The organism is Acidisphaera sp. S103, assembly GCF_009765975.1.
In the GTDB taxonomy this organism is placed as follows: Bacteria; Pseudomonadota; Alphaproteobacteria; order Acetobacterales; family Acetobacteraceae; genus Rhodopila.
In genome coordinates, this window is record NZ_LMUJ01000051.1 from 269,887 (window position 1) to 318,769 (window position 48,883).

The 48,883-nt window shown below is 61.5% G+C and carries 49 protein-coding genes and 2 tRNA genes; 25 read left to right on the top strand and 26 right to left on the bottom strand.

The window, feature by feature from the left end; genetic code table 11:
- Nucleotides 1-90 precede the first annotated feature (90 nt).
- The 8 genes from GSQ89_RS15695 to GSQ89_RS15730 all read right to left on the bottom strand — a co-directional run bounded on the left by GSQ89_RS15695 (nt 91) and on the right by GSQ89_RS15730 (nt 8,861).
- Nucleotides 91-1,458 carry a metallophosphoesterase gene (locus tag GSQ89_RS15695; RefSeq protein ID WP_158926759.1) on the bottom strand — a complete coding sequence of 456 codons (1,368 nt, stop codon included), beginning with the start codon at nt 1,456-1,458 and terminating at the stop codon, nt 91-93.
- 59 nt (nt 1,459-1,517) lie between these two features.
- The gene (locus tag GSQ89_RS15700; protein ID WP_158926761.1) at nt 1,518-1,904 is read right to left on the bottom strand and encodes a hypothetical protein; all 387 of its coding nucleotides are present in this window, start codon (nt 1,902-1,904) and stop codon (nt 1,518-1,520) included.
- 588 nt (nt 1,905-2,492) lie between these two features.
- Nucleotides 2,493-3,215: a DUF72 domain-containing protein gene (locus tag GSQ89_RS15705; protein WP_158927001.1), complete on the bottom strand. Its 723-nt coding sequence runs from the start codon at nt 3,213-3,215 to the stop codon at nt 2,493-2,495.
- On the bottom strand, nt 3,212-4,126 hold the full coding sequence (locus GSQ89_RS15710) for a carbohydrate ABC transporter permease (protein ID WP_158926763.1): 915 nt from the start codon (nt 4,124-4,126) through the stop codon (nt 3,212-3,214). Before GSQ89_RS15710 ends, GSQ89_RS15705 begins: the two co-directional genes overlap by 4 nt.
- Entirely contained in the window at nt 4,119-5,081 is a 963-nt protein-coding gene (locus GSQ89_RS15715; protein WP_158926765.1) for a carbohydrate ABC transporter permease, read from the bottom strand. The genes GSQ89_RS15710 and GSQ89_RS15715 overlap by 8 nt, the downstream gene beginning before the upstream one ends.
- 73 nt (nt 5,082-5,154) lie before the next feature.
- Entirely contained in the window at nt 5,155-6,504 is a 1,350-nt protein-coding gene (locus tag GSQ89_RS15720; RefSeq protein ID WP_158926767.1) for an ABC transporter substrate-binding protein, read from the bottom strand.
- A 234-nt stretch (nt 6,505-6,738) separates the two neighbouring features.
- Nucleotides 6,739-7,320, bottom strand: coding sequence for a hypothetical protein (locus tag GSQ89_RS15725; RefSeq protein ID WP_158926769.1), 582 nt, complete (start codon nt 7,318-7,320; stop codon nt 6,739-6,741).
- 197 nt (nt 7,321-7,517) lie between these two features.
- Entirely contained in the window at nt 7,518-8,861 is a 1,344-nt protein-coding gene (locus tag GSQ89_RS15730) for an ABC transporter substrate-binding protein (protein WP_158926771.1), read from the bottom strand.
- A gap of 330 nt (nt 8,862-9,191) precedes the next feature.
- On the opposite strand from GSQ89_RS15730, the gene GSQ89_RS15735 reads away from it, so the two are divergent.
- Entirely contained in the window at nt 9,192-9,836 is a 645-nt protein-coding gene (locus GSQ89_RS15735; RefSeq protein WP_158926773.1) for a hypothetical protein, read from the top strand.
- A gap of 143 nt (nt 9,837-9,979) precedes the next feature.
- Here the strand turns inward: GSQ89_RS15735 and GSQ89_RS15740 are convergent, their stop codons facing one another.
- The 3 genes from GSQ89_RS15740 to GSQ89_RS15750 form a co-directional block, all read right to left on the bottom strand.
- Nucleotides 9,980-10,609 carry a response regulator transcription factor gene (locus GSQ89_RS15740; protein ID WP_158926775.1) on the bottom strand — a complete coding sequence of 210 codons (630 nt, stop codon included), beginning with the start codon at nt 10,607-10,609 and terminating at the stop codon, nt 9,980-9,982.
- Nucleotides 10,610-10,692: 83 nt separating this feature from the next.
- Nucleotides 10,693-11,064, bottom strand: coding sequence for a response regulator (locus tag GSQ89_RS15745; RefSeq protein WP_158926777.1), 372 nt, complete (start codon nt 11,062-11,064; stop codon nt 10,693-10,695).
- Nucleotides 11,064-13,568, bottom strand: coding sequence for a PAS domain S-box protein (locus GSQ89_RS15750; RefSeq protein ID WP_371734253.1), 2,505 nt, complete (start codon nt 13,566-13,568; stop codon nt 11,064-11,066). The genes GSQ89_RS15745 and GSQ89_RS15750 overlap by 1 nt, the downstream gene beginning before the upstream one ends.
- Nucleotides 13,569-13,976: 408 nt before the next feature.
- Between GSQ89_RS15750 and GSQ89_RS15755 the strand changes: the two genes are divergently transcribed.
- Together GSQ89_RS15755 and GSQ89_RS15760 are read left to right on the top strand one after the other, a co-directional pair.
- Nucleotides 13,977-15,461 (top strand): winged helix-turn-helix domain-containing protein, encoded by a 1,485-nt coding sequence (locus tag GSQ89_RS15755; RefSeq protein ID WP_158926781.1) that lies wholly within the window; start codon nt 13,977-13,979, stop codon nt 15,459-15,461.
- A gap of 452 nt (nt 15,462-15,913) precedes the next feature.
- Entirely contained in the window at nt 15,914-16,501 is a 588-nt protein-coding gene (locus GSQ89_RS15760; protein WP_158926783.1) for a hypothetical protein, read from the top strand.
- 30 nt (nt 16,502-16,531) lie between these two features.
- Here the strand turns inward: GSQ89_RS15760 and GSQ89_RS15765 are convergent, their stop codons facing one another.
- On the bottom strand, nt 16,532-19,000 hold the full coding sequence (locus GSQ89_RS15765; protein ID WP_158926785.1) for an NACHT domain-containing NTPase: 2,469 nt from the start codon (nt 18,998-19,000) through the stop codon (nt 16,532-16,534).
- Nucleotides 19,001-19,519: 519 nt separating this feature from the next.
- Here GSQ89_RS15765 and GSQ89_RS15770 point away from each other — a divergent pair.
- Nucleotides 19,520-20,310, top strand: a protein-coding gene (locus GSQ89_RS15770; protein ID WP_158926787.1) for an IS5 family transposase whose coding sequence is annotated in 2 segments (ribosomal slippage) — nt 19,520-19,793 and nt 19,793-20,310 — 792 coding nt in all. Because the reading frame shifts where the segments join, the coding sequence is not laid out codon by codon here.
- Between the two features lie 177 nt (nt 20,311-20,487).
- Here GSQ89_RS15770 and GSQ89_RS15775 read toward each other — a convergent pair.
- Nucleotides 20,488-21,549 carry an ABC transporter ATP-binding protein gene (locus GSQ89_RS15775; RefSeq protein ID WP_158926789.1) on the bottom strand — a complete coding sequence of 354 codons (1,062 nt, stop codon included), beginning with the start codon at nt 21,547-21,549 and terminating at the stop codon, nt 20,488-20,490.
- Between the two features lie 138 nt (nt 21,550-21,687).
- Between GSQ89_RS15775 and GSQ89_RS15780 the strand changes: the two genes are divergently transcribed.
- From GSQ89_RS15780 to rnhA, 6 genes are all read left to right on the top strand, one after another.
- Nucleotides 21,688-22,599 carry an ion channel gene (locus GSQ89_RS15780; protein ID WP_158926791.1) on the top strand — a complete coding sequence of 304 codons (912 nt, stop codon included), beginning with the start codon at nt 21,688-21,690 and terminating at the stop codon, nt 22,597-22,599.
- Nucleotides 22,600-22,678: 79 nt separating this feature from the next.
- Nucleotides 22,679-23,158, top strand: a complete 480-nt coding sequence (locus tag GSQ89_RS15785; protein WP_158926793.1) for a DUF192 domain-containing protein — start codon at nt 22,679-22,681, stop codon at nt 23,156-23,158.
- Between the two features lie 74 nt (nt 23,159-23,232).
- Nucleotides 23,233-23,309 (top strand) — tRNA-Pro (locus GSQ89_RS15790).
- Between the two features lie 57 nt (nt 23,310-23,366).
- Nucleotides 23,367-23,672, top strand: a complete 306-nt coding sequence (locus tag GSQ89_RS15795) for an ETC complex I subunit (RefSeq protein ID WP_158926795.1) — start codon at nt 23,367-23,369, stop codon at nt 23,670-23,672.
- A 13-nt stretch (nt 23,673-23,685) separates the two neighbouring features.
- On the top strand, nt 23,686-24,645 hold the full coding sequence (locus tag GSQ89_RS15800) for a homoserine kinase (RefSeq protein ID WP_158926797.1): 960 nt from the start codon (nt 23,686-23,688) through the stop codon (nt 24,643-24,645).
- A complete protein-coding gene (rnhA, locus tag GSQ89_RS15805) occupies nt 24,635-25,123 on the top strand; it encodes a ribonuclease HI (protein ID WP_371734254.1) in 489 nt (162 codons plus the stop codon). The genes GSQ89_RS15800 and rnhA overlap by 11 nt, the downstream gene beginning before the upstream one ends.
- A gap of 98 nt (nt 25,124-25,221) precedes the next feature.
- Here rnhA and GSQ89_RS15810 read toward each other — a convergent pair whose 3' ends face one another.
- Nucleotides 25,222-25,443, bottom strand: a complete 222-nt coding sequence (locus tag GSQ89_RS15810; RefSeq protein ID WP_158926801.1) for a hypothetical protein — start codon at nt 25,441-25,443, stop codon at nt 25,222-25,224.
- 254 nt (nt 25,444-25,697) lie between these two features.
- Between GSQ89_RS15810 and GSQ89_RS15815 the strand changes: the two genes are divergently transcribed.
- Entirely contained in the window at nt 25,698-27,143 is a 1,446-nt protein-coding gene (locus tag GSQ89_RS15815) for an MmgE/PrpD family protein (protein WP_158926803.1), read from the top strand.
- 13 nt (nt 27,144-27,156) lie between these two features.
- Here GSQ89_RS15815 and GSQ89_RS15820 read toward each other — a convergent pair whose 3' ends face one another.
- The 4 genes from GSQ89_RS15820 to GSQ89_RS15830 form a co-directional block, all read right to left on the bottom strand.
- A complete protein-coding gene (locus GSQ89_RS15820; protein WP_158926805.1) occupies nt 27,157-27,582 on the bottom strand; it encodes a VOC family protein in 426 nt (141 codons plus the stop codon).
- 52 nt (nt 27,583-27,634) lie between these two features.
- Nucleotides 27,635-27,856, bottom strand: coding sequence for a hypothetical protein (locus tag GSQ89_RS15825; RefSeq protein WP_158926807.1), 222 nt, complete (start codon nt 27,854-27,856; stop codon nt 27,635-27,637).
- A 30-nt stretch (nt 27,857-27,886) separates the two neighbouring features.
- On the bottom strand, nt 27,887-28,057 hold the full coding sequence (locus GSQ89_RS38265; protein WP_174254877.1) for a hypothetical protein: 171 nt from the start codon (nt 28,055-28,057) through the stop codon (nt 27,887-27,889).
- A 73-nt stretch (nt 28,058-28,130) separates the two neighbouring features.
- Nucleotides 28,131-28,802 carry a CarD family transcriptional regulator gene (locus GSQ89_RS15830; protein WP_158926809.1) on the bottom strand — a complete coding sequence of 224 codons (672 nt, stop codon included), beginning with the start codon at nt 28,800-28,802 and terminating at the stop codon, nt 28,131-28,133.
- A 318-nt stretch (nt 28,803-29,120) separates the two neighbouring features.
- Between GSQ89_RS15830 and groL the strand changes: the two genes are divergently transcribed.
- Both groL and GSQ89_RS15840 read left to right on the top strand, forming a co-directional pair.
- Nucleotides 29,121-30,722 carry a chaperonin GroEL gene (gene groL / locus GSQ89_RS15835; RefSeq protein ID WP_158926811.1) on the top strand — a complete coding sequence of 534 codons (1,602 nt, stop codon included), beginning with the start codon at nt 29,121-29,123 and terminating at the stop codon, nt 30,720-30,722.
- A gap of 58 nt (nt 30,723-30,780) precedes the next feature.
- On the top strand, nt 30,781-30,972 hold the full coding sequence (locus GSQ89_RS15840; RefSeq protein WP_158926813.1) for a hypothetical protein: 192 nt from the start codon (nt 30,781-30,783) through the stop codon (nt 30,970-30,972).
- A 311-nt stretch (nt 30,973-31,283) separates the two neighbouring features.
- Here GSQ89_RS15840 and GSQ89_RS15845 read toward each other — a convergent pair whose 3' ends face one another.
- On the bottom strand, nt 31,284-32,090 hold the full coding sequence (locus GSQ89_RS15845) for a transglutaminase family protein (RefSeq protein WP_158926815.1): 807 nt from the start codon (nt 32,088-32,090) through the stop codon (nt 31,284-31,286).
- A gap of 76 nt (nt 32,091-32,166) precedes the next feature.
- Between GSQ89_RS15845 and GSQ89_RS15850 the strand changes: the two genes are divergently transcribed.
- The 4 genes from GSQ89_RS15850 to GSQ89_RS15865 all read left to right on the top strand — a co-directional run bounded on the left by GSQ89_RS15850 (nt 32,167) and on the right by GSQ89_RS15865 (nt 33,553).
- The gene (locus tag GSQ89_RS15850; protein ID WP_158926817.1) at nt 32,167-32,415 is read left to right on the top strand and encodes a hypothetical protein; all 249 of its coding nucleotides are present in this window, start codon (nt 32,167-32,169) and stop codon (nt 32,413-32,415) included.
- Between the two features lie 349 nt (nt 32,416-32,764).
- The gene (locus GSQ89_RS15855) at nt 32,765-33,091 is read left to right on the top strand and encodes a hypothetical protein (protein WP_158926819.1); all 327 of its coding nucleotides are present in this window, start codon (nt 32,765-32,767) and stop codon (nt 33,089-33,091) included.
- Nucleotides 33,088-33,294: a hypothetical protein gene (locus GSQ89_RS15860; RefSeq protein WP_158926821.1), complete on the top strand. Its 207-nt coding sequence runs from the start codon at nt 33,088-33,090 to the stop codon at nt 33,292-33,294. Before GSQ89_RS15855 ends, GSQ89_RS15860 begins: the two co-directional genes overlap by 4 nt.
- A 61-nt stretch (nt 33,295-33,355) precedes the next feature.
- Nucleotides 33,356-33,553 (top strand): hypothetical protein, encoded by a 198-nt coding sequence (locus tag GSQ89_RS15865; RefSeq protein ID WP_158926823.1) that lies wholly within the window; start codon nt 33,356-33,358, stop codon nt 33,551-33,553.
- On the opposite strand, the gene GSQ89_RS15870 is transcribed toward GSQ89_RS15865, so the two are convergent.
- Nucleotides 33,554-34,318, bottom strand: coding sequence for a TIGR00266 family protein (locus GSQ89_RS15870; RefSeq protein ID WP_158926825.1), 765 nt, complete (start codon nt 34,316-34,318; stop codon nt 33,554-33,556).
- Nucleotides 34,319-34,453: 135 nt separating this feature from the next.
- Here GSQ89_RS15870 and GSQ89_RS15875 point away from each other — a divergent pair, with 135 nt between their 5' ends.
- Nucleotides 34,454-35,686, top strand: coding sequence for an MFS transporter (locus GSQ89_RS15875; protein WP_158926827.1), 1,233 nt, complete (start codon nt 34,454-34,456; stop codon nt 35,684-35,686).
- Here GSQ89_RS15875 and GSQ89_RS15880 read toward each other — a convergent pair.
- Nucleotides 35,666-36,574 carry a LysR family transcriptional regulator gene (locus GSQ89_RS15880; RefSeq protein ID WP_158926829.1) on the bottom strand — a complete coding sequence of 303 codons (909 nt, stop codon included), beginning with the start codon at nt 36,572-36,574 and terminating at the stop codon, nt 35,666-35,668. The two genes, GSQ89_RS15875 and GSQ89_RS15880, sit on opposite strands and share 21 nt — an antisense overlap.
- A 322-nt stretch (nt 36,575-36,896) precedes the next feature.
- Here GSQ89_RS15880 and GSQ89_RS15885 point away from each other — a divergent pair, with 322 nt between their 5' ends.
- Genes GSQ89_RS15885 through GSQ89_RS15895 form a run of 3 tightly spaced genes read left to right on the top strand, consistent with a single transcriptional unit; the run spans nt 36,897 to nt 40,787 of the window.
- Entirely contained in the window at nt 36,897-38,258 is a 1,362-nt protein-coding gene (locus GSQ89_RS15885; RefSeq protein WP_158926831.1) for an MFS transporter, read from the top strand.
- A 43-nt stretch (nt 38,259-38,301) separates the two neighbouring features.
- Nucleotides 38,302-40,059: an L-arabinonate dehydratase gene (araD, locus tag GSQ89_RS15890; RefSeq protein WP_158926833.1), complete on the top strand. Its 1,758-nt coding sequence runs from the start codon at nt 38,302-38,304 to the stop codon at nt 40,057-40,059.
- A gap of 11 nt (nt 40,060-40,070) precedes the next feature.
- Nucleotides 40,071-40,787 (top strand): ribonuclease activity regulator RraA, encoded by a 717-nt coding sequence (locus GSQ89_RS15895; RefSeq protein WP_158926835.1) that lies wholly within the window; start codon nt 40,071-40,073, stop codon nt 40,785-40,787.
- A 227-nt stretch (nt 40,788-41,014) separates the two neighbouring features.
- Here the strand turns inward: GSQ89_RS15895 and GSQ89_RS15900 are convergent, their stop codons facing one another.
- Nucleotides 41,015-42,823: a chloride channel protein gene (locus GSQ89_RS15900; RefSeq protein ID WP_216856190.1), complete on the bottom strand. Its 1,809-nt coding sequence runs from the start codon at nt 42,821-42,823 to the stop codon at nt 41,015-41,017.
- A 95-nt stretch (nt 42,824-42,918) separates the two neighbouring features.
- Between GSQ89_RS15900 and GSQ89_RS15905 the strand changes: the two genes are divergently transcribed.
- From GSQ89_RS15905 to GSQ89_RS15915, 3 genes are all read left to right on the top strand, one after another.
- Nucleotides 42,919-43,413: a MarR family winged helix-turn-helix transcriptional regulator gene (locus tag GSQ89_RS15905; protein WP_158926837.1), complete on the top strand. Its 495-nt coding sequence runs from the start codon at nt 42,919-42,921 to the stop codon at nt 43,411-43,413.
- Between the two features lie 365 nt (nt 43,414-43,778).
- Nucleotides 43,779-44,300: a DUF6932 family protein gene (locus GSQ89_RS15910; protein ID WP_371734255.1), complete on the top strand. Its 522-nt coding sequence runs from the start codon at nt 43,779-43,781 to the stop codon at nt 44,298-44,300.
- Nucleotides 44,290-45,210 carry a hypothetical protein gene (locus tag GSQ89_RS15915; RefSeq protein ID WP_158926841.1) on the top strand — a complete coding sequence of 307 codons (921 nt, stop codon included), beginning with the start codon at nt 44,290-44,292 and terminating at the stop codon, nt 45,208-45,210. The genes GSQ89_RS15910 and GSQ89_RS15915 overlap by 11 nt, the downstream gene beginning before the upstream one ends.
- A 92-nt stretch (nt 45,211-45,302) precedes the next feature.
- On the opposite strand, the gene GSQ89_RS15920 is transcribed toward GSQ89_RS15915, so the two are convergent.
- The 3 genes from GSQ89_RS15920 to GSQ89_RS15930 all read right to left on the bottom strand — a co-directional run bounded on the left by GSQ89_RS15920 (nt 45,303) and on the right by GSQ89_RS15930 (nt 47,073).
- Nucleotides 45,303-45,377: transfer RNA gene (locus GSQ89_RS15920), tRNA-Thr, on the bottom strand.
- 57 nt (nt 45,378-45,434) lie between these two features.
- Nucleotides 45,435-46,301: an ABC transporter permease gene (locus GSQ89_RS15925; RefSeq protein ID WP_158926843.1), complete on the bottom strand. Its 867-nt coding sequence runs from the start codon at nt 46,299-46,301 to the stop codon at nt 45,435-45,437.
- Nucleotides 46,294-47,073 carry an ABC transporter ATP-binding protein gene (locus GSQ89_RS15930; protein ID WP_158926845.1) on the bottom strand — a complete coding sequence of 260 codons (780 nt, stop codon included), beginning with the start codon at nt 47,071-47,073 and terminating at the stop codon, nt 46,294-46,296. Before GSQ89_RS15930 ends, GSQ89_RS15925 begins: the two co-directional genes overlap by 8 nt.
- A gap of 114 nt (nt 47,074-47,187) precedes the next feature.
- On the opposite strand from GSQ89_RS15930, the gene GSQ89_RS15935 reads away from it, so the two are divergent.
- The gene (locus GSQ89_RS15935) at nt 47,188-47,988 is read left to right on the top strand and encodes an HpcH/HpaI aldolase/citrate lyase family protein (protein ID WP_158926847.1); all 801 of its coding nucleotides are present in this window, start codon (nt 47,188-47,190) and stop codon (nt 47,986-47,988) included.
- Between the two features lie 204 nt (nt 47,989-48,192).
- Here GSQ89_RS15935 and GSQ89_RS15940 read toward each other — a convergent pair.
- Nucleotides 48,193-48,883, bottom strand: a 691-nt coding sequence (locus GSQ89_RS15940; RefSeq protein WP_158926849.1) for a succinate--CoA ligase subunit alpha, incomplete at its 5' end; no start/stop codon positions are given.

The following is a 48,883-nucleotide window of genomic DNA, read 5'->3' on the forward strand; positions in this document are numbered from 1 at the left end:
TCCGTTGCTACCGGACCTCCACCCTGCAAGCATCGTTTCGTGCAGGCTTCTTTTCACGACTTCGTTGGCAAAACGATCTTGATGAGTCAATCAGCGGGCCGGAAACCTGGTCAGATTGGGCCGAACAAACCGATTTATCGGAATATCCAGCGTGCCATTGTCCGCCCCGAGCCTGAAGCTGCGGTCAGGCCCGAATTCTAAACTGCCGCCTGATGTCAATTCCGCAGATCGCGGCCATGCCCGGATCAAACCGCTGCTCTGGCTACGGTCGATTGAAATACGGAACGTTTGATACCCCAGCAGGTGTTCCAGTTTGCCATTAACCTTTTCAATCGCAAGCAGTGAGCGGCCAAGCGCAACCAGACCTGCGTCGTCAGCACCACGGCCATGTTTCTCGGCCTCGCCGACATGTTGATGGCCGCAAAGATGCAGGGCAAAACGACCACCGGGGGAGATTGCAGGGTAGAATGTATTTTTGAGGTTGTCTTTGGACAGCCAAGTTCGGGGCTGGTGAGTCAGCAGGATGGAGGCGTCGAGCGTCTCGGGCCAGTCGAGCCCGACCTCGTTGAGCAGAGTATTGAATTGCCGGACATGGATTGCGAGCCGTCCTTCGAAATCTCCCTCTCCCACCTGCAGAGCGGTCGAGTTCAAACCGACGACGCCAAAGCGGGCACCGGATTTTTCGAATGTCGCGGTGAAGTCACCGGGCAACAGGCCCTGCCTGATCGATAACCCGGGGGCCCGTGCGGCGCAGGCGTCCCACCAGGACTTGTAGTTTTTGAACATTGCTTCGACCAGGCGACTATATTCCGATTTCTTGTTGTCAAGTAACTCGTCCCATACGTCCCTTCCTTGCTCGCGTAGCATTTCATTTTCGAGGTGCGAAAGGACGACTGAAGCAGCCTTGGTAGCAGGCGGACGCTGCAGATCATGGTTGCCAGGTATCGCCAACAATACGGGATCCGCCGAGCCAAGCTGGCGCAACTTTGTATTCAGATCATCGAGGAATGTGTTGACCCTCGAGAATTGCTCGACTTTGCCGCTAAAGGCCAGGTCACCGGTAAAGATGATCAGGTCCCATGGCCCTGAATGCTCATGCGTAAGTTCGAGGTCTTTAAAAAAGCCAGACCGCATCCTGGGATAAAAGTCGGCATAAGATCGCTGCCCGCAGTGAAGGTCCGTGATGTGAAGTATGTTGAGTTCGGCCCTTACGGTAGAGACCGCAGGCGGCCGGATCGGCGGCGCGGCAGCGTCTGTGAGTTCTGCCGGCAATCTGCAAACCCACTCGTTCTGATTTTGTGACAAAGTCACGTCATCAGAAAACGTACGATAGACAACCTTCACCTGAACGACAGCAATATGGTCGAATATCTCGATCGTTGGGTCTTTATCGCGCGTTGATGGGATCGTGGCGAGCTGGCGGCTATTAATAAAGAAGAACACGGTGGCGCCCTCCACCCGGGCACCTCCAGCGTCTCGGATTGATACCTCAATCCGCCGGGATGGGACGTCTGACATCAGCAGCAGACACGAGCGACGATGCCGTCTTGGCGGCAAATCACGCAATTGGTGCCCTGTGTATTGTCAGCGCAAACGACGACGCATGTCGCTGCTGTGACCGCATCATGGAATGTGCTGCCAAGGAAGCGACGATCGGGTAGCGCTAACAGGCTGAGCACACTATCATACGGAAAGTTGCTCATCTGCATGCGGCACTGGTCCTCACCAATACCGAAATAGATCGTCAGATCACCAGTGTAACCAGCAGGTGTCGAAAAAGGCCGTTGTACGAGCAAACCGCCAGGCGGGAATGCCTCGTTAAGGAAGACTTGGTTGCCTTCAACCGAGACCGTGGAACCGGTCGTGGCGCCGGGGGCCGATGACAGGTAGATCTCCAGCGGCATGCGATCCCTCCTCTTGGTCTTTTAGCCTTGTGTGCAAGTATTTCGGGAGCTTGCACAGGAACAGCGAATGCGGCAATGGGCGCCGTCATCAATGCGCCCTCCCCCTGCCGATCAACCAGCCTCGCGGCTGTCAGAACTCCTACCCTGGAACTGGGCCAAAGCCCGGGAGCGCGGCGCAGCCGCTTGAGCAAAACCCCCTACGGCACTGGCCGGATGGATACTCTCTATGTGCCACAAGGGTGCCATCTCTGTAGTGCTACATTCAATGACCGCATAACCCCCATTGTGGTAAGATAATCGGCGTCCATTCTCTCTAGCAGCCGAACTGGCGGGCCGCCCGAGACCCGGGCGTCTGTCAGAAGATAACCCAACGGCGCCGGGCAGCTGTCCGGCAACGCGACACCATTGTCATAGCTGTCCTGGTTCGGTGCGACGCCCCGGTCACATGCCCAGCCTCAGTAAACAGGCGTGCTCGTCACAGGAACCGACGGCGCTAAATGCGAAACCTGGTGTCGGTTGGGGCATTGAGCGGCGGATGGGTCTACCGCGAACCTGTCGGCGGATATCCGGACCCAGAACCCGCTGGTATCATGGACAGGTTTGATCACTCATCCGCCGCAGCAGGTCCAACGCGTCACCCGTTGCCTCTCCCACCGCAGTGTTATCGAAAATGCACCAGTCGCCGGATCGCAGCAGGCCCGCCATCCGCTCGAGAAACGCCGCCGGATAGTCCGAATAGTAGATGCGTGGCGACCCGTGCAGCCGGCGATACACCACCCCCAGCCAACCGCCCGGTTCGCCCGCCCGGGGCACCACCGCCGGATCGGCCGCGACACGAGCAACCCGGAGCCCGGCCAGCAACGCATCCACGTCATCGGTGAACCAAGTGGCGTGCCGAGGCTCGCAGACCACGTCGCCATCGAACCGTTTCCGGACGGAGGCGAAAAACCCGTGGACGACTCCTTCATCGAACCGCAGACTGGGGGCCAACTGCACGAGCAACGGCCCCAGCCTGTCGCCCAGCGCCCCAACCTCCGCCAGGAAGCGATCCAACACGTCAGTCGCGTCAACCAGCTTGCACCGATGCGTAATCTCACGGGGCATCTTGACCGAGAACTGAAACCCGTCCGGCACGCCGGCAGCCCAGCGCGCATAAGTCGCCGGCTGGTGCGGACGGTAGAAGGACGAATTAATCTCCACCGCCGAAAACCGACGAGCATAACGCTGCAGATGGGTACCCGCGTCCGAAAACGCCGCGGCATGAGGCTTGGGAATGCTCCAGCCCGCGGTCCCGATCCGGAGCGTGGCTATTCCTTCACCGCCCCGGTCATCGACGACACATAATACTCCACGAAGAACGAGTAGATGATCGCCACCGGCACCGATCCCAGCAACGATCCCGCCATCAGCGATCCCCACTGATACACGTCACCGGTGACCAGTTCGGTCAGGATCGCCACCGGAACCGTCTTCTTCTCGGTGCTCTGGATGAACGCCAGCGCATAGATGAACTCGTTCCACGACAGGGTGAACGCGAAAATTCCGGCCGAAATCAGCCCCGGCACCGCCAGCGGCAGCGTGATCCGCCACAGGATCTGCAGGCGGGACGCCCCGTCGATCAGCGCGCATTCCTCCAGCTCATACGGGATCGACTTGAAGTAGCCGATCAGCAGCCAGGTGCAGAACGGGATCAGGAACGTCGGATAGGTCAGGATCAGCGCGAACGGGCTGTCGAACAGGCCGAACTGGAAGATCAGCGTGGCCAGCGGAATGAACAGGATTGTGGGTGGCACCAGATAGGCCAGGTAGATCGCCAGGCCGACATGCTGGGCACCCCTGAACCGCAGCCGCTCGATCGCATAGGCGGCCAGCACGCTGGCCCCCACCGAAATGAACGTCGCCGCCGTGGCGATGCCCATCGTGGTCATCAGCCAGCGCGGATATTCGGTGTCAAACAGCAGCTTCTTGATGTTGTCCAGCGTCGGCGAGTGCACCCAGAACGGATTGTACTGCTTGTAGTTGTACATCTCGTAGTCGGGCTTTATCGACGTGATCGCCATCCAGTAGAACGGGAACAGCAGCACGATGATGAAGATGGCCAGCGGGATATACACCGTGATGGTGCGGCGCGCCCGCGAATCCCAGCTCAGCAGCTCCGGCGCATCCTTGGTGGAGGCGGCAAGCTCGACCTCCTGCGTAGTCACCGCGGCAGTGTCAGTCATTGTCGCTTCCTTGCTGCCATTTGCGGCGCCCGACGCCGAAGAAACACACCAGCGTCGCCACCAGCAGGAACGGGATCATCGACACCGCGATCGCCGCGCCCTCCCCCAGTTGCGACCCCGGGATGGCCCGCTGGAACGCCAGCGTCGCCATCAGGTGGGTGGAGTTGAACGGCCCGCCCCGCGTGATCGCATACACCAGTTGGAAGTCGGAGAACGTGAACAGCACCGACAGCGTCAGCGCCACCGACAGGATCGGCATCAGCAGCGGCACGGTGATGCGGCGGAACTGCTGCCAGCCGCTGGCGCCGTCCAGCAGCGCCGCCTCATACAGCGACGGCGAAATGGTTTGCAGGCCGGCCAGCAGCGTGATCGCCACGAACGGAATGCCGCGCCAGATATTGGCGACGATCAGCGACCACCTGGCGGACCAGGGCGAACCGAGGAAGTCGATGTAATGCGTCCGCCAGTGCAGCACGTCCACCAGGACGAACGACACGATGGAGAACTGCGGATCGTAGATCCACCACCAGGCGATCGCCGACAGCACCGTCGGCACGATCCACGGCAGCAGCACGATTGCCCTGATGAACGCCTTGAACGGGATGTGGTTGTTCAACAGCAACGCCAGCCACAGCCCCAACAGGAATTTCCCAACCGTCGCCACGGCCGTATAAAAAATCGTGTACCAGACCGCCCCCCAGAACACCGGATCGCTGAACAGGGAATAGAAATTGTCCAACCCGATATACTCGCCGGGTTGGCCAATCGTCGTGTCGGTCATCGACAGCCACAGACCCAACCCCAGCGGGTAGGTCAGGAACACCACCAACAGCCCCACCGTGGGCAGCAGGCAAAGCGCGACCAGGAACGGTTTCGAATCAAACAATCGGCCGATGCGGGAATGCTGCTTTCGCGGCTTCCATTCCAGAGCCAGGTCGCCGGTCGTCGCGTCCATGGTCGCGTCTCCCTGTTATGTTCTAAGAGCGTAATTCACGCACTCTGACTTTCCGCCTCGCGCGATCACGCTCTCACCCCTTAAGGTAACGGGCCGCCTGCCTGGCGGCCTGTTTGACCGCGGCTTCCGGCGTGGCGTTGCCGGTGGCGACCGAGGCGAACATGTCGACCAGCGTATAGTTGGCCGCGACCGCGGACGACGCCGCCGAGATCGGCCCCTTGTAGCTGTCGTAGTACGGCGTATCCATGCTGTCCACATACGGCTTCAGCTTCGGATCGGCGTCCCAGAACGCCATCTTGCCGTACGCTTTCAGCGAGTTGGACCAGTATCCCAGGCAGCCCGCCAGCCAAGGCGCGTATTGCGGCGCCTCCATCATGAAGCGCAGGTATTCCTTGCAGGCGTTGGGATATTTCGTGTGCTTGAAGGCCATCGCGTTGACCACCAGCGACGATGACGGCGACTTCTTGGCCAGGCCCAACGGCGGTATCTGATGATTGGTGTCCGCCGCGATCGCCTGCAATTTCGGATCGGACGAGTTCTTCGCGACGTAGTAGATCGACACGCCATTGAACGTCAGGCTGACATCGCCCGCCGCGAACGCCTTGTTGTTGCTCGGGTCACCCCAGGACAGGGTGCCCTCGATCATCTGCGGATACAGTTCCTTGGCATAGTTCAGCGCGGCGATCGTCTCCTTCGAGTCCAGCGAGACCTTGCCCTTCTCATCGGTCAGCGACGCCCCGAACGACCACAGCAGCCAGTCGGCGAACCCATTGCCGTCACCCACCGCGTGGCCCAGCGCGAAGCCGATCGGGTGGTTGTTCTTCCTCAGCTTCGTCGCCATCGCCAGGAACCCGGCATGGTCGTTCGGAATGCTGTCGTAACCGGCCTCCTTCAGCCAGGACACACGATAGACCGAGGCCGCCCCGCTGCCGCCCATCGGGATCGCCAGCCAGTCCTTGGTGCCCCAGCGGCAGGAGTAGATCTGCGCCAACTGGTGCCAACCGCCGTATTTCGCCCCGAGGTAGTTGGCGAGGTCGTTCATCGGGATCAGCTTGTTGGCATAGATCTGCGGGTCGGAGCCGAAACCGACGATGATATCCGGGCCGGCGCCGGTGTTCGCGGCCACCGCCGTCTGCGGACGCATGTCCTCCCAGCCGACGAAGTCCACGCGGACAGGAATGCCGGTCTGGTCGGTAAATTTCTTCGTGTTCGCCCGGAACAGCGTTTCATCGGGGTCGACGAACTTGGCCGGGCGTAGCACGCGCAGCGTAGCGCCGGGTTCGGCCTTGAAGCCGGGGGACTTCACGTCCGCCGTCGGCACGTCCAGATCGGCCGCACGCGCGCCGATCACAGGCAAAGTAGCCGAGCCAATCAGCGCGGCAGTGCCGGACAAAAACGTGTCACGGCGAGTCAAGCCAGCCATTCGATTTCCTTCCCTTGCACGGCGACGTGCCGCGCCTATTGCGGCTCATGCCTAGCGCGAGTGCAGCGCCGCAACAAGGGAGGTCACGACAGCCGCGTCAGAAGGGGCTGCTCGCCGTAACTGGCCAAGGGTTCGAGGCATCGATGGTGGAAGCAAACGCGAGTCGCGTCACAGCGTGGACCGACCACAAGTCGATCTTAAAGCGATGGTCAGGCCAGCCGGGTCGTCAAACATTCAATTGCCATTAGGCAAATTATACCAGATGGTTATAAAGACAGTGAGAAACACCGACGATGTCGTAAAGGATGCCAACACCTGCGAGATACGCCTGATGGCCAGGTTGTCTACGCTGACCGAGACCCGCCTGCCAATTTTGTAGTTCAGCCAGCACCCTATCGCCATCATGACCAGCATGACGAAACCAGAATACGATTTATTCAAGCCCATCACGATAAGAATCATTAAAGCACACATGAACACTGACAAGGCATTCGAATATATTTTATCCCGACGCCCATATCCCGTATGATATCCGGTGCGTGGCGCTATGGTGCCCTTCAGTTGCACGATCCGTCGTTCGAGATATTCGGGTTCGATTATATTTTCTCCTGACTTGGTCATAAAATCTTTAATGTTCAATAACTCCATATACTCCTTGGCCCGCTGCAAATGCACGGTTTCCCGACGAGCGTAGAACAGAACGTTTCCTATAGAGATCAGTCCACCGAAAAATGCCGCCTTCAGCACATCCGATATGACTTCGACGACCCAGCCGCCCTCGAAAATCAACTCATTCAGCTTATCCGCAAGGGTCATAGGACTGCCATCCCTGATGGTGGCCAGAACACACACATATGTAGACGAGACAGATATAATATTGCAATAAGCAATCTATCAACCCAATACGATGGGCCGTTATACTGTATGCCGTTTGATTCCAGACCTGGACAATACCCCGCCTGCCGTCCACCGAAAGGCGAAGGCGACCGCTCGCCTTCGCCTCATGGCAACCGTCAGGTCTTGTAGTAGCGTTGAGCCTGCTGCGCCGCCCGCTTGGCCGCATCCTCCGGCGTGGCGTTGCCGGTAACGACCGAGGCGAACATGTCCACCACGGTGTAGTTGGCCGTCACCGCTGACGACGCCGGCGTCACCGGCCCCTTGTACCCGTCGTAATACGGCGTATCCATGCCGGAGGCGTATGGCACCAGCTTCGGGTCCTGGGTCCAGAATGCCATCTTGGAATAGGCCTTCAGCGAGTTCGACCAATACCCGATGCAGTTGGACAGCCAGGGGCCGTACTGATCCGCTTCCATCATGAACCGCAGATAATCCTTGGCGGCGTTCGGATACTTGGTGTGCTTGAACACCATCGCATTCATCGGCGTCGCCGACATCGGCGACCGGGACGCCAGACCCTTCGGCAGCAACTGGTGCTGGGTATCCACCGCCATCTGGTTCAGCTTCGGATCGGGCGAGCTTTTCAGGAAGTAGTAAATCGACACGCCATTGAAGGTCATGCCGATATCGCCCGCGGCGTAGGCTTTGTTGTTGCCGGAATCGTTCCACGACAGGTTGCCGGACACCTGGGTCTTCTGCAGCTCCGTCGCGTATTTCAGCGCCGCGATCGTTTCCTTGGAGTCGAGCGCGATCTTGCCGTCTTCATCCACCAGCATGGCGTTGAACGACCACAGCAGCCAACTGGCGAAGCCGTTCGCATCACCCAGCGCGTGCCCCAGCGACATGCCGAATGGGTGGCCGGCCGTGTGCAGCTTTTGGCACAGGGTCAGGAAACCCTCGTGATCGTCGGGGATCTTGTCGTAGCCGGCTTCCTTCACCCAGGACTGGCGATAGACCGTCGGGCCGGCGCCACCGCCGATCGGGATCGAAAGCCATTGGTTGGTTTTCCATTTGGTGCCGTAGAGTTTGGACAGTTCCTGCCAGCCGCCGTATTTCGCCCCCAGATAGTCGGCGAGGTCGGTCATGTCGGCGATCTTCGACGCATAGATCTGCGGATCGGAGCTGAAACCGACCACAATATCCGGCCCGGCGCCGGTATTGGCGACCACGGCGGTCTGCGGACGAATATCCTCCCAACTGATGAAATCGACACGCACCGGTATCCCCGTGGCGTCGGTGTATTTCTTGGTGTTTTCGCGCCAATACACCTCATCCGGGTCGATGAACTTCGCCGGCCGCAGCACCCGCAGCTCGGCACCTTTTTCCAGCTTGTAGTCCAGAGGCTTCACATCGGCGGTCGGCACGTCGGTCACGGCGGCGCGGGCACCGATAGTCGGAATAGACGCCGCCGCGATCGACGCGGAGGCAAGCGTGAGTGACTCACGCCGGCTGATGGTCATGCTGTTAGCTCCCTACCCGGTCTTTGGCCGTCGGAGCCCTTGGCGACCGGAGACCCGGAGCCCCTTGGGACCGATTATTCCGCCCGAGCGACGGAAAGGTAAAGGGGGCGACCCAGGCGACACCACTTCCTCGTCATGGCGGGCGAAGGCCCCCGACATCCCTCCCACGTCACGTCGAGCGAACGCCCCCCGGCACCCCTCCCACGTCACGGCGGGCGAAGGCCCCGGCATCCCTTCCACGTCATGGCGGGCGAAGGTCCCGGCATCCACGCCTTGCGGTGCCAACCCCAAAACAGGCATCCATGTCGCCGGTCAAAAAGGCAGCCACCCATGAGAATGCCCAGAACCGTCCGAAGCGCCGAGACCCTAGGCCGCGTCCGCCTGTCGCACTCGTTCTTCGTGCGCGACTTCCTGCACAGCGAAATCGCCGCCATCCACGGCATCAGCAACATGCCCGACGACCCGGACCTGGCGATCGCGGCGGGCCGGCGTTTATGCGAGGAATTGTTGGAGCCGCTGCAGGCGGTGTTCGGCCGGGTGGCGATCCGGTCAGCCTATCGGTCGGTGGTTTTGAATGCGTACGGAAACGCGCATAGGTATAATTGTGCTTCGAACGAGCGCAACTACGCTCGGCATATCTGGGATCGCCGGGATGCGTCCGGTTGCATGGGCGCGGTGGCGTGTGTCGCGCTGCCCTGGCTTGTCGATCGGATGGAGGCGGGCACGCCGTGGCAGGCGATGGCGTGGTGGATCCATGACCACCTGCCCTATAGCGAATTGCAGTTCTTCCCGAAGCTGGGCGCGTTCAATATTGGGTGGCATGAGCGGCCAAAGCGCACGATCTACAGCTACATCGCACCGCGGGGTTATCTGACACGGCCGGGGTTTGCGAACCATGTTGAGGGTCATGGGCAGTTTTATGAGTGCTTTCCGGGGCTAGAAGGCGATTATCTTGCCGATCGTGAATCAGTTTGAATTTACGCATGCAGTGAAGACCGGACACAGAGCCGAGGACTGGTTTTCGCCCGTCCGGACGTTGTGAAATCGGTCCAGTTTCGGTCATCTCGCCATGCGCCCCTGGCTGCCGTTCAACGAAGAGACGGCCACTCTGGGCGCGGTCAGTCCATCGGCGCGGGTGGAGAACGCAGCCTCGCACTCATGTTAACCAGATCGGCGAGAGAGCCGGCCTGCATCTTTCGCATCACCTGCCCCCGATGCGCTTTCACCGTGATCTCGCTGATGCCCAACTCGCCGCCGACCTGCTTGTTCAACAGGCCGGAAACCACCAACGCCATGACCTCGCGCTCACGCGGGCTGAGCGATGCGTAACGCTCACGCAACGCACGCAGTTCGGCCGCTTGATCCAACGCTGCCTGGCTGCCCTGGATTGCCTGCTGGATAACACCCAACAGCACATCATCGCTGAATGGTTTCATCAGGAACTCAATAGCGCCGGCCTTCATCGCCTTCACCGTCATCGGCACGTCGCCATATCCGGTCAGGAAGATGATTGGTATGCCGGCATCATCGGCGGCGATGCGCTTTTGCAGCTCGAGACCGTTGAGATCAGGAAGATTGACGTCCAGAATCAGACAGCTCGGGATGGAAATACGGGAATACGACAGGAACTCTTGAGCTGACGCGAACGCGTGTGGCTGCCAGCCCGCGGTGGCAATCATCAGTTCAAGTGATTCGCGGATCGATACATCATCGTCAACGACGTACACGACCGGTGTAACCTGCGGCATGGAGCATGCACCTGGTTCACGGCTGGGTGCCGTCATTAGACCCATGTATGTCCGTCAGGTGCAAGGGTCTGGCGAAGGGTCGCTCAGCGGGTCTGCAGGGCCGTCTCGAGCGCGTCCAGCAGGGCCGTATCGGTGAATGGCTTCAACAAACACGCCACCGCCCCTCGCTCCAGCAGGCGCGGACAGACGGTTTCATCGCCGTGAGCGGTGATGAAAACGATGGGAATATCTCGTTGCCGCGCCATCAATTCCTGTTGAAGATCGGGTCCGGACATCCCCGGCATGGCGATGTCGAGGACCAGACATTTGGTCTGCTCTACGTAGCCGGACGCGAGGAATGCCTCCGCCGAGGCGAACGACTGCACGGCGAAGCCAAATTCCTTCAACAAATCGGGAAGTGACTCACGCACGGATTCATCGTCATCGACGACCGTCACGAGCGAATGCATGACCATCACCGCCCCCCCACGACGCGCGGCGTACCAGCCACCGCGGATGTCCAACTGGCGCTTGCCCCGCCGGCGCCGGGCGCTCCCTCGGACCGCCGAGGGATGGAAAAGGCAAACGTGGCGCCTGGGCCGTCATTCGGGGCCGCCCACAAACGACCGCCGTGATTCTCGATGATGGAACGACTCACCGACAGGCCGATCCCCATGCCACCACTCTTGGTTGTGTAGAAGGCTTCGAAAAGCCGATTCACGCTTTGCGGATCGAAACCGATCCCCGTGTCCCGCACGGTCAGGCGTACATGATCGCCTTCGTCTCGTTCTGTTTTAATCATGATTTCTCTCCGGCGATCATTCACGTCCTTCATCGCGTCCGACGCGTTCAAGAGCAGATTGAGGATGACCTGTTGAAGCTGGACACGGTCTCCGGCAACCGAGGGCAGATCGTCGGAAAACGCCTGTTGCAAAGTTACCTGGTTTCTCCGGATATCAGTCAACGACAACGCGATCACCTCTTGTGCCGCTACGTTCAGGTCCACTGATTCGATTGTCGCGTCCTTCTTGGCGAACAAGGCACGCAATCGCGCAATGATGTCGGCCGCCCGGTGTCCATCGCGAATCGTGCGTCGCGCCGTTTCCCGAGCGCCGTCGACGTTTGGTGGATCAGCGGCCAACATCCGCATGCAGGTGCTGGCGTTGGTGATGATGCCTGCGAGCGGCTGGTTCACCTCATGCGCAATCGATGCGGTCAGTGCTCCGAGACTGGTGATCCTGACCATCCGAGCCAGTTCTGATCGGACGTTGCCAAGAGCCTCTTCCGAGAGCCGGCGCTGCGTCACGTCTTGGATAGCGCCGATGTATTCGAGTTCGCCGTCCTGCTCCCGGTTCCCATGAGCGATCATGTGCAGGTACTTGATCGACTGATCACCCATCAGTAACCGGCATTCGTACTCGAATCCCCTGGCATCTTTTCGGGCCCAATCGATCATCGTGTTGAACACCACAATATCCTCAGGGTGGATGCGACGACCGACCCGCTCCAACGTTATCGTTTCATTCGGCTCAAATTCGAAAATGCGATACAGCTGGTCCGACCAGGTGATTTTGTCGGTCGTCATATGCCATGAAAAGCTGCCGGTCGCGCTGAGATGTTGCGCCTCGACAAGAAATGCTTCGCTGCGCCGAAGTTTTTCCTCCGACTGCTTTCGTTCCGTGATGTCGCGCAGGTAGCCCGTGAAAGACGGGGGTCCATCCAACGGAATGCGCACGATCCCCAGTTCGACGGGAAACTCACTGCCGTCGGCACGTATCGCGGTGAGTTCGAGCCGTGTTCCGAGCACCCTCGCCTCACCCGTGGCCAGGAACCTGGCCAACCCAAGCCGGTGCGCTTCCCGAAGCGAGGGGGGGATGATGATGTCCGCCAGCGGTTTGCCCATGACGTCTTCGCGTCTGTATCCGAATGTGCGTTCGGCAGCCGGATTGAACTCGGTGATGCAACCCGTATGATCCATGGTCACGATACAGTCGAGTGCGGTGTTCAAAATCGCTGTTTTGCGCGCCTCGCTGCGCATCAGAGCGGCATCACTTTGGATACGTTCCGCGACGATACTCGCGACGTGTGCGAAATGTTCCATGAGGCTTTGGTCAAGTGCCGCGGGTGTTCGGGGCTGATCGTAGTATATCGTAAACGCACCCAGGACGTTGCCCGTCGTGGACGAAAATGGCGTTGACCAGCAAGCCCGCACGCCATGCGCCAGAGCCATTTGACGCCACCCGGACTCGATCCACCGCGTGTCAGAACCGAGGTCAGGCACAAAAACCTGTTCGTTGAGACATGCCGCCATTGGGGACGGGCCCGACCCAACGGCGACGGGCCGGCCAATGATTGAATTCATAAAGCTGGCCGGAAGGCTCGGTGCGGCCCCATGTTCCAGCCATGTGCCGCTGGAATCGACCAGAACGACACCGCAATAACATCCGCCGACGGTGTCTTCGACAAGCTGGCACAACGCCCCCAGAATGGCCGCACGCGAATGACCACGCGCCACCATTTCAAGCAAACTCTTCTCACCGGCGGGGAGCGTTTCCGCCCGCTTCAGCGCCGTAAGGCCGTCGACGGACGAGCGAAAATGTCCCTCGCCGCCGGCTGATGACCGCCGGTCATGGATATCGACATTGATTCCACCCCATTTCCCATCGACGATCGGACCGACGCGAAACAGAAACCAGCGGAACTCTCCATCGAAGCGTCGCAGGCGCGCTTCCATTTCGCCGGGCTGGTCCGAGGCCAGGATGGATTGCCACCATGCGACCAGGTCCGCCACATCGTCGGGATGGACCGCGGTCTGCAACCCCCGGCCGCGAACGTCGTCGGCGCCGAGGCCCGTGTAATCGCACCAGCGTCGATTGACAAAGTCGATCCGGCCGTCGGCGAGCGCCGTCCATATCAGCCCCGGAAGCAAATCGACCACGTCGCTGCGTTCATTCTCCATACCTGGTGCTTTCGTGACCATCGGCGGCGAGCAAAGATGCGCCGCAGTCAAGACGAAAGTCTATGATACTTTGGTGTTGGTCCGCGGCGCATCGCATCAGGCGTGGCCGCTCGTGCCGCTGATACCATAGTATCGGCAATACCATCGTCCAATAGTTTCATCGGCACCTTCCTGCTGTCATCGCATCTGTGCTTCCGTCTTCGGGTCAATCACAACAGAGCAGGAGTATGGCAATGCCTGCAGCAGTATCGTCGCCGATCGGGCGACCGTCATTGATCGATCTCCTTGTGCGCGACTGGCAACAACGAAGTGGGTCGCAGTGCCATGTTTAACGACGTTTGCGCCACCGGCGCGTCGCCACCCGCGATGTCTCAATCGGCGCGGTGGGCGCTCAGCCCGACCGAAAAATTCAGCAGCGGGAGCGCCGCCATGTCGGAACTGGGGCCAAACCTGGTCTACGAGTCTGGCCGATGGCGGTTTCACCTTGGGCGGCGTGAGTTGTACGCATGCGGTGTCCCGGTGCCCATCGGTGCCCGCGCGTTCGAAATCATGTCGGTCCTTGTCCAGTCGGCCAATGAACTGGTCGCCAAGGACACGTTGATGGATCGCATATGGCCGGGCGGGATTGTTGGAGAGAATACGTTGCACGTTCACATCGCTGCGATCCGGAAGGCCCTCGGCCGGGATCGAGCCATGCTGAACACGGTCTCCGGCCGCGGTTTTCGGCTGCTTGGCGAATGGGCTGTCCGGCGAGAGATCGCTCCCAGGGAGCCGGCGGGCCTCAAATACGCACGAATTCCGGCCAGGACGTTCCAGACGAATGTGCCTGATACGGCGGTCAACCTTATTGGCCGAACCAACGAGGTGAGACATATCCTGGATGTTTTATCATCATCTCGGGCGATCACCCTGACGGGTCCCGGTGGGATCGGCAAAACCACGCTGGCGCTGCACGTTTCCCGCTGCATTCGCCCCACGTTCGAGGGCGATATCTGGCTTGTCGAGTTTGCCGCATTAGCCGATCCAAACCTGGTGCCAGCGGCGGTGGCGGACGTCCTTGGCCTGGATCCGGGTGGCAATGAAATGACCGCCGAGGCCGTCGCCCGAGCCATCGGAAATAGGCCGCTGCTACTGGTTCTCGACAATTGCGAGCACGTCATCGACGCAACGGCCCGGCTGGTGGAAACGGTGCTTCGCCTGTGTCCGCGTACGACCGTGCTGGCGACCAGCCAGGAACCGCTGCAGATCGCCGGTGAATATGTCTGCCGGGTTCCGCCGCTGGAGATACCGCGGCAGCACGAGGCCGAACCGGAAGACCTTCTGGCATTCAGTGCGGTGCAATTGTTTGTCGCCGGGCTACAGGCGTCGGATTCGGCCTTCGTGGCGAGCCGGGAGGCCGTTTACTTGATCGCCGTCATTTGCCGGCATCTGGACGGGATCCCGCTCGCGATTGAGTTCGCCGCCGCGCGCGCCGCCACGCTTGGGGTCGAACAGGTCGCCGCCGGCCTGCGCAATCGCTTCGCGCTGCTGACCAGGGGGCGTCGCACGGCGGCGCCCCGGCACCGCACGCTGCGCGCGACGCTCGACTGGAGCTATGAGCTGCTGCCTGAGCCGGAACGCCTGCTGTTGCGCCGTTTGGCGATCTTTGCCGGCGGATTCACGCTGGAGGGGGCGACCGCCGTCATGGGCGATACCGGTTACCCCGCGTCGGCGGTTCTGGAAGGCATCGCGAATCTTGTCGCGAAATCGTTCCTGAGTCTGGATCAATCGTCGTCCGGAACCCGGTGGGCGCTGCCTGAGACGATCAGAACCTATGCTTTGGAGAAACTGGTGGAGAGTGGGGACGCTGATACGACTGGTCACCGCAATACATCCGTCCACCAAGCCTCTACCCAATCACTCTCCAACCCTTAACGCCCCAATCCGCTGCCCCGTCCGAGCATCGAACAGAAGCACCATCGCCGGGTCGGGCGTGATGTGGATCATCTCCCCCGGCTTGGCGCTCACCCATTCTCGGAACGCCGTGAGTCCCTGTTTCCGCTCGGGAAAGGTCATTTACGGCAATGACACCCCGACCTGCCGACATTGAGACATCGCCCTCGCCATGGTCCGGCGTCCCTTCTGCATCATGGCGAAGGCTCCATGCGCGTCAACATAGGCGCACGGGCGTATCCACCGTGTCATGGCCGGGCTTGGCCCGGCCACCCACGACTTTGCCGGTTCGCATGGAAAGCTATGGGTTACAAGGCCTGTCCTCAGTGACGACATGAGGGCTCCAGCCCAGCCCTCAATTCTCTATTTTTACGCCCATGGGGCAAGGGCCCGCCATTCGCTAAGGCACCCACCCATGAGAGTGCCCCCAAACCATGCGAAGCGCCGAGACCCTAGGCCGCGTCCGCCTGTCGCACTCGTTCTTCATGCGCGACTTCCTGCACAGCGAAATCGCCGTGGTTCATGGCATCAGCAACATGCCCGATGATCCGGACCTGGCGATCGCGGCTGGCCGGCGGTTGTGTGAGGAGTTGTTGGAGCCGTTGCAGGCGGTGTTCGGCCGGGTGGCAGTGCGGTCGGCCTATCGGTCGGTGGTTTTGAACGCGTACGGGAACGCGCATGGGTATAATTGTGCCTCGAACGAGCGGAATTATGCTCGGCATATCTGGGATCGGCAGGATGCGTCCGGGTGTATGGGGGCGGTGGCGTGTGTGGCGCTGCCGCGGCTGGTCGATCGGATGGAGGCGGGTGTGTCGTGGCAGGCGATGGCGTGGTGGATCCATGACACCCTGCCCTATAGCGAGTTGCAGTTCTTCCCGAAACTCGGGGCGTTCAATATTGGGTGGCATGAGCGGCCGAAGCGGACGATTTATAGCTACGCCGAACCTCGGGGGTATCTGACGCGGCCTGGGTTTGCGAACCATGCTGGTGGGCATGCGCATCTTTACGCGGGCTTTCCCTAGCTGGAAGCAAATCACCGCGTTGATCATGAATCAATTTGAAGCTACGCTTCGCTTAATGCCTCTATATCCAGAGCATTCCGACCGACCGCGAGCCATGAGCATGAGTTGCAGCGTCGTGTAAATCAGAAGGCCGCCAGTGGCCAGTTCTGCAGCACGCGAATACGAAGAGAATGGTGAATATAAGGATATGATTAACCCGACCACAAGCAGCGCTAGCCAAGTCGTGCAAATCACATAATATACAATCGGGCATGTTCCAAATCCCCAATTCGGGAGTGATTGCATTTCCCACATGGAAGTGCGTGCATCTGCATTTACGAGCAAAGAAAGAATAACTATTGACGCGGCCAGAGCAAAATTCATTGGCGAATCGGGTGACAGTGAATTCGATAAGAGAGCGGACGGCGATGGATATACTGTAAGCGCTCCAACAACGAATAGGGCGAAGTTCAACAACACGTTTTGATGGAAAAAATAGGCCCGTTGCCATGGTAAGCGGAATCGAGTCTTGTTTGTCAATATCGGCACAGCAATGATCAAAACTCCCAGTTCATATTTGACGGGCAAACCTATCATGGATGTGAGGATCGGTAGGCAAGACAACGCGAGAAGCGTATGAGAGCTAATAGACAATGAGCTCGAGATGGCGTCGTAAACTAATCCCAGTACTTTTCCATCAAGATTGGTACTATGCGGCCCATATTTATCTGCGATTCCCAACATCACAAGCGGCAAGGCCTGATTGTCATCTACATAACGTTCTGCAGTGAGGGAATTTTGAAGCGTGCGTGCAAGTCTTTCCACATCGTTAATAAATGTGAGGCAACGAGCAAGATGTACCGTATTCGACCAAGTGAGCGGATTTCTATATGAGAGCTTCTCAGAAATCCTCTCATAGACAAGATTTGCTAAAAAGGCGGCTCTATCTTTGGGGAGTTTATCGAGTATATTGATCAAGCGTGGCGTTGCGTCATCGTCTAGACGCTTTGATAAAAGTTCAGCAGCATCATACCAGTGTGTATGTGCGGGATTCGAGACCCACTCAAGAAGAAGTTTCTCGAAGGTGCTACTCAGATATCCCGTCATGTCCAGGACGGATTTCCACGACAAGGGATAGTGAGAAAGGGTCTCTGTCGCAACCCCAGTACCCGCTGTTGCAAGCACCCTTCCGGCTAGATTTGCGATGCTGCTTTGCCCTAGCTCTAACCGGTTCCCCAACTCTTCGCAAATTCTCCTTTCGATGCCACCAGATACCTTTCGGAGGAGCGATACTAATGGAAGAACAGACGTCTCGTCATCCAAGTCAAGTTGCTGAAGCGCCAAAGTCGCTGCAGTTTCCTGCAATTCCAGAGAGGGAGTTGGGGCCTCGGCTACGGCTACGGCTCCAAGCATTGGCGATACTTCAAAAAGCGCTCGCACATAAGCTGTTGGGTCTGAGACTTGAGCGACGGCGAGCAGCGTCGATTCTCGCCACCAAGTGGGCGGCTCGAGACGAGCTACCTCCGCCGGCGTGAATTTATTAACGAGATTTAGGGAAGCAAAGTACTCTTGGAGCGCAAATTGCACAAAAATGACAAAGCCCGGTACATCCTGCACTAAAATTCCGGTCTTTCTCGCTAGATTATCGACGAAGGCCGCAGCATTGTGAGCCTCTATTCCATAGCGTGGCAGTACCTCAGTAAGAAAATCTATACAAATGTCTCGGTCAAGTTCTACGTTTTGCTGAATTTGCATTTGCAGCGCTATCTCCACTAGTACAGCTCCGTACGATTGTCGCCAAACATCCGGGGCATGACCTTGCGCAGTAGCCCAATCTTCAACAAGAGTTTTCTTTATCTTTTCGAGATAACGAACTCGCTCGCCTGGGATACCAAGATTGGACTCAGTATACAATAAGAGACTTCCAATTAAGAGAAGTGGCGATCTAGAAACCTCCAATACTTTAGGACTTGCATTCAAATCCGCCCAGAAACCGCCAGCACTCTTGTTTGTAGGGTAACGAAGAGGCCAGTGTCTAGCGAACATCTGTATTTGGTCATCCTTTAGTGGAAGAACTTCCCAAATATCGGGAATAGATAAGAGAATAGGCCTGTATGCTTCTTTTCTACAAGTAACTATTAAACTGCTATGCTGTCCTTTGAAGTACCTCATATAGAACGTATCTATCGCTTCGCATGCTTCCTCCAACAGGTTAGGCCGGACCTCATCGAGACCATCGAGAACACATAGACAAGACGGGGTGCGTAGTTTGTCAATCAAAAGACTCTTGGCATCCTTTATATCCAACGCTTCGAGCTTTCTAGCCAGTAACTCCTCGATTGTGGCTTTGGATTCATATTCCCTAAGCCGAAGAAAAAATGGCATCGTTTTCGAGCCACCGTCACGTAAAGCTTCAAGAACTCTGTTCTTGACGTAAGTCGACTTACCCGCCCCTGGACCGCCGACTAGTACAAATTGACGCGGCCTAGATTCAGCACTTTCCCACCCTGCCTTTCCCATAAGGTCTGATGCTATGATTCCAATACGAACGTAAACTTTCGCTAGATCGAATCCTTCTCTACGCCCTATAACGACCAGAGTAGAGATATCTTTACGAAGCTCGTGTCGATAGCGCCGGATCGAGAAGTGTCTGTTTAGAATTCGTATCAACCATCTAAACCCCCCCTTTCACCAAAGCGCAATTAATCCTAGGCCACCTGGTACCAAGACAACGATCACTTCGTTCAACTTCACATCGCGGAACGAAGCAAGGAACGTTGGCCAAAAATCGGCAAGCACTTCTACACTCCCTAAACTATCGCTTTATCAACGATAAGAATTGTGGTCGCGATATATCGCGTTCGACGATATGGTTGCACATCTGGGTCAGTTACGCTAGCCCCTAGGAATGGTATCCGGCGTATACCTTCAGTGTCCGTCCGGAAGCTTTTCGAGTTATTAGAACCGGTTAGCTGACGGGGCTTGAACTTATTAAATCTCCCATGATTCGATGACTGGTACCGATTCGCGAGGTATCAGATGTGGACGAACGAAAACCGTCATCGGTATGACCGGGACCGGCTTCGCTACCCGAGTGATATGACGAGCGACGAATGGGCGCTGGTAGAGTGTCTGATCCCGCCCGCCAAGCGTGGCGGCCGACGGCGCGAGGTCGATGTCCGGGAAGTGTTGAATGGCATCATGTATGTGCTGAGCACAGGCTGTCAGTGGCGCTACATTCCGCGGGATTTGCCGCCGCGCAGCACCCTGCACGACTACCTCCAGCGCTGGGACTATGATGGGACTTTAGGCAAATTCATTATGTTCTCTATCAAAAATGCCGCGAACAGATTGACCGGGACGCAAGTCCAACCGCCTGCATCGATCCCAAGGGGTATGATGCGGGGAAGAAAATCAGTGGCAAGAAGCGGCATATTCTGGTCGACACCCAGGGCTTGCTGATGCATGCGGTCGTTCACCCTGCCGACGTCCAAGAACGTGACGGTGGACTGCTGGTTCTGGCGACCTTATTTGGCCTTTATCCGTTCCTGCGGAAGCTCTTCGCCGATGGCGGCTATCAGGGGCCACAGTTCCGCAATGAACTGGCGAAGGTGCTGCCTCGGCTGTCGGTGGAAATCGTCAAGCGTTCAGATGCTGCCAACGGCTTTGAGGTATTGCCCAGACGTTGGATCGTCGAGCGGACCTTCGCATGGCTCAACCGCTGTCGCCGGCTCGCCAAGGATTTCGAGAACCGTGACCGCAACGCGTTGAATTTCCTGCGGCTCGCCTCGATCCGGATGATGCTCAGAAAACTATGCAATCCAGCTTGAACTTTCCGGGCGGACTCTAAGCGTGCCGGGCCGTGGGGCCATGGCGCTCCTCGTTAACGGCACCGGTTATGATATTCGGGACCCCGCATTACGGTTCCTACTGTGTAGACTGGTTCGCCCCCCATTCATCTTCAGTTGGGCGGTTCTATCACCCCTGACGCCTGACCCTCGCCACCCCTAAACCGCCCCCATCCGCTGCCCCGTCCGAGCATCGAACAGATGCACCATCGCCGGGTCGGGCGTGATGTGGATCATCTCCCCCGGCTTGGCGCTCACCCGTTCGCGGAACGCCGCGATGATCGGGGCGCCGGCGAACTCCGCCATCACCTGCGTCTCCGACCCGGTCGGCTCGATCACGTTGACCCGCGCCCCCACCCCGTCGCCGTTCAACTGGAAATGTTCCGGCCGCACGCCGTAGATAATCGGGCTGCCGTCGGTCACCCCCCGCGTCGAGGGCAGCGGCAGCGCCGTCCCCTCCTCCGACCGGAACGCGCCCCCATCCACCTTGCCCTTCAGGAAGTTCATCGCCGGAGACCCGATGAACCCGGCCACGAACAAATTCGCCGGGTGGTCGTACAACTCCAGCGGCGCGCCGATCTGCTCCACGTTGCCGCCGTTCATCACCACGATCTTGTCGGCCATGGTCATCGCCTCGATCTGGTCGTGCGTGACATACACCGTGGTGGTGGTCAGCCGCTGGTGCAGTTCCTTGATCTCCGCCCGCATGGCAACGCGCAGCTTGGCATCCAGGTTGGACAGCGGCTCATCGAACAGGAACACCTGAGGGTCCCGCACGATCGCCCGCCCCATCGCCACGCGCTGCCGCTGCCCGCCGGACAACTGCCGCGGATACCGGTTCAGATACGGCGCCAGGCTCAAAATCTCCGCCGCTCGGTTTACCTTCTGGTCGATCACCGCCTTCGGGGCGCTGGCCAACGAAAGCGCGAACGCCATGTTGTCGCGCACCGTCATGTGCGGGTACAGGGCGTAGTTCTGGAACACCATGGCGATGTCGCGTTCCTTGGGGGCAACGTTGTTGACCACCCGCTCGCCGATGGCGATCTCACCGCCGGTGATGTTCTCCAGCCCCGCGATCATCCGCAGCAGAGTCGATTTCCCGCAGCCGGATGGCCCGACCAGGATGACGAATTCCCCGTCCTCGATCTCGACGCTGACGCCGTGCAGCACTTCGGTGGACCCGTAGCGCTTGCGGACATCGCGGATGGACACGTTGGCCATGCTGGTCTTTCCTCCGATCGGCGGCCGCGCATTGAACCGGGCGGCTCTCCTGCCTGCTTCTTCGCACGCGGCGACCCGGCACGCAAAGCCCCCCATCCCAAGGTGACGTCCCCACCGGCGATGGCTAGATTGGCCGCGATGCCGAATCGCAAACCCCACCGCCAGCCGAAGCCCATCGCCATAGGGCGGGCGGAATTCGGCCTGTCGAAGCTGGGCATCGCGCGCTTCGACCTCAGCGACCCGTATCACCTGGCGGTCAGCCTGTCCTGGCCGGGCTTCGCGGTCGCCATGCTGGCGTGCTGGCTGGCGATCAACCTGCTGTTCGCCTTCCTCTACGTGCTCAGCCCCGGCGCCGTCGCCAATGTCCCGGGCCAATCCTTCGCCGGCGTGTTCTTCTTCAGCGTCGAGACCCTGGCCACCGTCGGCTACGGGGTGATGTCGCCGGACACGCTGTATGGCCACATCGTATCCGCCGTGGAGATCGTCACCGGCATGGCGTTCACTGCCATCTTCACCGGTTTGCTGTTCGTCCGCTTCTCCCGCCCCAAGGCCAAGATCATCGCCGCCGGCCACGCCGTCGTAACCCGCCACAACGGCCGCCCAACCCTGATGCTGCGCATCATCAACGGCCGCGTCACCATCATGAGCGGCGCCACCGCGCGGCTGTTCGTGCTGCTGGTGGAGCACTCGGCCGAGGGCGCGTTCTTCCGCCGCATCCACGACCTGGAACTGCAGCAGTCGTATTTGCCGCTGTTTGTCATGCCGTGGACGCTGATGCATGTGATCGACGAAGCCAGCCCGCTGCATGGCCATGACGCCGAAACGCTGGCGGCGGCCGACGCCAGGCTGTTCCTGACGATCGACGCCCGCGACCACGCGCTGTCCGCCCAGGTGTACGACATGAAGGATTACCCCGTGGGACGCATCCGCTTCGGCATGCGCTTCAGCGACATGGTCACCCAGGATGAGGGCGGCAAAGCCACCGCCGACCTGACCCGGATCCACCTGCTGGAGCCGGACGGCGGCGCCGAAGCCGCCCCGAGAAGCTGATCCCCGTCTGGCCGTCCCGAACGACGGCGGCTACAAGCCGCTCCACCGCACCGCAACCGACCAAGGAGACCCGATCCGCATGCAACGGCGCACTCTGCTGGCACTCGCCGCGACCCTGTCCCTGGCCGTGATGGCGCAGGCGCCGGAACCGACCAAACCGCAGCCCGAACTGCCGAAGGAAAAGCTGGTCATCGTCACCCATGACGGCAAGCAACACGTCTTCAACGTGGAGATGGCGCTGACCGAGGACCAGCAGACCGTCGGTGAGATGTTCCGCCCCAAGGTGCCGGAAGACGGCGGCATGCTGTTCGACTGGGGCGTCGCCAGGGAATCGCAGATGTGGATGCGCAACACGCTGGTGTCGCTGGACATGGTGTTCATCAACGCCGACGGCTCCATCCGCTCCATCGCCGAGGACACCACGCCGCGCAGCCTGGCGGTAATCGACAGCCGCGGACCGGTGCGCGCCACACTGGAACTGGCCGCCGGGGTGACCGCCAAGCTGGATATCCGCGTCGGCGACACGGTGAAGCAGCGGATTTTCGGCAACGCACCCTGACCGGGGGCCGTTCCGAACGATTGATCCTTGCATCGGAACGCCGCCGCCCATAGGGTCCCGCGGATTCCAACCGTCGGGGCGTGGCGCAGCCTGGTAGCGCGCCTGTTTTGGGTACAGGAGGTCGTGGGTTCGAGTCCCGCCGCCCCGACCATTGGAATGTGATCGCGTGAATCACATGCGCAAATTAGCTTTTCTGGAGACGCCATCCATGCGTGCCCGCATTTTCCAGCCGCCGAAGACCGCCATGCAGTCGGGCTGGGCCAAAACGAAGGATTGGGCACTGGAATTCGTCCCCACCCACGGCCGCACAGCCGACCCACTGATGGGCTGGACCGGGGGCGGCGACACCCAGACCCAGGTGAAGCTGTCCTTCGACACGCGGGAAGAAGCCATCGCCTACGCCGAACGCGCCGGCCTGCAGTATGAGGTCGAATTGCCGCACGCCCGCCGCATCAAGCCCAAGGCCTACGCCGACAACTTCAAATACGGCCGAACCGAGAACTGGACGCATTGACCGGCTGCTGCTGATGGCCGTCTACACCGAGGTCACCGACGACGCGCTGGCGGACTTCCTCGCCGGCTACGACATCGGCACCATGGTCGCCTTCCGCGGCATCGCTGAGGGCGTGGAGAACTCCAACTTCTCCCTCCGCACCTCGACCGGCGACTTCATCCTGACGTTGTACGAAAAACGGGTCGATCCGAACGACCTGCCCTGGTTCCTGGGGCTGATGGAGCACCTGGCGCAACGCGGCCTGGTCTGCCCCCAACCGGTGCATGGCCGTGACGGCGCCGCGCTGCGGCATCTGTGCGGCAAGCACGCGGCGATCACCACCTTCCTGCCCGGCGTGTGGCCAAGGCGCGTGCGGCAGTCGCATTGCGGCCCGGTCGGCACCGCTTTGGCGCAACTGCACCTGGCCGGCGCAGATTACGCCCCGACGCGCCGCAACGCGCTGGATCCGGCAAGCTGGACGCCGCTGCTGGACCGCTGCCGCGCCCGCGCGGATGAGGTGCGGTCTGGTTTAGCCCAACAGTTGGACCAGGCGCTGGGCACCATCCTGGCCGCGTGGCCGTCGTCGCTGCCCGTGGGGCACATCCACGCCGACCTGTTCCCCGACAACGTCTTCTTCCTGGACGAGAAACTGTCCGGCGTTATCGACTTCTATTTCGCCGCCACCGACCTGCTGGCCTACGACATCGCCATATGCCTTAACGCCTGGTGCTTCGAGCCGGATTTCTCCTTCAACGTCACCAAGAGCAAAGCACTGCTGGCCGCGTATCAGGCCGTCCGGCCGCTGTCGGCGGCGGAGCAAGCCGCCCTGCCCGTGCTGTGCCAGGGGGCGGCGATCCGCTTCCTGCTGACCCGGCTGTACGACTGGCTGAACACGCCCGCCGGCGCGATGGTCACCCGCAAGGACCCGCTGGAATATCTGCGCCGTCTGCGATTCCACCTCTCGGCCACGGATGGACGAGCCTATGGCCTCTGATGACATCGTCGTTTCGCTGCCGCCCGATCCCGACAACGTCGTGGAAATCTGGACCGATGGCGGCTGCAAGCCCAATCCCGGTCCCGGCGGCTGGTCGGCCATCCTGACATTCCGCAATGTGGTGAAAGAACTGTCCGGTGCCGAGGCCGAAACGACCAACAACCGCATGGAACTGACCGCGGCGGCGGAGGCATTGGAATCGCTGAAACGCCCCTGCCACGTGGTGGTACACACTGACAGCCAATACCTGAAAAACGGCATCACCCGCTGGAGCACCGGCTGGGTGCGCAAGAACTGGCGCAACGCCGCCGGCGATCCCGTGGCCAACATCGATTTGTGGAAGCGCATCCTCGCGGCGGCGGCGATCCATCGCGTGGACTGGAAATGGGTCCGCGGTCATGACGGAAACGACATGAACGAACGCGCCGACCGCCTCGCCACCGAGGCTCGGCGTGCCGCATTCGGCGCGGACAAATAACAGAATCCGCTGTCTTATCCATGACCGATTGATGATGCCGGTGACGTGATTCGATGTTCCCGGCATATCGAACCACTGTCCGCGCGCGAATATCTGTTTCAGGAGCTACAATGATCGATCGACGGAAAATCATCGCGGCCGGCTTGGCAGGCGCATTCATCCCGGTTTGCGCCGTTCTCGCGCAGCAGCCGCCCGAGGAACGAAAGGACGTGCCCGCCATCGATCATAGCCATGATCAGCCGCACGCTGTCGACCATGCCCCGCCGCATCCGGTCGAACACGTCGCAGAAGCGCGACCGCACATGCCGCCACCGCGCCACGAAGTCCGTCCTCGGTCGCCGGGCGCGTCCTACCATTGGCGAGACGGCCACTGGAACTGGGATGGTCACCAGTGGGCGTGGATGGCGGGCGTCTGGTATCACTGACCACCATCCGACCACCTATGACCTGACGCGGAGCCGGCAAAACCGGCCCGCTTCATCCCCCGTGAGTTGCGGCAACGATCCCGGCGCGCTTGATCGATAACGTCGCACGGCGCACCCTTCCCGCCAAAATTAATCGGGACAGGACAGCCATGAACCGGCGCTCTTTCATTCGCAACACCGCACTCGTCGGCACCACGGCCGCAGCCGGCGTCCCTCAACCTGCCCCCGCAGCCGAACCCACCCCCCGCCCGGCACCACCCGATGCCACCGGCACGCTCGCCCGCTTCATCGTCTCCGCCCGGTTCGAAGACCTGCCCGAAGCCGCCCGCACCGAAGCAGCCCGTTCGTTGCTGAACTGGATGGGTGTCGCCGTCGGCGGATCGCACCATGAAACCATCGACATCGCGCTCGCCGCCGTCACGCCGTTCGCCGGTCCTCCGCAAGCCGGGCTGTTCGGGCGCAAGGAACGCCTGGACATCATGAACGCGGCGCTGCTGAATGGTATCAGTTCGCACGTGTTCGATTTCGACGACACCGACCTGCTGACCGCCGTGCATCCATCCGCGCCCGTCGTCCCCGCGCTGCTGGCGATGGCGGAATATCGCAAGGTCAGCGGCCACGATTTCGTCAACGCGATGGTGCTGGGCATCGAGGCGGAATGCCGCATCGCCCGAGCCGTTACGCCAGCGATGCAAGATGTGGGATGGCATGCGACGGGTGCTGCCGGCGTTTTCGGCGCCGCCGTCGCCACCGCCAAGATCCTGGGACTTGACCAAACGCGGATGTGCCACGCCATCGGTCTGGCCGCGACACAACCCGTTGGCCTGCGGGAGATGTTCGGTTCGATGACAAAAAGCTTTCATCCAGGCCGAGCGGCGCAGAATGGCATGCTGGCGGCGCTGCTGGCGGAGAAGGGTTACACCAGTTCCCTGCACGGGATCGAGGCAAAACGCGGCTGGGCCAACGTCTTGAGCACCGAGCAGCACTACGATGCGATCACCGGAGATCTAGGCAAAACCTACGAGATTTTCCGCAACAGCTACAAACCGTTCGCCTGTGGACTGGTCGTGCATGCCGTCATCGACGGCTGTATCCAATTGCGGAATGAAAATAAGTTGACCCCCGACATGATCGACCGTATCGATCTGGCCGTTCATCCGATCGTGCTGGAACTGACGTCGAAACGGAATCCCCGAACCGGGCTGGAAGGCAAGTTCAGCGTCTATTACGCCGCGGCGATCGCGGTCATCGCCGGACAGGCCGGGGAAGCGCAGTTCAGCGACGCGGCGGTGACCGATCCGGTGGCGGTCGCATTGCGTGACCGTGTCGAAACGACAATAGGCAAATCCCTGGCGCAAGATCAGGCTCGGGTCACGATCAAGCTCAAGGACGGGCGCGTGCTGAATCGTTTCATTACCCACGCGGTCGGCAGCGTCCAGGTTCCGATGACCAATCAGCAGCTTGAAGCGAAATTCACCAATCTCGTCGCCGGTATCCTGCCCGACGATCGGGCTCGGCATCTGATCGACCTGTGCTGGAACGTCGAGCGTAGCGATGACGCCGGCGATATCGCGCGCGCCGCGGCGGCGGCATAACGCCGTCTCGTGCCTACCGGTTCGGCCACAGCCCAGGGGTCGCGACCTCCAGCGAATGACCGTCCGGATCGCGGAAATACAGGCTGGTCCCGCCCCGAGGCCAGCCGATCCGGCTTTCCACCGCGACATCGTGATCCAGCAGATGCCGCTCCCACGCGGTCAACTCCCCGAACGGGATCGCAAACGCCAGATGCAGCGCCCCGCGCCCATGATGCGGTGGAATGACACCGCCTGGCCCTGGCGCCGGCTGATCGGTCATGCCGTGGCGAAACAGCAGCAGCACCTGCTCGCCGGGAACCTCCATCGCGCACATGCGATCGTCGTGGAAAACCGTGACGAACCCGAACATCCGCTCGTAAAACCCGCGCGACCGCTCCAGATCGTCCACATAGAGCGAACTCTCCAGGATCTGGCTGACCCGCGGTGTCGTTCGCTGCATGAACCCAACCTCCCTTGCCGCCGGATCGTATGGGTCCGGGACGAAAGCTGGATTAGACCCGCTTCCGCGCCACCGACTTGATCACACCCCGCGGCCGGCCGGATGCCAGCCCGATCTCCCGGTCCTGCGCCTCGATCGCCGCCTTGGCCGGTTCATCGCCATCCAGGCCGCCCAGCATAGACCCGAGCACCTTGCGGTTGGAGGTAACCGTCCCATCGACATAGGTCACATCGAACAGCACGAACGTGCTCTCATTGCGTCGTTTCATCGCCATCGCATCAATCCCGTCCCAAGGCGTCCCCGGTCACGACCCGCTCGTTTCCTCGGACTCCTGCGGCGGTGCAGTTCCATCCAGCTCGGCCTTGCGTCGCGCCAGAGCGGCATCCTCCCGCTCGCGCAGCTTCGCTTCCTTCTTCGCCTGCTTCGCGCGATCTCGTTCGGCCCGCTGCTGATTGTAGTTCGGCTTGAATACCATGACACCCTCTTGCATCCCCCTCGGCGTGCTTCCGGACGAAGCGGTTACCGGGGTGCGTCCCTATAAGCCGCTTTTATACGGGCGCGTCCGCCAGCGATACCGCGGGTTCAGATGATTTCGCCTCGGCCTCTTCCCGAACCCGATCGGCCCGCTGATCGGACCTGGCCGTGTCAGCCGTCCGCCCATCGACCAGTTTCTGCGTCAGCTTGACGATCGCGTCCGCCTTGTCGGTTCCCACCACCCCGGCAAACTCCCCGGCGAGGCGGTCGATCGCCAGTTCGAACAGGTTGCGCTGGCTGTAACTGGGGGCGGATCCGTTGGCCGCGCTTTGCAGGTCGCGGCACACTTCGGCGACCATCTTCAGATCGCCGGAGTTGATCTTCGCCTGGAATTCCTGCGCGCGCTTCGCCCACATCAACCGGCTGACCTTGGGGCGCCCGGCCAGGATCGTCATCGCCTGCGCCATCGCCTCGGGAGTCGCCAATTTGCGCAGACCGGTCACCCGAGCCTGCGCGACGGGAACCCGCAACGTCATCTTGTTTTCATCGAAGGAGATATAGATCAGGTCCAGCTTGTGGCCGCCAATCTCCTCCGACCCGATCTTGTCGATCTTGCCCACGCCGTGCGTCGGATAGACGACAAAGTCGCCCTTCCGGAACGGATCGTCATCCTGCTGCTTCGGCTGCGCCGCCGTCGCACCGTATGCCGCCGATACCATGGCCTTCGTGATTTCTGCTGCCGCCAATTTATCCACCCGCCTAAAGTCCACGTCTTATATAGGACTTTTCGCCCGAGATACACCGACTTCATTCGGGGCATTCTCCCCGCGCAAGCCCCCGGGGAAATTATTCATCTTGGATCGACAGGGGCAGCCAGGCTTCGAATCTTACCCCTGGCACTCTCATAGGAAGAGTGCTAACACCTCCCGACCGGCGAAACATATTTTGTCGTGCATGCCAATTCAGCCCCCTGTGGGACCCCTGTCTGGCTACGACGAAACTTCGTTATCGGCGCTCGCCGGTGACAGCCGGCTACGCATTCGATTTTCGGGAAGGATACGCAAATGCCTGCCAAGGACGTTCGGTTCGGTGGCGATGCCCGCCAGCGCATGACGCGCGGTGTGGATACACTCGCCGAGGCCGTGAAAGTCACGCTGGGTCCCAAGGGACGCAACGTGCTGCTCGATAAAAGCTATGGGTCTCCGCGCATCACCAAGGACGGTGTCTCGGTCGCCAAGGAAATCGAGCTTGCCGACAAGTTCGAGAACATGGGCGCCCAGCTTGTGCGCGAAGTCGCCTCCAAGACCGCCGACCAGGCCGGTGACGGCACCACCACGGCCATCGTGCTGGCGCAGGCGATCGTCCGTGAAGGGTCGAAGTCGGTGTCCGCCGGCATGAACCCGATGGACCTCAAGCGCGGTATCGACAAGGCGGTCACTGTGCTGATCGAGGAGCTTAAGAAGCGCTCCAAGAAGATCACCACCCAGGCGGAAACCGCCCAGGTCGGCACCATCTCCGCCAACGGCGAAGTCGAAATCGGCAAGATGATCGCCGAAGCGATGCAGAAGGTCGGCAACGAGGGTGTGATCACCGTCGAGGAAGCCAAGACCGCGCTGACGGAACTGGACGTCGTCGAGGGCATGAAGTTCGACCGCGGCTATATGTCGCCGTACTTCATCACCAACGCCGAGAAAATGACGGTCGAGCTGGAAAACCCCTACATCCTGCTCAACGAGAAGAAGCTGTCCAGCCTGCAGTCCATCCTGCCGGTGCTGGAAGCCGTCGCCCAATCCGGGCGTCCGCTGCTGATCATCGCCGAGGACGTCGAGGGCGAAGCCCTTGCCACTTTGGTTGTGAACAAGCTGCGTGGTGGCCTGAAGGTCGCCGCCGTCAAGGCTCCCGGCTTCGGTGACCGCCGCAAGGCGATGCTGGAGGATCTCGCCGTCCTGACCAAGGGCGAAGTGATCAGCGAAGACCTCGGCATCAAGCTGGAAAACGTCACCCTTGCCATGCTCGGCACCGCCAAGCGGGTGCTGATCGACAAGGAAAACACCACGGTCGTCGAAGGTGCCGGCAAGAAGGCCGACATCCAGGCCCGTTGCGGGCAGATCCGCGCGCAGATCGAGGAAACCACCTCGGACTACGACAAGGAGAAGCTGCAGGAACGTCTCGCCAAGCTGGCCGGTGGCGTCGCCATCATCCGCGTCGGCGGATCGTCCGAAACCGAAGTGAAGGAGCGTAAGGATCGCGTCGATGACGCCCTGCACGCCACCCGCGCCGCGGTTGAGGAAGGTATCGTCCCCGGCGGCGGTGTCGCCCTGGCGCGCGCCTCGCAGGTCCTGCTGAAGCTGAAGGCGACCAACGAGGATCAGCGCGTCGGCATCGAGATCGTCCGCAAGGCGGCCCTGACCCCGCTGCGCCAGATCGCCGCCAACGGCGGTGAGGACGGTGCCGTCATTTCCGGCAAGACGCTGGAAAAGGACGAGTACAACTACGGCTTCGATGCCCAGACCGGCGAGTTCAAGGACCTCGTCAAGGCTGGTATCATCGATCCGACCAAAGTCGTGCGCTGCGCGCTGCTGAACGCGGCGTCCATCGGTGGCCTGATGATCACCACCGAGGCGATGGTCGGCGACCACGTCGAACCGCCCGCCGAAGCCGCCTGATCGCTGAAACATCCACCGCGCCTTGCGTCAGGCGCGGTGGATGCCCCAGGAAATCGCGATGACCGACGCCAATGCGCCCGATCCCGCATTCGATACGTTCACATCTCGCCTGATCCGCCGCGAAGCGCTGCGCCGCGCCGCCCTGGAACTGTCCACCACCACGCCCGCGGGCCTGGAAAGCGCACTGGCCAAAATCTCCGCCGAAGTGACGGAAGAAGCCGCCGAAGCGAAAATCACCCCCAAGCGCTAAGACTACCAGCCTCAACAACGTTCGGCGGGCCTCGGCGCCCTCGATTCGTCCCTGCGACTCGTCATAGCCCGGCGCCAGTCCGGGCTATCCGCCACGATATGGATCTGATGACCTGGACTTCACCGGTCCATGGCGACGCCGACATCTCAATGCGATCTCGCTTCAGAAAATGGAGAAGTTTTCCGATGGCTGACGCCCGATGCAGTTGCGGCGCGCTGGCAGAACCCAACCCAACCCGCCGAGGGCATCCTCTCCACCTATCGCGGCACCATCGACCCCACCGACATCCAGCCCGCAATCAAGGGCAGCCCCTACTCCACCTCATCCGTCACGACCTTGAAACTGACCAGCGTGTTCGGCCCGAACGCGTTGCTGATCGGCACATCCACCGCATCCCGCCCCCGGGCGATCAACACCCGTCCATACAGCGGCTTGTTGTTGCGCGGATCGAACGTATGCCACGCCCCATCCAGATAAGCCTCGAACCACCCGGCGAAATCCATCAGCGAATGTGGCGGAGGCACCCCGATATCGCTCAAATACCCCGTGCAATACCGTGCCGGAATGTTCATCGCCCGACACAACGCCACGCCCAGATGCGCAAAATCACGGCATACCCCGCGCTTCTCATTGAACACCTCCCAGGCCGTCTTGGTGGACCGGGCGGCCATGTAGTCGAAGGTGATATGGTTGTGAACGAAATCGCAGATCGCCTGCACCCGAGCCCAACCCGTCGGCCCCTGCCCGAACATCGCCCACGCCGTTTCCGACAACCGGTCGGTCTCGCAGTACCGGCTGCCCAGCAGGAATACCATCGCCTCATCCGGCAGGTCCTGCACCGCATGCTGCCGCGCCGACGCCACGATCGGATCCGGCAGGCCGGCATCGTTGACCACGGCGGTGCTGGCGATCCGCGTCCGCCCCGCCGGCACCACAAGGCGCGAGCACCAGTTACCAAACGAATCGTGATAGGCATGGACTGGTACCGCCGGTTCTGTCACCAGATGATCCGGGACCACGATATCGGCGACTCGGGAATGATGGACGTGCAGCATCAGCACCATTGGCGTGGGTTGGACGCAGTCGTAAACGATTTCGTAGCCGACACGGATTTGCATGTTGATCCTTGTTTCGAATGGTAGCTGATCGGGCATGGTCCCAAAACCAGGCATCTCAGGTTAGGAAAACGGCTCCATGGCGCGTGAAACCCTCTATCTCGTGCAGGCATTCACCGCCGGCAAAGGCATGCGGTTGACCGCCGATACGCCCGTCCGCTGCCGATCTCCCGAAATCGCGCGCCAGCGGGCCGAGAATCTGGTGCCGACCCGGGCCGGAGTCGTCGCATTCTCGACCTCGGGCGACGCGGAACTGGGTGATTACGACGACGAGCCGACGATCATATTCAAGGCGGGACGTTTGCCGTCATCATTTGAAGAAGCGTGAAACGGCGGATCATTTATTGGCCGCATAAATCTCGCTTTTTTGGCATTCCGCCGGACGCGACCGCCATTTGGGCGAAGTCTGCCGGCTTGTAACCGCCATTTCGACCGCACGATCCTTACAGCCTTATCGGCCGTCCCGCCAGCCGATTGCGGCGCCGGCCTTGCATTTCCGCGCGATCATGCGCAAATGGAGGCTCAATTCGCGTGGGATTTCCTTCGCCCGCCTGTCGTGGACAGGATCTGTCGTCAGCCTGGCCTGACCCGACCATCCACAGATCGACCCAGTGCTCGCGGCAACCGCCTCGGGTTCGTTGCGACCGAAGCGATCGCTCACCAAAAGGAAGATACGCATGAGTGCAGTGCCCACCGACGACCCGATGCAACCCGACGCCGAGCCGGTGGATAACGCGGCCGACGCGATGAAGGACCAGTTGCAAAAAGACGTCGCATCCTGGCGTGAAGGCCGCGCGGACGGATCGGCGCGTGGTGCCACCGAACTCAGCGTCGCCGTGACCCGCTCCATCGTGCCGCCCACCACCGCGCGCATGAAGCGGGCCAAGCCCGTAACCCCGGAGGTCAGGTCCGCGACGACTGAAAAGAAGCCGTTCGGCATGTCCTATGACGGCACCAGCCGGCAGGACTACATCAAGCTGATGATCTCCCGCGGCGCCAGGTGAGCTGGGTCACCTTCGAAGCCGCCACCGGCGGCCTCGTGACGGTGCAGCTTCGCCATATCGTGGCGATCTATGACGAACAAGGTTCGGTCAAGCTGGCGACCAGTTCGGGCGGGGTGCATATCCTGAAGGACATCACCGTGCAGCGCGCCGCGGCGATGGTCTCCAAGGCCGAGGATGCGACGGCGACGCGCCTCGACCCATGACGCGGGGCACCGTTTCCCAAACGTCACGTGCAAATGCGCGGTCGCCATGGGATGGTGAGTAATGGCCGACACGACCTATCGGATTGTCCGGCGCGAGGACGACAGCTTCGCCGTCGAAATCAAACGCTTCGGCGCGCTGCCACAAACCGCGGCCGGCTTTGCCACGGAGGCCGCGGCCAAGGGGTGGATCGCCCAGGATGAACGCCTGCGCTCCGATTCGTTTGGGCCGCCGGCGGCCCGCCCGTGGCGCGCGGTATAGTCAGGTATTGTTGCCACCCGAACCGCCGAACAGTCCACCCAGCAGGCCGCCGACACCCACCGCCGCCACCCCACTGCCGGTCGTCGTCTCGGTCCGGCCGGGCAGGTAACGGCCGATCTCCTCCGCCAGGTTCAGGATCGGCATGCTCTGCAAGGCAATGTGGCCGGGTCCGGTCAACGTCGCCAGGAACAGCCCCTCCCCACCGAACAGCACATTCCGGAAACCGCGGACCATCTGGATGTCGAACCCGACGGTCTGCGCCATCACCCCGACATGGCCGGCATGGACCAACAGCCGCTCGCCAGGGGCGAGGTCACGCTCCACCACCTCACCCGACAGGTCGAGGAACACCGTCCCCGGCCCCGTGACCTTCTGCAGGATAAACCCCTCGCCGCCGAAAAATCCCGCGCCCAGGCGCTTCTGCCAGGCGATTTCCAGGCTCACCGACCGTTCGGCGACCAGGAACGTCTCTTTGCGGCAGATCAGCGACTGACCGGGCGCCAGCGTGACCGGCATGATCGTGCCGGGAAACCGCGGCGCGAACGCGACATGACCGTTGCCGCGCGCGGTGAACTCGGTGATGAAAAAGCTGCCGCCGCCGAAGCTGCGCGCCAGCCCGGCGAAAAAACCGCCGCCGGTGTTGGTGTTCATCTCGACGGCATCGTTCATCCAGCACATGCAGTTGGTCTGGCTGTAGACGACCTCACCCGGCATCAGATCGACCGCGACGGTCTGCATCAGCGTGCCGGTTATCGTGTATTGCATCCTCCTTGCCCCCATCATTCGATCCAAATCCTGCATCGACCGATGCCGATTCGGACATGGACCTGTCAAGGCACGTCCCCTATGGACCCCCCCATCGCGGTCAACGATGCCGCGCGCTCCACGAGGAAAATGCCCATGACGACCCTGCAGGCTCGGTGGTGGCGGATCGGCGGCTCGCTGATGGCGGGTCTGTTCGTCGCCTACCTGGATCGAACCAACCTTTCGGTGGCGATCCCCTCCGTCGCCAAGGATATGGGTTTCGCGGGCGCCAAATTCGCCGAGACGTCCAGTTGGGCGCTGACGATCTTCCTGATCGGCTATGCCGTCGCCAACGTCCTGGGTGGCATCCTCACCCGCCAGATGGACCCGAAAATCGTGGTGATCTGGACGTTCGCGCTGTGGTCGGTCGCCACCATCGTGGTGGGCGCGACGAGTTCGCTGATCGTGCTGCTGGTCTGCCGGCTGATTCTGGGCGTGGCGGAGGGCATCTACTGGCCGCAGCAATCGCGCTTCGCCCGATCGTGGTTCGCACCGGACGAACTGACCAGGGCCAATAGTGTCATTCAATACTATGGCCAATTCCTCGCCCTGGCCTTCGGTTTCATGGCGCTGACACCGATCTATCAGGCGTTCGGCTGGCGTATCCTGTTCTTCCTGACCGGCGGCCTGGGCCTAGTCGTCATCGTCCCGCTCTACGCTGCCGTCCTGCGTCCGGAAACCGAGGCACCTTATCACGTCCCACTGGCTGACGTCGTCCAGCCACGCCTGACGCTGGCGGCGCTGGGCGGGGCGCCATTCCTGCTGCTGGTGTTCAGCTACATCACGCAAGGGATGCTGTTCTGGGGCGTCACGCTGTGGATTCCGCTGGCGGTGCGTTCCATCGGGTTCACCGGCACCAGCCAGGCGGTCGCCAGTTGCCTGCCTTATGTCGCGGCCGTCGTGCTCGCGGTGCCGATGGCGATCATCAGTGACCGGACCAAAAAGCGCGTGTTGATCGCTGCGCTGGGCCTGCTGATCCCCGGCATCCTGCTGCTGCTGTTGCCACAGTTTAGCAGCGGCTACGGCAAGCTGGCCCTGATCACCGTCGCGCTGGGGTACTACGTCAGTAGCTACACGCCGAATATCTGGTCGATCCTGCAGGCCTCGGTGGAACCGTCGGCGGTCGGTTCGGCATCCGGGATCATGAACGGGCTGGGCGCCGGCGGCGGAGGCACCATCGCCGGCTTCCTTGTGGGCATGCTGAACGCCGCCACGGGGTCGTATATGTCCGGGTTCATGGTCCTGGGCGGCCTGGTAATCCTGGGCGGGATCTCACTGCTGATCTACGGCCGGCTGAAGCAGCAACAATTAGCCGTCGCTGGCGGATAGTTTCGGCAGCACCTTCTCGCGAAACGCCAGCAACGCGGGATTGTCCTTCCCGCGCCGCCAGATCAACTGCAACTCTGCCGGCGTGCGCGGCACCGGCCGCAAATCGCGCAAAACCACCCCGCGCGCCAGCAGGTTGCCCGCCGACCTGGGCACCAGCGACACCCCCATCCCCGCACTGACCAAAGCCAGGATCGCATGGATCTGGCTAACATGCTGAACGAAGCGCGGGGTAATATTGGCCGTCCGAAACAAGCCTGTGGTCAGGTCGTGAAAATACCGCCCCTCGGTCGGCGCGTCCGCCGCATACATGATGAACGGCACATGATCCAGGTCGCGCAGGCCTGGTGCCTCGCCCCGAGCCATCGGGTGATTCTCCGGCGCCGCCAGCACCAGTGGTTCGCGCAGCACGCACACCAGTTCATTGCCGCGCCGGTCCACCGGCAACCGCACCAGCCCGGCATCCAGCCGGTCGGCGGCCAGCGCCTCCATCTGCCGAGCGGTGATCATCTCACGCAGCACCAGATCGACATCGGGCATTTCCGCGGTCGTCAGCGCCACCAATCGCGGCAGGAACCCGTAACTGGATCCGGCAGTGAACCCCAACGTGATGGATCCGGCCGCACCTTGCGCGACGCGCCGCGCCGCCACCGCCGCCCCCTCCGCCAACATCAGCATTTGCCGTGCCTCCGGCAAAAATGCTCTGCCGGCCTGAGTCAGTTGAACGGAACGGCTGGTGCGCTCAAACAAGGTGACGCCCAGATCGTGCTCCAGCAGTTGGATTTGTCGGCTCAGCGGCGGCTGCGTCATGTTCAGCCGCTGTGCTGCACGCCCGAAATGCAGGTTTTCCGCCACGGCGACAAAACAGCGAAGCTGGTTGAACTCAAACATCAAGACCCATTTTAGATCGATCCATGCCGACTTTGGCTTGGACGAGACCTAATACCCTCCCTATGGTCCGCGCGCCATAACTGCTGGGTGAGGCAGGTAAGGCCAGGGGCTTTGCCCCTGGACCCCATCAAAGGCACAGCCTTTGAAATCCATTCATTGGGTTTGGGGGGAGGAGGGCCAACACAGTCGTTGCAACATCGACGTCAGCCGTCCTCCCCCCAAACCCAAAGTAACGGTTCCAAGGGGCCTCGCCCCTTGGCGGGTCCAGGGCAGCGCCCTGGCCTTCCTTCCCTCACCCGCCCACAAAAATCCGGGAGTTTGAATGTCGATCGCCATTGGCACAGCCGAACGCACGCGGGGCCGCATTCGTTTCACGATCGTCGCGATGCTGTTCGCGATCACGTTGGTGAATTACGCTGATCGGGCGACGCTCTCGATTACCGGCCCGGTCATTTCGAAAGACTTCGGCTTCACCTCGATCCAGATGGGCTTCATTTTCTCGGCGTTCGGCTGGTCATATGTGATCGGCCAGATCCCTGGCGGCTGGCTGCTGGACCGGTTCGGCTCGAAAGCGGTCTATTTCGGCAGTATCGTCACCTGGTCGTTCTTCACGCTTCTGCAAGGCGGTGTCTGGATCGTCGGCACCGTCGCGACCGTTTATGCACTGTTCGCCCTGCGCCTGCTGGTCGGCTTTGCCGAGGCACCATCCTTCCCGGCCAACGGGCGGATCGTCGCCGCCTGGTATCCCGCCAATGAACGGGGCACGGCGTCGGCCATTTTCAACTCGGCACAGTATTTCGCGACCGTGGTGTTCGCCCCGGTCATGGGCTTCATCACCGTCCGGTATGGCTGGCCCTATGTGTTCTTCTTCATGGGCGGACTAGGGATTCTCGCTGGCCTCGCGTGGCTGAAAATCATCTACAGCCCGAAACAGCACCCACGGCTACGCCCCGCTGAACTGGATTACATCGCCCAGGGCGGCGGGCTGGTGAACCTGGATCAGCCCGGGCAGCACGCCGCCCGCCACGACGCGGCCTCACAGGTGGGATACCTGAAGCAACTGCTGCAAAGCCGCATGATGATCGGCATTTACCTCGGGCAGTTCTGCATCAACGCGATCACTTACTTCTTCATCACCTGGTTTCCCGTCTACCTGGTGCAACAGCGCGGCATGTCCATCCTGCATGCCGGCCTGGTTGCCTCCGTCCCGGCGATCTGCGGCTTCAGCGGCGGTGTGCTGGGCGGCATCTGGTCCGACTTCCTTCTGCGCCGTGGCTGGTCGCTGACCGCGTCCCGCAAAATCCCCATCGTCGCCGGCATGCTGCTGTCGATGAGCATGATCGTCTGCAACTACACCGATGCCCAGTGGCTGGTGGTGGCGATCATGGCGCTGGCCTTCTTCGGCAAAGGCATCGGTGCCCTCGGCTGGGCGGTGATTTCCGATGCCGCGCCGAAGGAGGTCGCCGGTCTCAGTGGCGGTCTGTTCAACATGTTCGGCAATATCTCCTCCATCACCACGCCGATCATCATCGGCTACATCCTGCACGCCACCGGATCGTTCAACGGCGCCCTGGTGTTCGTCGGAGCCAACGCCGCCGTGGCCATCCTGAGCTATGTCCTGGTGGTGGGAGACATCAAACGCCTGGAACTGAAGCCCCTATCCGGATTGGCGGGGCAACGATAAACCATTGACTACATTCAGCCTGCTTATCGGAGGATCCCTGACCATGCCCGACAGCCATACGCCACCATCCGCACAGAAATCGGCCGCGGACCTGCGCAGCGCCCGCTGGTTCGGCCCCGCCGATCTGCGATCCTTCGGCCATCGGTCGCGCGCGATGCAGATGGGCTATTCGCCGGAGGAGTGGACGGGCAAGCCGGTGATCGCCATCGTCAACACCTGGTCCGACCTGCAGCCGTGCCATGCCCACTTCAAGCAGCGCGTGGACGACGTGAAGCGCGGCATCCTGATGGCCGGCGGTTTCCCGGTGGAACTGCCCGCATTGTCGGTGTCGGAAAGCTTCGTGAAGCCCACAACCATGATGTACCGCAACATGCTGGCGATGGAGACCGAGGAACTCCTCCGCTCCCATCCCGTGGATGGTGCCGTGCTGATGGGCGGCTGCGACAAGACCACGCCCGGCCTGCTGCTGGGTGCCACCAGCATGAACATCCCCACCATCTATCTGCCCGCCGGCCCCATGCTGCGCGGCAATTTCCAGGGCAAGTTCCTCGGGTCCGGCTCCGACAGCTGGAAATACTGGGATGAACTGCGCGCCGGCAAAATCACCGACAAGGAATGGCTGGGCGTCGAACAGGGCATCGCCCGCAGCTATGGCACCTGTATGACGATGGGCACCGCCAGCACCATGACCGCCATCGCCGAGGCCGTCGGCATGGTCCTGCCCGGCGGTTCCAGCGTCCCCGCCGCCGATGCCGGCCACATCCGCCTCGCATCGGAATCCGGCCGGCGCATCGTCGAGATGGTGTGGGAAGACCTGACCCCATCAAAGATCCAGACCCATCAGGCGTTCGAGAATGCGATCGCCGTCGCCATGGCGATGGGGTGTTCCACCAATGCCATCATCCATCTCATCGCGATGGCTCGCCGCGCCGGCCAGGATATCGGGCTGGCCGACTTCGAGCACTACAGCCGCCGCGTCCCGGTGATCGGCAATGTCCGCCCCAGCGGCAGCCAGTATCTGATGGAGGATTTTTATTACGCCGGCGGCATCTGCGCCCTGATGAAGAATATCAGCCAGCATCTGCATCTGGACTGCCCCACCGTCAGCGGAAAAACCATCGGTGAGAACATCGAATCCGCGAAAGTCTTTAACGACGACGTCATCCGTTCGCTGGACAATCCGATCTACGGCGAGGGTTCGCTCGCCGTCCTGACCGGCAATCTCGCCCCCGACGGCTGCGTCATCAAGCCGGCGGCGATGGACCAGAAATTCCTGAAGCACTCCGGCCCCGCCGTGGTGTTCGACGATTACCCGTCGATGAAAAAGGCTGTGGACGACGAAACCTATCCGTTCACCCCGGATCACGTCCTGGTGCTGCGCAACGCCGGCCCGCAGGGCGGCCCCGGCATGCCGGAATGGGGCATGCTGCCGATGCCGAAGAAGCTGCTGAAAGAAGGTTTCCGGGATATGCTGCGGCTGTCCGACGCCCGCATGTCCGGCACCAGCTACGGCGCCTGCGTGCTGCATGTGTCGCCCGAATCCTACATCGGCGGCCCTTTCGCCCTGCTGAAAACCGGCGACTTCGTCAGCGTCGACGTCGATGCCCGCAGCATCCGCATGGAAGTCTCCGACGAAGAACTGGCGCGCCGCCGAGCCGAATGGACTCCGCCGCCGGTGCGGTTCGAGCGCGGTTACGGCTGGGTGTTCACCAAGCACATCCAGCAGGCCGACAAAGGCTGCGACTTCGACTTCCTGCGCACCGATTTCGGCGCGCCGGTTCCCGAACCAGTTATTTACTGAGGAAACCACCGATGTTGACCCCGGAGACCCGCGAGAAGCTGAAAGGCGTCAGCACCGCGACGCTGGCCAGCGCGCTGTACAAGCGCGGCCTGCGCAACCAGATGATCCAGGACGTCCGCCCGCTATCCGCCCCCAAGGGCGGCAGCATGGTCGGTGAAGCCTACACCCTGCGCTACATGCCCGCCCGCGAGGACCTGAATCCGATGACGGTGTTCCGCGACCATAGCCATCCGCAACGCCGCGCGGTGGAGGAATGCCCGCCCGGCGCCGTCCTGGTGATGGACAGCCGTAAGGACACACGGGCGGCCTCGGCCGGCGGGATCCTGGTCACACGGCTGATGGTGCGCGGTGTGGCCGGCGTGGTGACCGACGGCGGATTCCGCGATTCGGCCGAGATCGCCCAACTGGACATGCCCAGCTACCACAACCGCCCGTCCGCCCCGACCAACATCACGTTGCACCAGGCGATCGACATCAACGTGCCGATCGGCTGCGGCGAGGCCCCGGTGTTCCCCGGCGATATCGTGGTCGGCGATGCGGACGGCGTGATCGTCATCCCGGCCGGCATCGTCGAGGAGATCACCGCCGACGCGGTCGAAATGACCGCCTATGAGGATTTCGTCACCGAACGCGTCCGCGCCGGGCAGAAGACGTTCGGCCTCTATCCGCCGACGGACCAAGCGAACCTCGACGCATTCGCTGTCTGGCGGAAGCAGCACGGACGCTGATATCGAACCGGGTCGCCCAACATCGCGGCCGGCCCGATCCATAAGGCCGCATCGGGTCCATTTTCTGCCGATGGGCGCCCCGTCATACTGACGAAGGTCGGTATCCACGCCTTTTGTTCTATCAACCAAAGGCGTGGATGGTGAGCCTGCGCTCACCATGACGGCGAGAGGTCGGTGCGTCAGTCCGACTCACGCCTTCCGGCATTCAGCCCCCCGTTCAACCACGCTTAACGCACGCGGAAGAATACCACCCGCTTGCTTTCCTCCGCCTGTAGCTTGGTCCGGATACGCAACAGGTCCTTCCAGCCGATATAGCCGATCAGTCGCGAGTCCTGCCGCGAGATCACCGGCATCTGAGCCACATTCGACAGCATCATCCGGTCGACGATCCCTTCCAGATACTCGTCGGGAAAAGCGGTCACCAGCTTCTGCCCCTCCAGCAGTTCCTTCAGCGTCGCCTGCCGGTGTTTGCCCGAGTGCCGCCAGCCCAGCACGGTCGGTGGATTGACGATCCCCAGCACGTGGCGATCCTCATCAAGCACCGGGAAGCTCGGGTGCTTCGTCTGCGGGCTCGAGAGGAAGGCGGCAACCTGATGCAGGGTCATGGTCTGCGGCAAGGTCTCCACTTCCGTCGCCATGACCTCCTCGACGCGGGTCAGCGTGAACGGATCGACGCGGTATTCGCGGGCCAGATGGTGGCCGCGCCGAGCGACCTTCTCGGTCAGGATGGAGCGCTTCATCAGCAGCACCGTCACCAGATGCGCGGTGACACAGGCGGCGATCAACGGCAGCAGGACGTGCGTGTTGCCGGTCAGTTCCACCGCGAAGAACGTCGCGGTCAGCGGCGAGCGCATCGTGCCGCCCATGGTCGCGCACATCGCCAGCAGCGCCCAGAATCCCGGGCTGGCGACGGGCAGGATGTGGGTCAGCACCGCACCCAGGCCACCGCCCATGATCAGCAGCGGCGCCAGCACACCACCCGAGGTGCCGGACCCCAGCGCGACAGCCCAGATGATCGCCTTCACCGACAGCAGCAGCATCGCCGAGGCCGGCAGCACGTGCCCTTGCAGCATATCGGCGATATTGACGTAGCCCACACCCAGCGCGCGCGGATCGATCAGCCCGCCGATGCCGACCACCAGGCCGCCGATCATCGGCCACCACATCCAGTGGATCGGCAGCTTCAGGAATCCGTCTTCACACGCATAGACCAGCCGCGTCAGCACGCCGGACAGCAATCCGCTGACCAGGCCGACGAACATCCAGCACAGTAGCGCGATCAGCGAGATCTCCATGCCGCCCGAGAACGGGAACAGCGGCGACGCCAGGCCAAGCGCATGGCGTTCCACCTCCGCGACGATGGCGGCGGCGGCGACCGGCACGAAACTGCGCGGCGTCCACTCGAACAACAGCAATTCCACCGCCAGCATGATCGCGGCGATCGGCGTGCCGAACACCGTTGTCATGCCGGCCGCGGCGCCCGCCACCAGCAACGTCTTGCGTTCGTTGTCGCTGACCGGCAGCAACTGCGCGATCAGCGAACCGATGGCGCCGCCGGTCATGATGATCGGTCCCTCGGCGCCGAACGGCCCACCACTGCCGATCGCGATGGCGGACGACAGCGGCTTCAGGATCGCGACCTTCCAATCCAGCCGGCTGCGGCCCAGAAGAATCGCCTCGATCGCCTCCGGAATGCCATGGCCGCGGATTTTCTCACTGCCGTAGCGCGCCATCAGCCCCACGATCAGCGCGCCGACCACCGGCACCCCCACCGCGAACAGACCCAGCGGCGAGTGGCCCAGATCCAGGTTCGCGGTCGTGAACCGCCCGAAATACGCCACGTTGGTGCACAGCTTGATCAGGTTCAGCAGCACGATGCCGGAGAAAACACCACCCGTGCCGACAACCACGGCGATCGCCGAGATCACCAGGACCCGCGGGTCGGTCGTGAAATCGCCCAGATGGCGTATTCGATCGCCCAAGGCATGATTGGTTGCGGCAGCGGACGCCGCCAGCGGCTTTGTGAGCTTCTTCACGTTGGTTTCCGTCTTTCGGAGAGTGGACCTGATGGTGCGGTGCGGGATATATATCGCATCACGATGTATAATCCGCAAGCCCTGGAGCTTCCGCCATGACCCACCCCGCCCCCGAGCGGCAGGATGTCCAGAACGTCCCGCTGGACCGGCAGGACTATCGGATGCTGTCGGATTTTCGTTACGTGATCCGCCACTTCCTGAAATTCAGCCAGGATGCCGCGCAAGATCATGGCCTGACGACACGCCAGCATCAGGCGCTGCTGGCGATCAAGGGCTTTCCCGGCGACAACCCGCCCACCATCGGCGAACTGGCCGAACGCCTGGCGATCCAGCATCACAGCACGGTGGAACTGGTGGACCGCCTGGCGGAGGCACAGTTGATCCTGCGGACCCACGACACCGAAGACCGCCGCCGCGTCCTGCTCGGCCTCACCAAGGCCGCCGAGGACCACCTCGCCCGTTTATCGGCCAGTCATCTGGAGGAACTGCACAGGCTGCGCCCGACGCTGCAACGCATCCTCGATCAGGTCGGCAAATGGTCGGAGGGTGGGGATCGGGTCGAAACCGATGGTGCTGCCGGAGGGGATTGAACTCTCGACCTCCCCCTTACCATTACCGAGGGAGATAGCTGAACTCGCCCGTTTTTAAGGCTAACCATGCTTCGCGAATAACTTCCGGGAGACCGGAACAAAACATAAATTTCGGATTGAAACTGTGCAGTTATTTCGGTCTCCGTGAGCCGGAGCGGGTAATCAGCTGCGGAAGCTGTCGGCGCCAGCTTTGGGCAAACGATTCTGGCTAGGATTGACGCCCGACGCGACGAGTGGCAACTTGTCGTATCGATCCGACCTCTTAACGTCCAAACGAACATGCCATCCAGGGCTCCCTACGGGACCGTCATACGCCCGGCTTTCCCACCTCGTGCGGCTCGGTTGACCAGCTCGCGGCGGCAACAATGACCGTTCCTGGCCAACCAAAGCGCGCGTTTCAGCCGCTCCTCCCCCCTGGACGTCACTACATGACGATGGCTGCGCTCGAGGAACTGACGGTCAAGCGCTTCCCTGCGTCGATCGTCCGCCCTGCCATCTTCTCCGAGTTCCGGCGTCTAGTGACCGATCTCATCACTACTGGCATCGTGGGCGAGATTTGGACGGACGGCAGCTTTCTGACCGAAAAAGCCGAACCGGAGGTAGACGATATGGACCTATCCGTTCGAGTGACAGTGGAGCATTTCGAGACCCACCCGCTTCCGGTCAGACAAAGGCTATTGTACGCTCTGGGAGGCGGAAAGCGATACAGTCCGGTTTTAGATACCTATATCACGGTGATATTCCCCAAAGGCGACCCACGGGTCCATGGGGGAACCGACGATTATTGGGCCGAAAAGTGGCTGATGGGATGGGATGACAAGCTGAAAGGCTTCGCCGTGATTCTGCTTGGAGAAACCGACCTGGGATTCCAGCTCCATGCTCGTTGACCGCATCCGGCGCGTCTACGAGGAGATAACTAAGGTCGAGCGTGTTGCTGCCCAATTCCCCGATGACATCTACATTCAAGCCAATCTCAATTCGCTACGCTACGACGCCCAGGAACTTGAGCACGAGTGGGCAGAAGAAACTCGACTGGCGCAGAAAGAGGTCTGCCGGTATCGCATGATACCGTCATATATCGGTCAATACTCAATCCGGGCAGTGACTCAGTCGCTGCTGGATTTTCAGGAGCTCTTTTCGCAGATCTACGATGCCATCAAAAATGGGGCTAAAAAGCAGGCGCGTTTAGCCGCCGAGATGGTGGAGCAGACCAAGTTCAACTTGGCGTTCACCTACCCTGGTTCGCTGGGCGTCGCCATGTCGGTCGACAGCACGCCGGATCTATTCAATGGTCCATTCGACGAAGCGATCGATGCCGTGATGCAAGTCGTAGATGCCCAAGATGAGCACGATGTTCGCGATATGGCCAAGGCGCTCGGTGAAGCGGTGGTGAAGCGAGCGTATGACTGGGCTCGCATCAACTCCTATGCCAACTACGCTGTGGACCTGGACTGGACCACGCTGAAAGGCACTCGCAAAGGCGGAATGATAGATGTGACTGCATTCAGTCGGCTCGTCAGCGTCATCGACCACACCTCCGATTCCATCATCAAACCTATCAAGGTTCGCGGCGTCCTTGTGGGCTTAGATTCAAGGACGAAGCGCTTCCGTTTCGTAGACCCGGACGGAGACGATTATGCAGGGCCGCTGTCCGAGATATTCCCAGCTGGCGCAGTTTGGCAGGTGAATGAAACATACATCGCGGACATCGAGGTAGAGGAAACAGTGGAGTACGCTACCGACGCCACAAGACACATCAACCGGCTGAAACATCTTGAACCTGCGCCCAAGAGCTGACGGCCACTCCCGCAGCTGCGTCCGACGTTTCCGGGCAATTGGAACCCATCCCTGTTGGCCGCCCGAAACACGCCGAAAGCGCTTAAAAAGACTGGTGCTGCCGGAGGGGATTGAACTCTCGACCTCCCCCTTACCAAGGGGGTGCTCTACCACTGAGCTACGGCAGCGCCGGGTAATCGGCGGGGCCGCTTCCTACCCCGTTGATCCCCCCCGCGCAAGTGCGTTTAGTTCTGCATTCCCCACTTCCGCACCGTCCGGATCTCGATCGTCCGGAACACCACATTTTCCACCAGCAGCCCGATCATGATGATGGTCAGCAGCCCGGCGAACACCTGCGGGATATCCAGTTCATTCTTGCTCTCGAAGATATACCAGCCCAGCCCGCCCTTGCCGGACGCCACGCCGAACACCAGCTCCGCCGCGATCAGGGTCCGCCAGGCGAATGCCCAGCCGATCTTCAACCCCGCCAGGATCGACGGAAACGCCGCCGGGATCAGGATCTTGAACACCAGCTTCAGCCCGGACAGCCCGTAGTTCCGACCCACCATCCGCAGCGTCTGCGACACCCCGCGGAACCCCGCATGGGTGTTCAACGCCACCGCCCACAGCACCGAGTGCACCAGCACGAACACCAAGCTTCCCACACCCAGCCCGAACCAGATCAGCGCCAGCGGCAGCAGGGCGATCGCCGGCAGCGGATTGAACATCGCCGTCATCGTTTCCAGGAAATCCGTCCCGATCCGGGTCGTGATCGCCAGCACCGTCAGGATGAACGCCAGCACCAACCCGGTGCTGAACCCGATCGCCAGCACCTGCAGCGACGCCCAGGCGCGCGACGGCAGCACGCCGGAGGCCATGTCCTGCCACCACGCGGTAATCGTCGCCGAAAACGTCGGCACCAGCAGCTCGTTGTCCAGATACCGAGCGTAGGCTTCCCACGCCACCAGCAGCAGCACGATCAGGAACGCCTTGCGCAGCCACACCTGGTTGTACAGCCGCTCGAACACCGTCAGGTTTTTCTGGATGACCCCGAAATCCTGCGCGCCGCGCGGGGTCTGCACGATCTCTGGCCGCAGCGCGATGTCAGACATGCTCTTCCTCCTCCACCCGGTCGGCGAACAGCATGTCGTGGATGCGCGCCTCCAGCGCCGCGGCCACCGCCGGATCTGCGCCGGGCACCACACTGTTCAGCTCCGCCTTCACCTGCCCGGGATGCGGCGACAGCAGCAGGATCCGGTTGCCGATCTTCACTGCCTCGGGGATCGAATGCGTCACGAACAGCACGGTGAATTTCGTTTCCTCCCACAGCATCAGCAACTCATCCTGCATCCGCTGCCGGGTCAGCGCGTCGAGCGCGGCGAACGGTTCATCCATCAGCAGGATGTCCGGCTCCATCGCCATGCCGCGGGCGATGGCCACCCGCTGCTTCATCCCGCCGGACAGCGTGTGCGGATAGGCATCCGCGAACCGCGTCAGATGCACCTTCTCGATATACTGCATCGCCTTGTCGTCGGCCGCCTTGCCACGCAGCTTCCCCGAGGTGGTCAGCGCGAACACCACGTTCTGGCGAACGGTCTTCCACGGCAGCAATTGGTCGAATTCCTGGAACACCATCATCCGGTCCGGCCCCGGCCTGACGATGCGCTGCCCCTTCAGGTGAATTTCACCCTCCGTGGGCGCCATATACCCGCCCACAGCCTTCAGCAGTGTGGATTTCCCGCAACCCGACGGCCCCAACAGGATGAACCGGTCGGAGCGCTGGACAGAAAAATCCACCCGATACGTCGCCGTGACCAGGTGATCCCGCGTTTTGTATTGCAGCGTGACACCGCGCACATCCAGCAGCGGCGCCGGCCCGTTCATCGTGTCCAGCATCCTGTCCCTTGGTGACCGTCGTTTTCCCTCGCCGGCACCATACAGGCTTGCACGCCGCCCGTCTTGTCCCCACCCTGACCCCATCATTTAGGGGAAACAGACATGTCCGAAATCCGCAGCATCCTTCGCAACCACATGAAGGAAAAACTGGCCCGCAATGAGGTCGTGGCGTCGATGACCGTGCGCTTCGCTCGCTCCATCGAGATCGCCCAAATCGCCAAGACCGCCGGTTTCGACACGCTGTATGTCGATCTGGAGCACAACACGCTGTCGATCGACACGTGCTGCCAGATCTGCATCAGCGCCCAGCAGATCGGCATCACGCCGCTGGTCCGCGTGCCGGCGAACACCCCCGAATACATCTGCCGCGTGCTGGACGGCGGCGCGATGGGCGTCATCACCCCGCATGTCCGCTCCGCCGCCGAGGCGCGCGAGATGGTCGAACTGGTGAAATTCCCGCCGCTGGGCCACCGTTCCGCCGGCGGCGCCTTGTCCCAATACCAATACCGCAGCTTCCCCATGGCCGAGACCAACGCCGCGATGAACGACGCCACTTCCTTGGTCGTCATGATGGAAACCGTCGCCGCCCTGGAAAACGTCGAGGAAATCATCGCCACCGAGGGCGTCGACATGCTGCTCGTGGGCAGCAACGACCTATGCGGTGAGATGGGGATCACCGGCCAATACGACCATCCCCGCCTGAAGGAGGCCTTCGCCCGCTGCATCGCCGCCGCAAACAAAGTCGGCAAACACGTCGGCGTCGGCGGCGTGGCCTCCCGAGACGACCTGATGACCCAGTTCGTGCAGATGGGCGCCCGCTACGTCTCCACCGGCACCGACCTGGCCTTCCTGATCGCCGCCAGTGCGCAACGGGCGAAATTTGTCCGCGATATCAAGGTGTAGCGTTTTTTTCCCGTCATGGCCGGGCGTGTCCCGGCCATCCTCGCACCGGCCGATGAAGCGCAGATGGCCGGCACAGGGCCGGCCATGACGGATGGGTCGCAGCCAATCCACCCCCCTCTCACCGCCCGCCACATCGTCCTGGGTGCCGGCCATGACGGGGCAGGCCGCTCGGGGAGGGCCGCAGCCGATCCAACCGGACACCCCTCACCGCTTATCGAACCGAAACAACCGCACGCACCGCTCGATCAACCCATCGATCGACCCGAACACCGTCGCCCCCGCCGCGGTCAGCCGCCGCGTCTTCGAGTCCAGCGTCCCAGTCTCCCCATGCACCATCGCACCAGCGTGCCCCATGGATACGCCCTCCTTCGCCTCCCGCCCCGCGATCAGCGCCAGCAACGGCTTCCGAGCCCCCAAACGAGCATACGCCTCGGCACACTCCTCCTCCTCGACACCGCCGACCTCACCCACCAGCACGATCCCTTTCGTGCGAGGATCGTCAAAAAACACCGGCAGCATGTCAGCGAAACGAACCCCCTTCACCGGGTCGCCGCCCACACCCACCCAGATGCTCTGCCCCAGCCCCTCGCGCGCCAGCCGATACCCAACCTCGTACGATAACGTTCCGCTCTTGGACATAATCCCGATCGGCCCGGGATTCAGGCAGACATCAGGCAGGAACCCCAACTTGCATTCCCCCGGCACCGCCAGCCCCGGCGTCGACGCCCCCACCCAAACCGCCCCAGCCCGCCGCACAGCCCGCCCGATCCTGATCGCATCGTGCATCGGAACGCCCTCAGCGACCGTAACGATCAGCTTGATCCCCGCCGCCAGCGCCTCCTGCACCGCGGCCAAGGTCTCCATCGGCGGTGCCATCGCCACCCACGCAACCGCC

Bases quoted from the DNA above. Each gene is read 5' to 3' on its own strand.
- GSQ89_RS15700 (WP_158926761.1), bottom strand. From the start codon at position 1,904: ATGCCGCTGGAGATCTACCTGTCATCGGCCCCCGGCGCCACGACCGGT.
- GSQ89_RS15710 (WP_158926763.1), bottom strand. From the start codon at position 4,126: ATGACTGACACTGCCGCGGTGACTACGCAGGAGGTCGAGCTTGCCGCC.
- GSQ89_RS15715 (WP_158926765.1), bottom strand. From the start codon at position 5,081: ATGGACGCGACGACCGGCGACCTGGCTCTGGAATGGAAGCCGCGAAAG.
- GSQ89_RS15720 (WP_158926767.1), bottom strand. From the start codon at position 6,504: ATGGCTGGCTTGACTCGCCGTGACACGTTTTTGTCCGGCACTGCCGCG.
- GSQ89_RS15725 (WP_158926769.1), bottom strand. From the start codon at position 7,320: ATGACCCTTGCGGATAAGCTGAATGAGTTGATTTTCGAGGGCGGCTGG.
- GSQ89_RS15730 (WP_158926771.1), bottom strand. From the start codon at position 8,861: ATGACCATCAGCCGGCGTGAGTCACTCACGCTTGCCTCCGCGTCGATC.
- GSQ89_RS15735 (WP_158926773.1), top strand. From the start codon at position 9,192: ATGAGAATGCCCAGAACCGTCCGAAGCGCCGAGACCCTAGGCCGCGTC.
- GSQ89_RS15740 (WP_158926775.1), bottom strand. From the start codon at position 10,609: ATGCCGCAGGTTACACCGGTCGTGTACGTCGTTGACGATGATGTATCG.
- GSQ89_RS15745 (WP_158926777.1), bottom strand. From the start codon at position 11,064: ATGGTCATGCATTCGCTCGTGACGGTCGTCGATGACGATGAATCCGTG.
- GSQ89_RS15750 (WP_371734253.1), bottom strand. From the start codon at position 13,568: ATGGTCACGAAAGCACCAGGTATGGAGAATGAACGCAGCGACGTGGTC.
- GSQ89_RS15755 (WP_158926781.1), top strand. From the start codon at position 13,977: ATGTCGGAACTGGGGCCAAACCTGGTCTACGAGTCTGGCCGATGGCGG.
- GSQ89_RS15760 (WP_158926783.1), top strand. From the start codon at position 15,914: ATGCGAAGCGCCGAGACCCTAGGCCGCGTCCGCCTGTCGCACTCGTTC.
- GSQ89_RS15765 (WP_158926785.1), bottom strand. From the start codon at position 19,000: ATGGGAAAGGCAGGGTGGGAAAGTGCTGAATCTAGGCCGCGTCAATTT.
- GSQ89_RS15775 (WP_158926789.1), bottom strand. From the start codon at position 21,549: ATGGCCAACGTGTCCATCCGCGATGTCCGCAAGCGCTACGGGTCCACC.
- GSQ89_RS15780 (WP_158926791.1), top strand. From the start codon at position 21,688: ATGCCGAATCGCAAACCCCACCGCCAGCCGAAGCCCATCGCCATAGGG.
- GSQ89_RS15785 (WP_158926793.1), top strand. From the start codon at position 22,679: ATGCAACGGCGCACTCTGCTGGCACTCGCCGCGACCCTGTCCCTGGCC.
- GSQ89_RS15795 (WP_158926795.1), top strand. From the start codon at position 23,367: ATGCGTGCCCGCATTTTCCAGCCGCCGAAGACCGCCATGCAGTCGGGC.
- GSQ89_RS15800 (WP_158926797.1), top strand. From the start codon at position 23,686: ATGGCCGTCTACACCGAGGTCACCGACGACGCGCTGGCGGACTTCCTC.
- rnhA (WP_371734254.1), top strand. From the start codon at position 24,635: ATGGCCTCTGATGACATCGTCGTTTCGCTGCCGCCCGATCCCGACAAC.
- GSQ89_RS15815 (WP_158926803.1), top strand. From the start codon at position 25,698: ATGAACCGGCGCTCTTTCATTCGCAACACCGCACTCGTCGGCACCACG.
- GSQ89_RS15820 (WP_158926805.1), bottom strand. From the start codon at position 27,582: ATGCAGCGAACGACACCGCGGGTCAGCCAGATCCTGGAGAGTTCGCTC.
- GSQ89_RS15825 (WP_158926807.1), bottom strand. From the start codon at position 27,856: ATGGCGATGAAACGACGCAATGAGAGCACGTTCGTGCTGTTCGATGTG.
- GSQ89_RS38265 (WP_174254877.1), bottom strand. From the start codon at position 28,057: ATGGTATTCAAGCCGAACTACAATCAGCAGCGGGCCGAACGAGATCGC.
- groL (WP_158926811.1), top strand. From the start codon at position 29,121: ATGCCTGCCAAGGACGTTCGGTTCGGTGGCGATGCCCGCCAGCGCATG.
- GSQ89_RS15840 (WP_158926813.1), top strand. From the start codon at position 30,781: ATGACCGACGCCAATGCGCCCGATCCCGCATTCGATACGTTCACATCT.
- GSQ89_RS15845 (WP_158926815.1), bottom strand. From the start codon at position 32,090: ATGCAAATCCGTGTCGGCTACGAAATCGTTTACGACTGCGTCCAACCC.
- GSQ89_RS15850 (WP_158926817.1), top strand. From the start codon at position 32,167: ATGGCGCGTGAAACCCTCTATCTCGTGCAGGCATTCACCGCCGGCAAA.
- GSQ89_RS15855 (WP_158926819.1), top strand. From the start codon at position 32,765: ATGAGTGCAGTGCCCACCGACGACCCGATGCAACCCGACGCCGAGCCG.
- GSQ89_RS15865 (WP_158926823.1), top strand. From the start codon at position 33,356: ATGGCCGACACGACCTATCGGATTGTCCGGCGCGAGGACGACAGCTTC.
- GSQ89_RS15870 (WP_158926825.1), bottom strand. From the start codon at position 34,318: ATGCAATACACGATAACCGGCACGCTGATGCAGACCGTCGCGGTCGAT.
- GSQ89_RS15875 (WP_158926827.1), top strand. From the start codon at position 34,454: ATGACGACCCTGCAGGCTCGGTGGTGGCGGATCGGCGGCTCGCTGATG.
- GSQ89_RS15880 (WP_158926829.1), bottom strand. From the start codon at position 36,574: ATGTTTGAGTTCAACCAGCTTCGCTGTTTTGTCGCCGTGGCGGAAAAC.
- GSQ89_RS15885 (WP_158926831.1), top strand. From the start codon at position 36,897: ATGTCGATCGCCATTGGCACAGCCGAACGCACGCGGGGCCGCATTCGT.
- araD (WP_158926833.1), top strand. From the start codon at position 38,302: ATGCCCGACAGCCATACGCCACCATCCGCACAGAAATCGGCCGCGGAC.
- GSQ89_RS15895 (WP_158926835.1), top strand. From the start codon at position 40,071: ATGTTGACCCCGGAGACCCGCGAGAAGCTGAAAGGCGTCAGCACCGCG.
- GSQ89_RS15905 (WP_158926837.1), top strand. From the start codon at position 42,919: ATGACCCACCCCGCCCCCGAGCGGCAGGATGTCCAGAACGTCCCGCTG.
- GSQ89_RS15910 (WP_371734255.1), top strand. From the start codon at position 43,779: ATGACCGTTCCTGGCCAACCAAAGCGCGCGTTTCAGCCGCTCCTCCCC.
- GSQ89_RS15915 (WP_158926841.1), top strand. From the start codon at position 44,290: ATGCTCGTTGACCGCATCCGGCGCGTCTACGAGGAGATAACTAAGGTC.
- GSQ89_RS15925 (WP_158926843.1), bottom strand. From the start codon at position 46,301: ATGTCTGACATCGCGCTGCGGCCAGAGATCGTGCAGACCCCGCGCGGC.
- GSQ89_RS15930 (WP_158926845.1), bottom strand. From the start codon at position 47,073: ATGAACGGGCCGGCGCCGCTGCTGGATGTGCGCGGTGTCACGCTGCAA.
- GSQ89_RS15935 (WP_158926847.1), top strand. From the start codon at position 47,188: ATGTCCGAAATCCGCAGCATCCTTCGCAACCACATGAAGGAAAAACTG.